The 48,208-nt window shown below is 67.7% G+C and carries 38 protein-coding genes, 2 tRNA genes, 1 rRNA gene, 1 other RNA gene and 1 pseudogene; 17 read left to right on the top strand and 26 right to left on the bottom strand.

Going from position 1 to position 48,208, the window contains the following annotated elements:
- Positions 1-450 precede the first annotated feature (450 nt).
- Positions 451-1,428 (top strand): annotated as a pseudogene (locus AB0J95_RS50395) (recombinase family protein); the annotation flags it as partial.
- Between the two features lie 583 nt (positions 1,429-2,011).
- On the opposite strand, the gene ssrA reads toward AB0J95_RS50395, so the two are convergent.
- Positions 2,012-2,385: a transfer-messenger RNA gene (gene ssrA, locus AB0J95_RS50390) on the bottom strand.
- Between the two features lie 135 nt (positions 2,386-2,520).
- Here ssrA and AB0J95_RS50385 point away from each other — a divergent pair.
- From AB0J95_RS50385 to AB0J95_RS50375, 3 genes are all read left to right on the top strand, one after another.
- On the top strand, positions 2,521-3,807 hold the full coding sequence (locus AB0J95_RS50385; protein WP_364773816.1) for a sensor histidine kinase: 1,287 nt from the start codon (positions 2,521-2,523) through the stop codon (positions 3,805-3,807).
- Complete coding sequence (locus AB0J95_RS50380) at positions 3,795-4,439, top strand: response regulator transcription factor (RefSeq protein WP_364773815.1); 645 nt, start codon at positions 3,795-3,797, stop codon at positions 4,437-4,439. The genes AB0J95_RS50385 and AB0J95_RS50380 overlap by 13 nt, the downstream gene beginning before the upstream one ends.
- A 134-nt stretch (positions 4,440-4,573) precedes the next feature.
- Positions 4,574-5,821: an acyltransferase gene (locus AB0J95_RS50375; RefSeq protein ID WP_364773813.1), complete on the top strand. Its 1,248-nt coding sequence runs from the start codon at positions 4,574-4,576 to the stop codon at positions 5,819-5,821.
- Here the strand turns inward: AB0J95_RS50375 and AB0J95_RS50370 are convergent.
- The 8 genes from AB0J95_RS50370 to AB0J95_RS50335 all read right to left on the bottom strand — a co-directional run bounded on the left by AB0J95_RS50370 (position 5,789) and on the right by AB0J95_RS50335 (position 12,644).
- Positions 5,789-6,685: an amidohydrolase family protein gene (locus tag AB0J95_RS50370; protein WP_364773811.1), complete on the bottom strand. Its 897-nt coding sequence runs from the start codon at positions 6,683-6,685 to the stop codon at positions 5,789-5,791. The two genes, AB0J95_RS50375 and AB0J95_RS50370, sit on opposite strands and share 33 nt — an antisense overlap.
- On the bottom strand, positions 6,682-7,164 hold the full coding sequence (gene smpB / locus AB0J95_RS50365) for an SsrA-binding protein SmpB (RefSeq protein WP_364773809.1): 483 nt from the start codon (positions 7,162-7,164) through the stop codon (positions 6,682-6,684). Before smpB ends, AB0J95_RS50370 begins: the two co-directional genes overlap by 4 nt.
- Before the next feature lie 31 nt (positions 7,165-7,195).
- Positions 7,196-8,095, bottom strand: coding sequence for a permease-like cell division protein FtsX (gene ftsX / locus AB0J95_RS50360; protein ID WP_364773807.1), 900 nt, complete (start codon positions 8,093-8,095; stop codon positions 7,196-7,198).
- A gap of 32 nt (positions 8,096-8,127) precedes the next feature.
- The gene (gene ftsE, locus AB0J95_RS50355) at positions 8,128-8,817 is read right to left on the bottom strand and encodes a cell division ATP-binding protein FtsE (protein ID WP_364773805.1); all 690 of its coding nucleotides are present in this window, start codon (positions 8,815-8,817) and stop codon (positions 8,128-8,130) included.
- 59 nt (positions 8,818-8,876) lie between these two features.
- Positions 8,877-9,974, bottom strand: coding sequence for a peptide chain release factor 2 (prfB, locus tag AB0J95_RS50350; RefSeq protein WP_364773804.1), 1,098 nt, complete (start codon positions 9,972-9,974; stop codon positions 8,877-8,879).
- 74 nt (positions 9,975-10,048) lie between these two features.
- On the bottom strand, positions 10,049-10,549 hold the full coding sequence (locus tag AB0J95_RS50345; protein WP_364773802.1) for a helix-turn-helix transcriptional regulator: 501 nt from the start codon (positions 10,547-10,549) through the stop codon (positions 10,049-10,051).
- 102 nt (positions 10,550-10,651) lie between these two features.
- Positions 10,652-11,749 (bottom strand): hypothetical protein, encoded by a 1,098-nt coding sequence (locus AB0J95_RS50340; RefSeq protein WP_364773800.1) that lies wholly within the window; start codon positions 11,747-11,749, stop codon positions 10,652-10,654.
- Positions 11,750-12,570: 821 nt separating this feature from the next.
- A tRNA-Met gene (locus AB0J95_RS50335) sits at positions 12,571-12,644 on the bottom strand.
- A gap of 112 nt (positions 12,645-12,756) precedes the next feature.
- On the opposite strand from AB0J95_RS50335, the gene AB0J95_RS50330 reads away from it, so the two are divergent.
- Positions 12,757-13,698, top strand: a complete 942-nt coding sequence (locus tag AB0J95_RS50330; protein WP_364773798.1) for a GlxA family transcriptional regulator — start codon at positions 12,757-12,759, stop codon at positions 13,696-13,698.
- An 11-nt stretch (positions 13,699-13,709) separates the two neighbouring features.
- Positions 13,710-14,345 (top strand): DJ-1/PfpI family protein, encoded by a 636-nt coding sequence (locus tag AB0J95_RS50325; protein WP_364773796.1) that lies wholly within the window; start codon positions 13,710-13,712, stop codon positions 14,343-14,345.
- 842 nt (positions 14,346-15,187) lie between these two features.
- Here AB0J95_RS50325 and AB0J95_RS50320 read toward each other — a convergent pair.
- Both AB0J95_RS50320 and AB0J95_RS50315 read right to left on the bottom strand, forming a co-directional pair.
- Positions 15,188-15,261, bottom strand: a tRNA-Met gene (locus tag AB0J95_RS50320).
- 71 nt (positions 15,262-15,332) lie between these two features.
- A complete protein-coding gene (locus AB0J95_RS50315; protein WP_364773794.1) occupies positions 15,333-18,338 on the bottom strand; it encodes a UPF0182 family protein in 3,006 nt (1,001 codons plus the stop codon).
- Between the two features lie 137 nt (positions 18,339-18,475).
- Here AB0J95_RS50315 and AB0J95_RS50310 point away from each other — a divergent pair, with 137 nt between their 5' ends.
- Entirely contained in the window at positions 18,476-18,985 is a 510-nt protein-coding gene (locus AB0J95_RS50310; protein ID WP_364773792.1) for a PPA1309 family protein, read from the top strand.
- A 16-nt stretch (positions 18,986-19,001) separates the two neighbouring features.
- Here AB0J95_RS50310 and AB0J95_RS50305 read toward each other — a convergent pair whose 3' ends face one another.
- Positions 19,002-20,087 (bottom strand): PDZ domain-containing protein, encoded by a 1,086-nt coding sequence (locus AB0J95_RS50305; protein WP_364773790.1) that lies wholly within the window; start codon positions 20,085-20,087, stop codon positions 19,002-19,004.
- A gap of 44 nt (positions 20,088-20,131) precedes the next feature.
- Between AB0J95_RS50305 and AB0J95_RS50300 the strand changes: the two genes are divergently transcribed.
- The gene (locus AB0J95_RS50300) at positions 20,132-21,451 is read left to right on the top strand and encodes a zinc-dependent metalloprotease (protein ID WP_364773788.1); all 1,320 of its coding nucleotides are present in this window, start codon (positions 20,132-20,134) and stop codon (positions 21,449-21,451) included.
- 52 nt (positions 21,452-21,503) lie between these two features.
- Here AB0J95_RS50300 and AB0J95_RS50295 read toward each other — a convergent pair whose 3' ends face one another.
- Complete coding sequence (locus tag AB0J95_RS50295) at positions 21,504-22,034, bottom strand: M48 family metallopeptidase (RefSeq protein WP_364773787.1); 531 nt, start codon at positions 22,032-22,034, stop codon at positions 21,504-21,506.
- Positions 22,035-22,152: 118 nt separating this feature from the next.
- On the opposite strand from AB0J95_RS50295, the gene AB0J95_RS50290 reads away from it, so the two are divergent.
- The 3 genes from AB0J95_RS50290 (at position 22,153) to AB0J95_RS50280 (ending at position 25,536) form a co-directional block, all read left to right on the top strand.
- Positions 22,153-23,172 carry a hypothetical protein gene (locus tag AB0J95_RS50290; protein WP_364773785.1) on the top strand — a complete coding sequence of 340 codons (1,020 nt, stop codon included), beginning with the start codon at positions 22,153-22,155 and terminating at the stop codon, positions 23,170-23,172.
- Between the two features lie 19 nt (positions 23,173-23,191).
- Positions 23,192-24,532 carry an AarF/ABC1/UbiB kinase family protein gene (locus tag AB0J95_RS50285; RefSeq protein ID WP_364773783.1) on the top strand — a complete coding sequence of 447 codons (1,341 nt, stop codon included), beginning with the start codon at positions 23,192-23,194 and terminating at the stop codon, positions 24,530-24,532.
- An 86-nt stretch (positions 24,533-24,618) separates the two neighbouring features.
- Positions 24,619-25,536 carry a hypothetical protein gene (locus AB0J95_RS50280; RefSeq protein ID WP_364773781.1) on the top strand — a complete coding sequence of 306 codons (918 nt, stop codon included), beginning with the start codon at positions 24,619-24,621 and terminating at the stop codon, positions 25,534-25,536.
- Positions 25,537-26,925: 1,389 nt separating this feature from the next.
- Here AB0J95_RS50280 and AB0J95_RS50275 read toward each other — a convergent pair.
- The 7 genes from AB0J95_RS50275 to AB0J95_RS50245 all read right to left on the bottom strand — a co-directional run bounded on the left by AB0J95_RS50275 (position 26,926) and on the right by AB0J95_RS50245 (position 34,237).
- Positions 26,926-27,129, bottom strand: a complete 204-nt coding sequence (locus AB0J95_RS50275; protein WP_364773779.1) for a hypothetical protein — start codon at positions 27,127-27,129, stop codon at positions 26,926-26,928.
- Positions 27,130-27,355: 226 nt separating this feature from the next.
- The gene (locus tag AB0J95_RS50270) at positions 27,356-28,231 is read right to left on the bottom strand and encodes a class I SAM-dependent methyltransferase (RefSeq protein WP_364773777.1); all 876 of its coding nucleotides are present in this window, start codon (positions 28,229-28,231) and stop codon (positions 27,356-27,358) included.
- Between the two features lie 77 nt (positions 28,232-28,308).
- Positions 28,309-28,515, bottom strand: coding sequence for a hypothetical protein (locus tag AB0J95_RS50265; protein WP_364773776.1), 207 nt, complete (start codon positions 28,513-28,515; stop codon positions 28,309-28,311).
- Positions 28,512-28,877, bottom strand: a complete 366-nt coding sequence (locus tag AB0J95_RS50260) for a WhiB family transcriptional regulator (protein ID WP_364773775.1) — start codon at positions 28,875-28,877, stop codon at positions 28,512-28,514. Before AB0J95_RS50260 ends, AB0J95_RS50265 begins: the two co-directional genes overlap by 4 nt.
- Positions 28,878-29,006: 129 nt before the next feature.
- Positions 29,007-29,246 (bottom strand): hypothetical protein, encoded by a 240-nt coding sequence (locus AB0J95_RS50255; protein WP_364773773.1) that lies wholly within the window; start codon positions 29,244-29,246, stop codon positions 29,007-29,009.
- An 889-nt stretch (positions 29,247-30,135) separates the two neighbouring features.
- A complete protein-coding gene (locus AB0J95_RS50250; protein WP_364773771.1) occupies positions 30,136-31,152 on the bottom strand; it encodes a CehA/McbA family metallohydrolase in 1,017 nt (338 codons plus the stop codon).
- 1,006 nt (positions 31,153-32,158) lie between these two features.
- Positions 32,159-34,237 carry an ATP-dependent DNA helicase UvrD2 gene (locus tag AB0J95_RS50245; RefSeq protein WP_364773770.1) on the bottom strand — a complete coding sequence of 693 codons (2,079 nt, stop codon included), beginning with the start codon at positions 34,235-34,237 and terminating at the stop codon, positions 32,159-32,161.
- A gap of 96 nt (positions 34,238-34,333) precedes the next feature.
- On the opposite strand from AB0J95_RS50245, the gene AB0J95_RS50240 reads away from it, so the two are divergent.
- Positions 34,334-35,062, top strand: a complete 729-nt coding sequence (locus tag AB0J95_RS50240; protein ID WP_364773768.1) for a DUF4191 domain-containing protein — start codon at positions 34,334-34,336, stop codon at positions 35,060-35,062.
- A gap of 83 nt (positions 35,063-35,145) precedes the next feature.
- On the opposite strand, the gene AB0J95_RS50235 is transcribed toward AB0J95_RS50240, so the two are convergent.
- Together AB0J95_RS50235 and AB0J95_RS50230 are read right to left on the bottom strand one after the other, a co-directional pair.
- On the bottom strand, positions 35,146-37,131 hold the full coding sequence (locus AB0J95_RS50235; protein ID WP_364773818.1) for a sensor histidine kinase: 1,986 nt from the start codon (positions 37,129-37,131) through the stop codon (positions 35,146-35,148).
- Positions 37,132-37,133: 2 nt separating this feature from the next.
- Positions 37,134-37,607, bottom strand: coding sequence for a hypothetical protein (locus AB0J95_RS50230; RefSeq protein ID WP_364773767.1), 474 nt, complete (start codon positions 37,605-37,607; stop codon positions 37,134-37,136).
- A gap of 187 nt (positions 37,608-37,794) precedes the next feature.
- Here AB0J95_RS50230 and glnA point away from each other — a divergent pair, with 187 nt between their 5' ends.
- From glnA to AB0J95_RS50210, 4 genes are read left to right on the top strand one after another with little or no spacing between them, the layout of a single operon-like run.
- Positions 37,795-39,219, top strand: coding sequence for a type I glutamate--ammonia ligase (gene glnA, locus AB0J95_RS50225; RefSeq protein ID WP_364773765.1), 1,425 nt, complete (start codon positions 37,795-37,797; stop codon positions 39,217-39,219).
- On the top strand, positions 39,132-39,992 hold the full coding sequence (locus AB0J95_RS50220) for an RNA polymerase sigma factor (protein WP_364773764.1): 861 nt from the start codon (positions 39,132-39,134) through the stop codon (positions 39,990-39,992). The genes glnA and AB0J95_RS50220 overlap by 88 nt, the downstream gene beginning before the upstream one ends.
- Positions 39,985-40,686 (top strand): hypothetical protein, encoded by a 702-nt coding sequence (locus tag AB0J95_RS50215; protein WP_364773762.1) that lies wholly within the window; start codon positions 39,985-39,987, stop codon positions 40,684-40,686. The genes AB0J95_RS50220 and AB0J95_RS50215 overlap by 8 nt, the downstream gene beginning before the upstream one ends.
- Before the next feature lie 19 nt (positions 40,687-40,705).
- Entirely contained in the window at positions 40,706-41,290 is a 585-nt protein-coding gene (locus AB0J95_RS50210) for an aminoglycoside 3'-phosphotransferase/choline kinase family protein (RefSeq protein ID WP_364773760.1), read from the top strand.
- Here the strand turns inward: AB0J95_RS50210 and AB0J95_RS50205 are convergent.
- Complete coding sequence (locus tag AB0J95_RS50205; RefSeq protein ID WP_364773758.1) at positions 41,287-44,223, bottom strand: bifunctional [glutamine synthetase] adenylyltransferase/[glutamine synthetase]-adenylyl-L-tyrosine phosphorylase; 2,937 nt, start codon at positions 44,221-44,223, stop codon at positions 41,287-41,289. The genes AB0J95_RS50210 and AB0J95_RS50205 overlap by 4 nt on opposite strands.
- 31 nt (positions 44,224-44,254) lie before the next feature.
- Positions 44,255-45,001 carry a type 1 glutamine amidotransferase gene (locus tag AB0J95_RS50200; protein ID WP_364773757.1) on the bottom strand — a complete coding sequence of 249 codons (747 nt, stop codon included), beginning with the start codon at positions 44,999-45,001 and terminating at the stop codon, positions 44,255-44,257.
- Between the two features lie 74 nt (positions 45,002-45,075).
- Here AB0J95_RS50200 and AB0J95_RS50195 point away from each other — a divergent pair, with 74 nt between their 5' ends.
- On the top strand, positions 45,076-46,404 hold the full coding sequence (locus tag AB0J95_RS50195) for a S8 family serine peptidase (RefSeq protein WP_364773756.1): 1,329 nt from the start codon (positions 45,076-45,078) through the stop codon (positions 46,402-46,404).
- On the opposite strand, the gene AB0J95_RS50190 is transcribed toward AB0J95_RS50195, so the two are convergent.
- Together AB0J95_RS50190 and rrf are read right to left on the bottom strand one after the other, a co-directional pair.
- Positions 46,356-47,198 (bottom strand): GNAT family N-acetyltransferase, encoded by an 843-nt coding sequence (locus AB0J95_RS50190; RefSeq protein WP_364773755.1) that lies wholly within the window; start codon positions 47,196-47,198, stop codon positions 46,356-46,358. The two genes, AB0J95_RS50195 and AB0J95_RS50190, sit on opposite strands and share 49 nt — an antisense overlap.
- A 920-nt stretch (positions 47,199-48,118) precedes the next feature.
- Positions 48,119-48,208, bottom strand: a 5S ribosomal RNA gene (gene rrf / locus AB0J95_RS50185); the annotation flags it as partial.

The following is a 48,208-nucleotide window of genomic DNA, read 5'->3' as shown; positions in this document are numbered from 1 at the left end:
CCACACCTGCTATGACGAACACACCGCCTGGGCCCACCGCACCCAAGATCACCAAACCGCCGCTTGACAAGCCACGGCCCTGGGATGTCTAACCCACCGGGAGGCAACACTGCACGCTGATCACCCAGCATCGCGCCCTCATTCGGCCGACACACCCGCCCAACGCAAGGCAAGCTTTGCCGTCGAACGCATCGAGACAGAGCCGATGACCGCGCGCCACCGAAACGACGCGGTGACCACAATGGCGGCGCTGATCACCGAATGGAATAACGCCCGACAGTCCACATAGCCGCAATTTCTAATGACAGCCATGAGGCTTGAATTGATATCATGAGCCCATGGCAATGTTCAATTCAACCGCCGCCAGTGGCATGCTCTTAACACGCCACTGCGCGGCGTTTCGCCGTAACTGGGGGACATTCTTTGGCCAAACGTGCGACCAACAAACGAGTGCGCCAAGCCGCCAGCATTGAGCTCGGCGAGGACGTTCGGGTCGGTACCTACACCCGGCGCAGCACCGACGAGGACAACCAGCCCTACTCCATCGACGTCCAGGACGAGCGATTAGATTCCTACGTCAACTCTCAGCCAGGCTGGCGCATCGTCAAACGCTTCACCGATGACGCCTCCGGCGCCACGACCGAACGCGACGGCTTACAGAGAGCCCTCAAGGCCGCCCGCACAGGACTCATCGACGTCTTGCTGGTCTACCGGGTGGACCGGTTCTCCCGCAACCTGCGCGACATGGTCACCCTGCTGGACGAACTCGACATAGTAGGCGTCGTATTCCGGTCAGCCACCGAACCCTTCGACACCTCCACCCCAATGGGCCGCATGCTCGTGCAAATGCTGGCTATGTTCGCCCAATTCGAGCGCGACACCATCGTCGACCGCGTCATCTCGGGAATGGAGAAAAAGGCCTCCAAAGGCAAATGGAAAGGCGGGCGACGCCCCTTCGGCTACACCGTCGACAAAGACGCCCAGCGCCTTGTTCCGTTTGAAGACGAGGCCGCCATCGTGCGCCTCATCTTCGACCTCTACACCCGCGACCGGATCGGCTCCAACGGCGTCGCGGCCATGCTCACCGAACGCGGTCACCGCACCACCACCGGCAAACCCTGGTCACCTCAACAAGTCCTGCGCGTCCTGGCCAACCGCATCTACCTCGGCGAACTGACCTTCCGCGACATCACCGTCACCAACACCCATACCCCGATCGTGAACGGAGACATCTTCGGCCAAGCACAACGGCTCCTCGAACAACGCGGCGAAAGCATGTCCCACCGGGCCGCCAGCAGCTCGGACTACCTCGCCACCGGCCGCGTTAATTGCCCGAATTGCGGCAAAGCCATGATCGGCACCCGCGCCACCGGCCGCAACAGGACCTACCGCTACTACACCTGCTGGACCCTGGCCCGCTACGGCCCGACCAAATGCGACTTCCCGAGGCTCAACGCGGACGCCCTGGACGCGGCCATCCTGGACGCCGCGATCAGCTTCTACCGCAGCCAACAGGACCTCATCGCCGACGCTGTCGCTGACGCCCGCCAGCAACACGACAACCACCACGGCTCGCGCGCGGCCGAACTGGCCGCCGTCGAAGCCAAGCTGGCCCAGACGACCGCGAAAATCGACCGCTACCTCGACGCCTTCGAAGACGGCACCATGACGCCCGAGGACACCCAGGACCGCCTCGCCCAACACCGGGCCACCCAGAAGCAACTCCGCGCCCGACGCGACGAACTCCGGCTCGAACTGGACACCCAACCCACCGTGCCAGACGGCGCCACCCTCAACGAGGTCAGCCAGCACATCAACAAGATCATCACCGCGGGCAACACCAACCAACGCAAAGCCCTGGTAGAGGTGCTCATCGCCCGCATCAAGATCACCGGGCCAGACCGAATCGTGCCCGTGTTCCGCGTACCCCAGCCCACCTACGACGAAGAGGTTGAGACAGAGCTATCTGTCCCAACCTCTCATCATCAGGTGGTTCGCACACTGACACATTTGGTGGAGGTGCCGGGAATCGAACCCGGGTCCTCTGTCGCCTCGACAGGACTTCTCCGTGCGCAGTTCACAGTGTCTCTGCTTGGCCCCACCGGTCACGTGAACTAGCCGGTGTGACGGGCCCAGTCGCTGTGGGTTTCCCTACCAGGCCCCGCGACCGGGACTGGCGGTAAGCCTCCTAGCTGATGCCAGCGAACCGGGCCGGAGGCGGTCCCGGGCTGACAGACTCCAACTGCTGCTTAGGCAGCGAGCTGGTAGTCGGCCTGACTCTTGGTCTCGGCGCTTGTTTTTTTGCGGCGACGCTTGAGGTGGTCTCTCGCCTGCACCTGCACGCTTCTCCTGACTCAACGTCCAGAGTCGAAACCGTTCACCCCCTGGTTGTGGTTGTTCCGGTAAGCATAACGCGTGGGCCCGGGGGCTTCATTCCGGTTATGGGGTGGGGTCAGCCCTACCTGAGGTTGGGCGGTCTGCTCCATCGTCTTGGGTGGTCGGACGCGGGATGCTGTACGCATGACGACCGAGGTGGAGCAGGTGGATGGGCGGCGGCATCAGCCGAACCCGCTGGGGACGAGTGTCTACCTGCTGGTCAGTTTCATCACGGGCGCGGTGGCGTTCTGGGCGTCGGTGGCGTTGTTCGCCGCTGGGGTCGGTACGGCGGTCGTGTGGGTCGGGTTTCCGCTGATGATGGTGGCTGTCGGGGTGTGGCGGGGGTGGGCGCGGTTCGAGCGGCGGCTGGTGTCGGCGACGCTGGGGTTCTATGTCGCGACGCCGTACCGGATCCGTCAGAAGGGCCTGGTGCGCTGGTTCCGCGGGTTGATGACGGATCCCGCCACCTGGCGTGACCTGCTGTATCTGGCGTTGATGTTCCCGCTGGGGCTCGCTTCGGTGGTCGTTTTCACGGTGTTCTGGTCGGTCGGTGGTTATCTCGGCACGGTGGCCATCTGGTATCGGTTCGTCGGGGACACGTTCGTGCTGGTCGGCGGGCCGCGGGGGCCGGCGTACGTGATCGACTCGTGGGATGACACGTTGATCCCCACGATCGCCGGGTTCATGGTGTTGTGCCTCGCCTGGGTGGCGAGCAAGTGGTTCGGCCGGGTCCGGGGCCGGCTCGCGGTGGCGTTGCTGGGGCCGAGCAAGGCGATGATCCTGGCCGCCGAGGCCGCGCACCTGCAGGCCAGCCGCGCCCGCGGGGTCGACGCGGCGGAGGCCGAGCGCCGCAGGATCGAACGGGACCTGCACGACGGCGCCCAGCAGCGCCTGGTGGCGGTCGCGATGAGCCTGGGCCGCGCGAAGACCCGGATGGACAACGACCCGGAGGCCGCGAAGGCCCTGATCGACGAGGCGCACGCGGACGCCAAGCAGGCCGTTGCCGAGCTGCGCGACCTGGCCAGGGGCATCTACCCGGCGGTCCTCGGTGACCGCGGCCTGGACGCGGCCCTGTCGTCACTGGCGGCGAAGGCTCCGGTGCCCGTCGATGTCACGGTCGAGCCGAGCCTGTCGACCGACCAGCGCCCGCCCGCGGCGGTCGAGAGCACGGCGTACTTCACCGTCGCCGAGGCGCTCACGAACATCGCCAAGTACGCCAACGCGACGCGGGCGTCCGTCGACGTGCGGCGGGTCAAGGACCACGTCGTCGTCGAGATCACCGACGACGGCCACGGCGGCGCGACGACCCGGCAGGGCGGTGGGCTCGCCGGCCTGGCCGACCGGGCTGCCACGATTGACGGTGTCCTGACCGTCGTCAGCCCGCCAGGCGGGCCAACTGTCATCAAGGCGGACCTCCCTTGCGCGTGGTGATCGCAGAAGACTCCGTACTCCTCCGGGCCGGCATCGAGCGGCTGCTGGCCGACGAGGGCATCGAGACCGTGGCCGCCGTCGAGGACGGCGAGAGCCTGCCCGCTGTGCTCGCCGAGCACAAGCCCGATCTGGCCATCGTGGACGTCCGCATGCCGCCGACGTTCACCGACGAAGGCCTCAAAGCGGCGCTGCGGGCGCGCGAGCAGACGCCGAACCTGCCCGTTCTGGTGCTGTCGCAGTACGTGGAGGAACGGTATGCCGTCGAGCTGATCTCGGCGGGTGCGGGTGGCGTGGGGTACCTGCTCAAGGAGCGGGTGGCCGACGTCGCCGAGTTCGTCGACGCCGTGCGGCGGGTGGCCGGCGGCGGGACGTGCATCGACCAGGAGGTGATCTCGCAGCTCATGGCACGCGGACGGCGCAATCCCATCGACGCGCTCACCCCACGGGAGCGCGAGGTCCTCGGGCTGATGGCCCAAGGCCTGTCCAACATCGCCATCGCGCGCAGCCTCACGGTGTCCGACGGCGCGGTGGAGAAGCACGTGGGCAACATCTTCGCCAAGCTCGGCTTGGAGCCCAGCCAGGAGGAACACCGGCGGGTTCGTGCCGTGCTGGCCTACCTCGACCGTCGCTAGTGGGGTTACCCCCACCGCAAGACTGGAGCCCACACCCGTGATCTCCCCGCCTCGGAACGGAAAGCTCTTGTACAGCAAGGGAATTCCATTCACGAGGGGGCGGCACGGTGTCGCGACGAGATCCTTTTCTTGATGTGGTACGGGTTCTGGCCATCGTGCTGGTGGTGTTCCAGCACTGGCTGGTGCCCGTCCTCGGCTGGACCGGCACCGAGCTGACCACCGGGAACGCTTACGCCACACCGGGTTGGTGGGTGCTGACGTGGGTGGGCCAGGTGATGCCGTTGGTGTTCTTCGCTGGTGGCGCGGCGAACCTGCTGTCCCTGCGGTCGCACCGCGGACGTGGCGGCACGGTCGGGGAATGGGTGTCGAGCCGCGTGCACCGGTTGGCGATCCCGTTGCTGCCGTTGATCGCGTTGTGGCTGCCATTGCCGCATCTGTTGGCGTCGCTGGGGGTGCCGGAGCAGCCGTTGGGCATCGGTGCCGCTGTCGTCGGTCAGCTGCTGTGGTTCCTCGCGGTGTATGTGGCCGTCATCCTGGCGACCCCGGTGATGCTCAAGGCGCATGAACGCTACGGGCTGCGGGTGGTCGCCGGGCTGGCCGCGGTGGCGCTGCTGGTGGATGCCGTGCGGTTCGCCGGGATCGGCATGGCCGGGTTCCTCAACGCGCTGGTCGTGTGGCTGGCCGTGCACCAGCTCGGCTTCCACTACGCCGCCGGCAAGCCGGTGACCAGGGCCGGAGCCGCAGGTCTGGCCGTCGGTGGGTTCGGGCTGACGGCGTTGATGGTCGCTTTTGGACCATACCCGCTGAGCATGGTCGGCATGCCGGGTGCGCCGGTGTCGAACGCCGGTCCGCCCACCACCTGCCTGATCACCCTGGGCGTCGGCCAGATCGGTCTCGTGCTGCTGGCCAGGCCGTTGATCCGCGCCCTGGCCGCCCGTCCGCGGGCCGCGAAGGTGCTGACGTGGGTCGGCGCGCGGTCGATGAGCCTGTACCTGTGGCACATGTCGGCGATGGTCGCGATGGCCGGAGTGTGGACGATCGGATTCGGCTACAGCACGCCCGCTCCGGGCAGCCTGGCGTGGTTCGCGGTCGTTCCACTCTGGATCGGTTCGTGTGCCGCGGTGCTGTACGGGCTGCTACGGGCGTTCGGCCGGTTCGAGGCACACGCGCCCGGCCCGTTGGCGATCCAGCCGCACGCCGTCCAGGTCGCGATCGGGGCGGCCATGGTCGCGGCCGGCACGCTCGGCGTCGCCGCCACCGGGTTCTTCCCCGGGAACAACACGGTATCCACTACCGCGGCAGTGTGGGGCGCTGTCGTCCTCAGTGGACTCGCGGTGACCCGCTACCGGCTACCGCAGATCAGCCTGGTCCGTCAGGCCTAGCAACCGGGCGGGGGTGTCGTGCAGCACGGCGCGCAGGAAGCTGTCGCCGAGCTGTGCGTTCGCCTCCGCCCATCCGGCGATCGCGTCGATCTGGCGCGCGTACTCGTACGGGATGTTCGGGAAGTCCGTGCCCAGGGCGATCCGGTCAGCGTGGCCGGCCAGCCTGGAGATGAACCCATCGGGCAACGGATCGGTGAAGTCCACGCCGACCATGGTCGTGTCGATGTGCACGTTCGGATAGCGTTCGACCAGGTCAAAGGCCAGATCGAAGTCGGGCATCCCGGCGTGTGCGAGCACCGCGGTCAGCCGCGGATGCCGCTTGAGGACCTCCTCGAACACGTCCAGCCCGGTGAACGCACCCGGGCGCGGACCATGTCCACAGTGGATCACCAGTGGCACGCCCGCCTCGGCGATCAGCCCCCACGAAGTGTCCAACTCGGACGCTCGCGGGTCGTACGCGCCGACTTGGACGTGTGCCTTCACGCACCGGGCACCGTCGGCCAGCGCGCGAGCCAGGTACGTCTCGACGCCGGGCTCGGGAAACAGCGTCGCCGTGGGAACGGCGCCGGGCGTGCTGGCGGCGAAGTCGCGGACCCAGTCGTTCAGCCACTCGGCCATGCCGGGCTTGTGCGGGTACACCAACGGCGCGAACGCGACCACGCCGAGGCCGTGCAGGATCCGGACGCGTTCGTCCTCATCGAACCGGTAGTGCACCGGCCAGTCCATGCCGTAGTGCTCGCGCGCGTTGTCGAAGTACGCCCACACCTTGCGCAGCACCGGTTCCGGCAGGAAGTGCACATGCAGGTCGACCAGGCCGGGCAGGCCCAGCCCGGCGACCCACTGGGCTACGTCGCCGTCCCTCACCAACCGCCGCCGCGCTTGCGGGCCCGGCCCGCGGCCCGCGTGATCTCCCGCTCGGCGTCCCGTTTGGCCAGCGCCTGGCGCTTGTCGTAGGACTTCTTGCCCTTGGCCAGGGCCAGCTCGACCTTGACCTTGCCGTCCTTGAAGTACATCGACAGCGGCACCAGGCTCAGGCCGCTCTCCTTGGTCTTGCCGATCAGCTTGAGGATCTCGCTGCGGTGCAGCAACAGCTTGCGGCGCCGGCGCGGCTCGTGGTTGGTCCACGTGCCCATCTCGTACTCGGCGATGTGCAGCCCCCGCAGCCACACCTCGCCGTCGTCCACCGTCGCGAACGAGTCCACCAGTGACGCACGCCCGAGCCGCAGGGACTTCACCTCGGTGCCGACCAGCGCGATGCCGGCCTCGTAGGTGTCCACGATCTCGTAGTCGTGCCGCGCCTTACGGTTCGACGCGATCACCTTCTGACCACGTTCTTTTGCCATGACGGAAACCTTACGTCACCGCACCAAGCCGTTAAGTGCGGACGTAGAGGCGCAGCGTGGCGTACCCGGTGACGGCCGAGATCAGGATGGCCACCGCGAGCAGGATCGGCGAGATCGCCACGATGTCACCGAACTCCACCGGCGGGATGATGTTGGCCTTGATGGGTTCGGCGAGTACATCGTCGATGAACAACAGCTTGCCGCCGATCAGGCCGCCGATCGCCAGCAGCGCACCGACCACGCCGGCGACCACCGCCTCCAGGAGGAACGGCAGCTGCGTGTACCACCGCGTCGCGCCGACCAGGCGCATGATCCCGACTTCCGTCCGCCGGGTGAACGCGGACACCTGGATCGTGTTGGAGATCAGCAGCAGCGCCGCGATCGCCTGGACCAGCGCGACCACGAAGGTCGCGTTGCGCACCCCGTTGAGCACACCGAAGAACCGTTCCAGGAAGACCCCCTGGTCCTCCACCCGGTCCACCCCTGGCTTGCCGGTGTAGGTCTGGATGATGACGTTGGCCCGGTCCGGGTTCTTCAGCCGCACGTGGAAGTTCGACGGCAGCGACTCCTTGCGGGTCAGCTGCAGCAGCTCCGGCTGGCTCTTGAAGATCTGCTGGAACCGGTCGAACGCCTCGTCCTGGCTCTCGTACTTGACGGACTCGACGGCCGGGTCGCTCTCCAGGTTGGACTTCAGGCCCGCGCACGGCTGGTCCGTGCAGCCCTTGTCCGGCCAGACCGCCTTCACCAGGAAGACGTTCACCTCCACCTTGTCGCCGTAGTCCGCCCGCATGTGGTCGATCATGCGGACGACGAGCAGGCCGCCCCCCAGCAGGCCCAGCGAGATCGCGGTGGTCAGGATCATCGCGACGGTCATCGTGATGTTGCGCCGCAGCCCATTCACGACTTCGGTCAACACGAAACTGAAACGCATCGGGGTGGGGTTCCTCGGGTATCGGGGGTTACTTAGCGGCCTACGCCGTAGACGCCGCGCGCATCGTCGCGGATTACCCGGCCATAAGCCAGTTCCACGACTCTGCGCCGCATCGAGTCGACGATCGAGTGGTCGTGGGTGGCCATCAGCACGGTCGTGCCGGTGCGGTTGATCCGCTCCAGCAGCAGCATGATGTCCTGGCTCGTGTCGGGGTCCAGGTTTCCGGTCGGCTCGTCGGCCAGCAGCACCAGCGGCCGGTTGACGAACGCGCGCGCGATCGCCACACGCTGCTGCTCGCCACCGGACAGCTCGTTGGGCATCCGGTTGGCCTTGCCGTCCAGGCCGACCAGCTCGAGCACCTCGGGCACCACCTTCTTGATGGTGTGCGCGGGCTTGCCGATCACCTCCAGGGCGAAAGCCACGTTCTCCGCCACCGTCTTGTTGACCAGCAGTCGGAAGTCCTGGAACACGCAGCCGATGGACTGGCGCAGCCGGGGGACCCTGCGCCGGGCCATCCTGGTGATGTCGAAGTTGGAGACGTAGACCTTGCCCTTCGACGGCACTTCCTCACGCAGCAGCAGCCGCAGGAAGGTGGACTTTCCTGACCCGGACGGGCCGATCAGGAAGACGAACTCCCCCTTGTCCATGTCCACCGTGACGTCGTCCAGCGCGGGGCGGGTCGACGTCTTGTAGGTCTTGGAAACATGTTCAAGCCGGATCACGGTCGGCGAGTCTACCCACGACCGTTATCCGGCTGTTGCATTGGGGAGGGTAACGACTCTCAGTTAGTCCTCCGCCACCGAATTCCGGCCTCCAGGAAACCGTCGATATCGCCGTCCAGAACCGCGCTGGGGTTGCCCACCTCGTAGTCGGTCCGCAGATCCTTGACCATTTGGTAGGGGTGCAGGACGTAGGAGCGCATCTGGTTTCCCCAGCTAGAGCCGCCGTCGCCCTTCAGCTCGTCCATCTTGGCCTGCTCCTCCTGGCGCTGCCGTTCGAGCAGTTTGGCCTGCAGGACGACCATGGCGGAGGCCTTGTTCTGCAACTGAGAGCGTTCGTTCTGACACGACACGACGATGCCGGTGGGTATGTGCGTGATGCGTACCGCGGAGTCGGTGGTGTTCACGCCCTGCCCACCGGGGCCCGACGAGCGGTACACGTCGATGCGCAGCTCCTTCTCGTCGATCTCGACGTGGTCGGACTGCTCGACGACCGGCACGACCTCGACGCCGGCGAAGCTGGTCTGCCTGCGGCCCTGGTTGTCGAACGGCGAGATGCGCACCAGGCGGTGGGTGCCCTGCTCGACCGACAGCGTGCCGTAGGCGTACGGGGCGCTGACCTTGAAGGTGGCCGACTTGATGCCCGCCTCTTCGGCGTAGGAGGTGTCGTAGACGTCGGTGGCGTAGCCGTGCCGCTCGGCCCAGCGCATGTACATGCGCAGCAGCATCTCGGCGAAGTCGGCCGCGTCCACACCGCCGGCCTCGGAACGGATCGTGACCAGCGCGTCACGCTCGTCGTACTCGCCGGACAGCAGGGTGCGCACCTCGAGGGTGGCGATCTCGGAGCGCAGCTTGGCGCGCTCGGCGTCGGCCTCGGCCAGGCTGCCCGCGTCGCCCTCGTCCTCGGCGAGCTCGTAGAGCACCGGCAGGTCGTCGAGGCGCTGCCGCAGTTCGGAGACGCGGCGCAGCTCGCCCTGCTTGTGCGAGAGCTGGCTGGTCACCCGCTGCCCCTGCTCCGGGTCGTCCCAGAGGGTGGGGCTGGCGGCCTGCTGCTCCAACTCGGTCACCTGAGCGCGCAGCGCGTCGAGATCGGTCACCGCCTCGATGCTCTTGAGCGTGGCGGAGAGATCGGTCAGGTCTGCTGCGACGTCCGGGTTCACGGCCAAGAAGGTTACGTCAGACCGCGTGCCGGTGCGTTGCCGGTCGGCCATTTTCGACCGACCGGCGTGTTGTCTCAGTCCTTCGGGACCGAGTCGAGCAGCTTCAGCGCGGCGCGGGCGCGGGATGCCGCGAACTCGCCGAACGCCTTCACGTAGTTGTCCTCAGTGTTCTTGGTCAGGTTGCGGGCGTCTTCCAGTTCGGCGTTGTAGGTCTGCCGAGCCGAGTCGACCAGTGCGCTGCGCTGTTTGGCCGTCAGGTTGCCGGCGTGCGCCAGTCGGAGGATCAGCGGGCTGCGCAGGTGGTCTGGACCAGGCTCGGAGGCGAGCCAGGTCTTGAAGGCCTTCTTGCCCGCGGCCGTGATCAGGTACTGCTGACTGGACCGGGGGCCCTGCTTGCCGAGCCGGACGAGGCCGGCGTCCGCCAGTGCGGGAAGTTCGCGGTAGACCTGGCTGCGCGTGACGCTGAAGAACGCGCCAAAGCGCTCACGGGCCACCGCGACCAGCTGGCCACCCGTCTTCGGGCCGTCATGGAGCAAGCCGAGCAATGCCGCGGCTGTTGCGTTCAATTCAGACACGTAACCACCGTGCCATGAATTCCGCTCGCTGTCCACAATGAACAGGTGATCTGTCCACTGTGGCTACTCGTCACCCGGATGTCGCAACTACACCCGATTGGCTCAGTACCCCTTCTGCCGCACCCACTCCGACCAGGCACGAAGCCATTCGTCCTGCTCGGTCATCAGCTCGGCGTGCCAGCGGCGCAGCTCCGCGTCGTGGTCGCGGGAAGTTCTTTCCTGATGCGCGAACGGGTCGGGCGCCCAGGTTCGCTGCGAGGCCCACACCGCGCGCCATGACTCCTGTGCGGGGCGGCTGAGCAGTTCGGTGCGCATTCCGGTCCAGTACAGGAGAGTCTCGGTGATCGCGGCGTCGCGCAGCCTTCGGTTGGCGAACCATCCGGCTTTCTCCTGCAAACGGCCCAACTGGTTCACCAGAATGGTCACTGCCTCGTTAGCGTCCTGTCTGGACTGATCGGCGAGGTGCATCTGCGCCCGTACGGCGGCTTCCCAGAGTTCACCGTGCTTGCGACCATTGGCACGCAGCCTTGGGGGACGGCCTTGCCTCGCCGCCGCTTCGAGTTGGAGGCTGCGGGCGAGTGTCGAGTCGATCAGCGATCGGTGCGCGGTGGCGACATCGAAGGGGCGCTCCATGATCGGCATCGTCGGCGGGTTCGCGCGCAGATCGCGGATGTACTCCCTACGCCCGCGAAGGAAAGTTTCGAGGTTTGGCACGGCCACCAGATGGGTAGCGGCCAGTTCCCACTCCCTGGCAACGACGATCACGTCGGAGTCCTGGTGCCAGCAACGCGCGGCCCACATCCGGCGGCGGGTGCGCAGCAGCGACGCGGGGCGCGGTGTTCCGTTCACCACAACATGTGCGGGCACCGGTTCGCCGTCGACGGGCCCGTTGTCGTCCATGCTGTCGAGGAGGTTTTCCAGGAACGAGCGGAGGTCCGGCGGGCTGGGCCTGCTCTCGTGCCAGCGCGCGGTGTGCACCTGCACGAGCGGTCCGCTGGGGCGCATCAGGTCGCCGTAGGCGAGGCCGATGCTTTCCACGACGCCGTTGCTGACCTCCGCCTCGCCCAGTAAGCGCGGGTGCGGCGCGGGCTCGGCCATGCCGAGCAACGGCAACGAGCTGGCCCGTACGAGCCGCTCATACTCCGCCTCCTGCCGGGAAAGCAGAGCCTCCATCTCCGGTGAAGGGGGCACGAGCTCCATGCGCCCAGTGTGCCAGCTCGGCCACGAACCGAACACGCCCCCGCGCCGTCCGGCCGCAGATCATCGGCCAACGGCCCCGACCGGCTACGCAAAGTATCCATCGGTGACGCAAACAACCCACTCGCCCAGTCCACAAAGGACCCCCTCCGTCCACACCACACACAAACCAAACACCCCACCCCCACAAACTCTCACTCCCCCAACCCACACCCGACTCCCCAGCCCCAAAGCAAGCCCCCAACAAGCCCAACCACAGAACACCCAACCCCCACCCAACCAAGTTAGTTACTCCCCCGCACCCACACGCACAACAACCCACCCCACTCCAACATCGCTCCACCCCCACCCTCAAACCCAGCCCTCACCAATGCCTCACGCCCCGACACACAGACCCAACCCCGCCCAACCCCCACACCAACGCAACCCCAATCACCCCGCCCCTTGACGCTGAGACCCCCGTCCATCCGAAGGCCGAAAGGCCGCCCCTCGCCGAGCAGAGCAGCAGCACCCGAACCTGCTCGCCGTCACGCACATTGTCCAAGATCACCAGACCGCCCACCACGTAAAGCGCGCACTCCGCGCACCCCCAACCCGAACACCACCCCCTCGCCCCGCCCAGCCCCCGCCCCAAGGCTGCCCCGGGCTACGCGCGCCCCCGGCTTCGCGCTTCGCCGTCCCCCCGCTTCGCGCTCCGCGCTCCGCGCCGCGGCGCGCCAGCGCCTGCGGCGCACGTGGGGGGTCTGGGGGGCTCGGCCCCCCAACATAATGCGAAGCGGACCCAGGGAAGGTGCAAAGCACCGACCAAGGGTCCGCCATCCGCGTAGCGGGGACAGGATTTGAACCTGCGACCTCTGGGTTATGAGCCCAGCGAGCTACCGAGCTGCTCCACCCCGCGTTGTGTCTTCAACTGTACATGGGGGCGCGAGTGGTTTTTCAGGGGGGTGGGTGTCTGGAAAGGTGGGTTTCGTGTCATTGCGGTCATGCCCTGGTCGCGTGACCATGGGGGCATGGGGAAGCTGGTGTTGTTCCCGGTCTACGACGGGCTCCAGTCGCTGGATCTGACGGGTCCGCTGGAGGTGTTCACCGGTGCGTCGCGGTATCTGGGGCGGGACTACTACTCGGTGCTGACGGCGTCTGTCGGTGGCGGTCCGGTTCGGACTCACAGTGGGTTGTGCATCACGCCGGATGTCGATCTGCTGTCGGCTCCGCCGGCGCACACGATCGTCGTGCCGGGTGGGTTCGGGACGCGGGGTCCGCAGCCGGAGATCGTGGCTTGGTTGCGCGCCAACGGTCCTGGCGCGTCGCGGCTGGTGTCGGTGTGCAGTGGGGCTTTTCTGCTCGCGCGGGCGGGGCTTCTCAATGGCCGCAAGGCAACCACGCACTGGTCGGTGTGTGACGCGCTGGCGGGGGCGTTCCCTGAGGTCGATGTGGACCCGGAGCCGATCTTCGTCAGGGACGGCAATGTGTCCACTAGTGCGGGGGTGACGAGCGGGATCGATCTGGCGCTGGCGTTGGTGGAGGAGGATTTGGGCCGGGATGCGGCGTTGACGATCGCGCGGCATCTGGTGATGTTCTTGCGCCGCCCGGGGAATCAGACGCAGTTCAGCGCTCAGCTGACCGCGCAGGCCGCAGAGCGCCAGCCGCTGCGCGAGGTGCAGCAGTGGATCACTGAGCATCCCGCGGCGAAGTTGTCGGTGGACGCTCTCGCGGAACGCGTGAACCTCTCCCCGCGGCAGTTCGCCCGCGTCTTCACCGCGCAGACAGGCATGACCCCGGGCCGCTACGTCGACCGCGTGCGCCTCGAAGCGGCCAGACGGCAGCTGGAGGACTCCGAGGCGGGGATCTCGAAAATAGCGAAGTCCTGCGGGTTCGGTACACCGGAGTCAATGAGAAGGGCGTTCATCCGGACACTGGGGGTGTCTCCGGCTGAATACCGGCGAAGGTTCTGAAAGGGGTCAGAGTGAAGATCGCAATCCTGTTGTACGACCGCTTCACGGCTTTGGACGCCGTCGGACCCTATGAGGTTCTCGGCCGTCTTCCCGAGGCGGATCTCACGTTCGTCGGGGAGGAAAAACGCCCCTACCGAACGGACACCGGCCGTCTCGCGATCACGGCGGACGCCACCCTCACGGAAACGCCGGAGGCGGACATCCTCCTGATTCCGGGAGGCCCGGGCCAGTCAGACCTGATGGAAGACGGCCCGGTGCACGACTGGATCCGCGCGATCGACACCACGTCGACGTGGACGACGACGGTGTGCACCGGTTCGCTCATCTTGGCTGCTACGGGCCTGTTGAAGGACCGTAAGGCGGTCACGCACTGGCTGGCCATGGGGCAGTTGGGGAAGTACGGGGCGGTGGCCACGGAGGAGCGCGTGGTCTTCGACGGGAAGTACGTGACCGCTGCGGGGGTGTCGGCGGGGATCGACATGGGGCTTACTCTGGCGGCTCGTATTGCTGGGGATCAGTTTGCTGAGGGCCTTCAGTTGGCTATCGAGTACGATCCCCAGCCGCCTTTTGATTCGGGGAGCCCGGCTAAGGCCGCTCCTGAGGTGGTTGATTTTCTTCGGGGTCGGTCTCGGCATGTCTTGAAATAAGGATCCTTATCAAAAGATGTCATCGCCGGACGGGCAGGCCGCCAAGAGGGGGAGGGGATCCTTCGGATCCCTTGGCGTGTTTTCTCCCTCCCGTATGGCCTGCCGGAGGTAATCACAGGTGTCAAGGGGGATCCGTTTGGCTTCCAGCGTTTGTGCTTTGAGTGGGCGGATCCCCCTTGACACCTGTGATGAGGCTGCGCCCAGGCCATACGGGAGGGAGAAAACACGAAGCCCACCCCTACTGCACACACGCGCAAAACCCCGACTGGCCCTTACCTTCAGCCTCCGACCAACACCCAACCCCCACCACCAACACCCCATCCTCCAACCAACCACCCCACCGACGCGCCTCCACCTCCGACCAACCCCCCACAGACACTCTTCAACCTCGCCGACACCCGCCACCCCCGCCTCAGCCTCCGTCCACAAACCACCGCCCCACCCCACGACTGACTGAGCTGACGCGTAGGTGTGAGGCACTCGGTGCGATGGAGTGAGCAACCGCGAGACGCGGTTTCGGGCTGACGGTCGAGGACTGATTTCTTCTGCGGCCAATCAGCCGAACTCTCAGGCACTGCGGTGCCCCTCAAAGCCGCCGCCACCCCACTCTCACCCCACCCCAAGCCCGCGCGTCAGCGCCCGCGAGGCGCGCAGCGCAAGCCCTCGGCCGAAGGCGGACCCTCCGCTACGCGCGAAGCGCTAGCCCCGCGCCGCAGGCGCGCGCTGGAAAGCAAGGCGGCGAAGCCGCACGTGGGGGGTCTGGGGGGCTCGGCCCCCCCAAAATAATGCGAAGCGGACCCAGGGAAGGTGCGCTAGCACCGACCATGGGTCCGCCGTCCGCGTAGCGGGGACAGGATTTGAACCTGCGACCTCTGGGTTATGAGCCCAGCGAGCTACCGAGCTGCTCCACCCCGCGTTGTGTTTTCAATCTTACGTGGGGGTGAACTGGGGGTGCAAACCGGGGTCGGTTTGCACCCCTTTTCGCTGTCAGCCTCCGCCTTGACCTGGGGTTGGGGAGGATGGCGGGTTGCTGCTGGGGGGTGGGTTGGTGGGTTGGGCGGCTTTGGCTTTGGCGTCGGTGAAGCGTTTGGTGGCCGCGTCGAGTTCTTCGAGGGCTTTGCCGAGGTCGCCGAGGTTGCCGGCCTTCTGGGCGGTGTTGATTTTGGCGATGGCGTTCTGGATGTCGGTGACCGCTTGGGAGACCTCGGGGGTTGCCGCGCCGTTGTTGGCCGGCGGGGTTGCCGTGGAGGAGGTTCCGGGTGTGGTCGATGGGGTGTTGCCGGTGTTGTCTTCGGGTTTGGTGGTGTTGGCGCCGCTGCCGGGGCCGAAGACCTGGTTGAGTGCTTCTTCCAACGTGGACGAGAAGCCGACCCTGTTCTTGTAGGACACCAGGACCCGCGCGAGTTGTGGGAAGGCGTTGATGTCCTTCTGTTTCAGGTAGATCGGTTCGACGTACAGCAGGCCGCCGCCGACCGGGAGGGTCAGCAGGTTGCCGTACTGGATGTCGGTGCCCGTGTTCTGGAACAGCGTTCTGTCCCTTGTGAACTGATCGGTGGTGCGGAACTGGTTCTGCACCTGGATCGGGCCTGGGGTGGTGTCGCCTTCTGTTGGTAGTCGCAGCACCCTGAAGTGGCCGTAGTCAGCCGGGTCGGACGAGACCGAGACCCATGCCGCGAGGAACTGCTGTTTCAACGAGTTCAGCGCGCTGGTGACCTGGAACGTCGGCTGTGACTGGCCGGGTGCCTGCGCGAGCACGTAGTACGGCGGTTGTTTGGCCGCGTTGCCGGTCGGGTCGAGCCCGCCTTCCTTGGTGGGGTCGGAGGGCACGTCCCAGAAGGTTTGCGCGGAGAAGAACTCCTGCGGGGTCTTCACGTGGTACCGGGCGAGCAGGTCGCGCTGGACCTTGAACAGGTCCTCCGGGTACCGGAAGTGTTTGCGCAGTTCTTCGGGCACCGCGCTGCTGGGCTGCACGGTGCCGGGGAACACCTTGGACCACGCCTTGAGCACGGGGTCCTGGTCGTCGATGCCGTACAGCGTCACGGTGCCGTTGAACGCGTCGACGGTCGCCTTGACGGAGTTGCGGATGTACCCGATCTTGCGGTCCTGCTGGCGGGGCACACCGGCCAGTGAGTCGGTCGTCACCTGACCGAGCGATGTGGACTGCGCGTACGGGTAGTTGTCCAGAGTGGTGTAGCCGTCGACGATCCACATGATCTTGCCGTCGACCACGGCCGGGTACGGGTCGGTGTCCACCGTCAGCCATGGCGCCGCGAGCTTCACGCGCTCCCGCGGGTCCCGGTTGTAGATGATCTTCGAGCCGTCCCCGATGCCGGTGTTGAACAGGATGTTCCGCTCGCCGTAGTACGCCGAGAACACCAGCCGGTTGAACCAGCCGTTGACCGGCACACCGCCGGATCCCTTGTAGAAGTAGCTCTTGTCGTTGGCCGAGTCGGCCTCTCCCGGCGCCTCACCCGGTGAGCCGCCGACGATGGCGTAGTCCTGGGTCAGCTCGCCGTAGTAGATCCGCGGCTCGGTGACCGGGATGTCCATCTTCTGCTTGGTGTTGATGGCGTTCAGGTCGCTGACCGTGAAGACCGGGTAGCCGCCCTGCGCGCTGGCGTCGGTGGACGGCGCGCGGTCGATCTTGTTGGCCGGCGCGGCGACGAACCCGTTGCCGTGCGTGTAGACCATGTGCTTGTTGATCCAGGTGTTCTGCGTGTCGGTCAGCTTCGAGGTGGCCACCTCGCGCGCCGCGACGATGTAGTCCTGGACCTTGCCGTCCACTGTGTACCGGTCGATGTCCAGCTTGTCCGGGAAGCTGTAGAAGTTGGCCCGGGCCTCGCGCTGGTTGAACGTGGGCGACAGGATGCTCGGGTCGAGCAGCCGCGTGTTCGGGATGGTGCCGGTGTCGTTGCGGATCTGCTGGTCGGTCGAGGTCGCCGAGCCTGTTTGGTAGTTGTCGATCGTTATCTTGTCGTCGGTCAGCCCGAATGCCTGTTTGGTGGCGTTCAGGTTGCGTTCGATCGATTTCGCCTCTTTCTCGTTCGCGTTCGGCTTGACCGAGAACTGCTCCAGCACCGCAGGCCAGGCGACGCCCACCAGCAGACCGGACAGGACCAGCAGCACCAGCGCGATCGCGGGCAGCTGAAGGTTGCGCAGGAACGCGCCGACGAAGAACGCGATCGCGCAGAAGATGGCGATCGACATCAGGATCAGCTTGGCCGGCATGACCGCGTTCAGATCGGTGTACGAGGCACCGGTGAACTGGTCGTTGCGGCTCGACCACAACAGTGTGTACCGGTCGAAGAAGTAGTCGATCGCGTAAACCAGGACAAAGAGCCCGGCCACCATGGAAAGGTGCACACGCGCCGGACCGGACAACTGCCCGCCGCGGCCGGCCAGCCGGATCCCGCCGAACAGGTAATGCGTGATGACGGCGCCGATGAATGCGATGACCAGGGCGACGTAGAACCACCCGATCAGCCATTCGTAGAACGGCAGCTTGAACGCGTAGAACCCGATGTCGATGTTGAACTCGGGGTCGGTCTGGCCGAACGGCACCGCGTTGAACAGCAGCTGCACCTTCTGCCAGTCGCCCTGTCCGGTCCAGCCCGCGATCAGGCCGGTGACCAGCGGCAACCCGATGCCGAACAGGCGCAGGCGCTGCACCACGGTGGAGCGGTAGCGCGCGAGCGGGTCCTCCGCACCGGAGACCGGGACGAACACCGGCCGGGTGCGGTAGGCGACGATCAGGCTGATCGCGAGCGAGCCGCCGACGAATATCCCGATGGCGAAGAACAGCGCGATCCTGGTCAGGATCTGGGTGGTGAACACCGAGCGGAACCCGACCTCACCGAACCAGAGCCATTCCACATAAGTGTCGAGCAGGCGAGCCCCGACAAGCAGGATGAGGACGATTACCGCCGCGATGATCAGCAGGATGCGGCTGCGGCGAGACAGCTTCGGCAAGCCGATCGAGGGCCTGGAGGCCACTGGACACGCTCCTGGTGTAGCGATGTTTTTCTGACCGACAGCCGCCCGCTCGACAGCTGTCCTAGATGTCCAACTCTACGGACGCGGTTCCGGTTCCCGTCGGCGGGCGGGTTCGCCGCTGGTGCGACCATGTGCCGGTGCCGACCAGTGAGCCAGTGACCGACCTGCCCGCTCTCGCCCGCGAGGTGGAGGACTTCGTGGCGTCCGGGGGCTGGGACCAGCCGCCCCAGCTGTTCGCCCTCGTGCCCACCGCCGAGCTGCTGCGGATGCAGCCCGAACTGACCGGTCAGCTGGACGCGGCGTCGGCACTGACCCCGATCGCACAGGACCAGCTGCCCGGCGGCGACCTGAGCGACGCGCTGGCCGGGATCATGTGGCCGGACGCGGTGCACGGCTGCGCCCTGGTTCAGGAGATCGTCGTGCTGCCGCCCGACGCGGAGGCCGAGATCCAGGACGAGCAGGACGCGGACCGCCTGCGGGAACGCGCCGCGGCGCACCCCCAGCGGCAGGAGGCGCGCCTGGTCGCGGCCGTTCTGCGGGCCGGTGGCGAGGCCTGCGTGATGCGCCTGCGTGATCACGAGGACGTCCTGACCGGCCCCGATCTGGCCCCGAACCTCACCGCCGCCCTGCGCGCGACCTTCGATTGACAGCCAGGGCCGTCGACTAGCAGCCAGGGACGGGTTTGCCTGCCTTCAGGTCCTTGAGCGCCTGGACCGCGCCCGGCAGGTTCTCCACCTTGACCAGCTGCAGGCCGGCCGGCGGGTTCGCGACGGCCTCGGCGCAGTTCGCGGCCGGGACCAGGAACGTCTTCGCGCCGTCCTCGGCGGCCGCGGTCAGCTTGAACGTGATGCCCCCGATCGGCCCGACGTTGCCCTTGACGTCGATCTCGCCGGTACCCGCGATCGGCCGGCCACCGGCCAGGTCGTCGCCGGTCAGCCGGTCGACGATGGCCAGCGAGAAGATCAGCCCGGCCGACGGGCCGCCGACGTCCTGCAGGTGGATGGTGGTCTTGAACGGCACGTCGGCCCGGTCCACCCCGCTGATGCCCATGAACCCCTGCTGGCGGTCGTCGGACTTGCCCAGCGTGATCGACACGGTCTTGTCCTGGCCGTCACGCTGCAGGATGACCTCGATGGCCTGGCCCGGCCGGGTGTCCTTGACCGCCTCGACCACGTCCTCCTGCTGGTGGATGTCCCGGCCGTTGACCTTCACCAGCCGGTCTCCCGGCTGGATGATCTTGTCCGCCGGTGCGCCCTTGGTGACCTGGCTGACCACGACCTTCACCGGGTTGCCGAGCAGCCGCAGCGCAGCCACCTCGGCGTCGCTCTGCGAGTCCTGGAACATCTGGACGTTCTGCTGCTGGACCTCTTCCTCGGTCTGACCGGGCTTGATGTACTCCTCGCGGGGCGCGAGCGCGTACCGCCCGCTGACCCACAGCCCGAACGCGCTGAACAACGTGACGTCCCGCTTCAGCGACACGGTCGTCATCCGCAGCTGCCCGGAGGTCGGGTAGGTCTGTGTGCCCTCGACCTGCACGATCTGCGTGCCGTTGACATTGCCGAGCGTGTCGTAGGTCGGCCCGGGGCCGAGCGCGACGAACGGGACGGGCACGAGCGCACCCAGGATGGCGAGCACGATGACGATCAGGATGCTCAGCAGGACCGTCCAGCCGCGGCGGCTGAGCTGCCACCGTTCGTCCCGGGCCCGCTGTGGCGGCGCCTGCGTCGCCTCTTCGCTGGGAGTACTCACGAGGCCACAGCCTACGACCAGGCCACCCCGCGTACCGTGGAGGCATGAACGAGTTCCCCTTCGGTTTCCAGATGCCGGAGCCCGAGGACCAAGGCAAGAAGGATCCCGCCAAGAAGGACACGCCGGGCGGCGGGCAGGAGAACCCGTTCGACGCGTTCAGCCAGCTGGGGCAGATGCTGAGCCAGCTGGGCCAGATGCTCAGCCAGGCCGGCACCTCCACCGGGCCGGTCAACTACGACCTGGCCAAGCAGATCGCGCTGCAGCGGCTCGCCGAGACCGAGCCGGCCGGCGCGGAGTCGCCCGAGGCGGTCGCCGACGCGGCGCGGCTGGCCGAGCTGTGGCTGGACGCGGTGACGATCCTGCCCGCCGGCGCGAAGTCGACCAAGTCGTGGACGGCCAAGGACTGGGTGGAGAAGACGCTGCCGACCTGGCAGCGGCTGTGCGACCCGGTCGCCCGGCGGATGTCGGGTGCCTGGGTGGAGGCGCTGCCGGTCGAGGCCAAGGACGCGGCCGGGCCGCTGCTGTCGATGGTGGGCCAGATGGGCGGCATGGCCTTCGGATCCCAATTGGGTAACGCCCTGGCCCAGCTCGGCGCCGAGGTGCTGACCTCGACCGATATCGGCCTTCCGCTGGGTCCGGAGGCCACCGGCGCTCTGCTTCCAGCGAACATCAACAAGTTCAGCGACGGCCTGGAGCGGCCGGCGAGTGAGGTGCTGGTCTTCCTGGCCGCTCGCGAGGCCGCGCACCAGCGGCTGTTCGCCCACGTTCCGTGGCTGCGGCAGCGGCTGCTGGCCACGGTCGAGGAGTTCGCTAGCGGCATAACTGTCGACACCTCAGCGCTGGAGCAGCTGGCCGGCCAGGTCGACATCAACAACCCGCAGTCGTTCGAGCAGGCCATGCAGTCCGGCGTGCTCGAGCCGAAGACCACGCCCGAGCAGCAGGTCGCGCTGGCCCGGCTGGAGACCCTGCTCGCGCTGGTCGAAGGCTGGGTCGACGTCGTGGTGGCGGACGCCGTCGGCGACCGTCTGCCCGGCGCCGACGCGTTGCGCGAGACGCTCCGGCGCCGGCGCGCCTCCGGCGGACCCGCCGAGCAGACGTTCGCCACGCTGGTCGGCCTGGAGCTGCGGCCCCGCAGGCTGCGGGCGGCCTCGGCGTTGTGGCGGCTGGTCGGTGACAAGCACGGCATCGACGTCCGTGACGGCGTCTGGGCCCACCCGGACCTCGTGCCCACCGCCGAGGACCTGGACGACCCGCTGGAGTTCGCCGACCGGCTCGGCGCCGGCAGCGACGTCGACCCGCTCGCCGAGCTGCGCAAGACCGAGGAGGCCGAGCAGAACGACATCGGCAAGGACGACGAGAAGTGAGGTGGAGGGCCGGCTGGCCGGCCCTCCACCCTCGGTCACGCCCCCGTTCTACTCAGTCCTCGTCCATCGGCCCGGAGCCCGCCGCGGAGGCGAGGCCCTCGAGATACCCGATGGCCCGCTCGGTCCTCGGATACCGCTGAACCAACCCCCAGAACTCCTGGTCATGGCCGGGTACGAGCAGGTGCGCGAGTTCGTGCACCAGCACGTAGTCCAGTACCCATGACGGCACCTCCCGCAGCCGCTCGCTGACTCGAATCGTCTTGTCAACGGGCGTGCAGGATGCCCAGCGCGTGCGCATCGGCGGAACCCAACGCACGCTCAGCGGGACGGCCTCGCCGTCCAGATGTCGCGCTGACAGCTCCGCACACCTGGCGAGCAGCGCGCTGTCCGATTGCCGCGCCGGGGACCGACGCCTGGACTCACTGCGCAACAGGCGGCGTTGCATCTCAGCAACCCAATGCGCTTCTTCTTTCTTGGTCATCCGGGCAGGGAGCAGGACGATCAGGGTGTCCCCCTCCCGGTACGCGGTGACTGTCCGAGTACGCCGCTTGCTCCGGCGTACTTCGACGAGTGGTTCGGCCACCCGGTAACCGTACGACCAACCACCGACAATCCGGCACACGCCGAGAGGGTGACCTTGCCCGACCGCCCCCTGTGGACAGCCGTTTGGCATGTCACGCTTTCGTTGCGAGCCTTGAAATATGTCACATAGTGAGAGCAGGCTGCCGCCCCGGCTGCGGGTGCTCGCCGGCCTGCCGGTGCTGCACCGCGGCGACGGCGGCATCCAGCTGGGCCTCGATCCGCGGCACGCCGTGGTGATCGAAGGCGTAACCAAAACGGTCACGGAGAGTGTTCGCCGGCTGAACGGCCAGGCCCGTACGCAGGACCTGCTGGCACGCGTTCCCGACGACGAACGCCCGGCCCTGCGGATGCTGCTGCGCGAGCTGTTGCGCCTCGGTCTGCTGGAGGATGCCACGAAAGCGGGGGCACCCCGGCGGCTGACCGCCGACGCCACGACGTGGGCGCTGCGGACCGGGTTCCGGGCGAGCCAATTGGCAGGTTCACGCCGCCGGTCCTCGGTGCTGGTGCACGGATCCGGCCGGATCGGGGTCGCCGTGGGCAGTCTCCTGGTCGCCGCCGGTGTCGGGGCCGTCGAGGTGGACGCACAGGGAGTGGTCAGCGCCGAGGACACCGGCAGCGGATATCGCGAGCAGGATGTGGGCCGGCCACGCCGGGTCGCGGCCAAGCTGGCGCTGGAACGGGAGGGCGAAGTCCGGCACGTGGTCAATCCCGATCTTGTCGTGGTAACCGACTCCGCCGTGCCGGAGCCGGAGTTCGTGGCGCGGCTGCTGGAGAACTCGGTGCCACACCTGGGTGCGCGGGTCCGCGAGGGCATCGCGATCGTCGGGCCGTTCGTGGTGCCGGGCCGCAGCAGTTGCCTCAGCTGCGCGGACCTGCACCGGGCCGATCTGGACACGTCGTGGCCGACGGTCGCGGCCCAGCTCGTCGGCCGTTCGCTACCGGCTGACCTGGCGTGCGCCCATGTGACGGCCGCATTGGCCGCCGAGCAGATCCTGCAGGCCCTGAACTGGCTCCTAACGGGACGGCGCCGTCCACCGACATGGAACACAACGATCGAGCTCGACCCGTTCCTCGGCAAGGTCGAGCATCGATCATGGCCGGCACATCCGGGCTGCTCATGTGGCGCCCGCCGGGCATAACAACTGCAATTGGCTGCGAATGGACCGATCGGCAGGGGAGAATCAGGCAGTGACCGAGATGCCGCGCAAGACCGTCGCCCGGACGGCACGGCTGGCCAGCCTCCCGCTGGGAGTGGCCGGGCGTGTGGTCGGTGGCTGGGGGAAACGACTTGTCGGCCAGGACGCCGCCGAGGTCAGCGCCCAGGTCTCCGCCAAGACAGCGGAGCAGCTGTTCGCCGTGCTCGGCCAGCTCAAGGGCGGCGCGATGAAGTTCGGCCAGGCGCTGTCGGTGTTCGAGGCGGCGGTGCCGGACGAGATGGCCGCGCCCTACCGCGAGGCGCTGACCAAGCTGCAGACCGCGGCGCCGCCGATGAGCAGCAAGGCCACCCACCGGATGCTCGCCGAGCAGCTGGGCCGGGCGTGGCGGTCGCGGTTCCTGGAGTTCTCGGACGAGCCCGCGGCGTCGGCGTCGATCGGCCAGGTGCACCGGGCGGTCTGGCACGACGGGCGCCCGGTCGCGGTGAAAGTGCAGTACCCGGGCGCGGACGAGGCGCTGATGTCCGATCTGCGCCAGCTGAGCCGGTTCAGCCGGTTGTTCCAGGCGCTCGTGCCGGGCACCGAGATCAAGCCGCTGCTGGCCGAGCTGACCGCCCGGATGGCCGAGGAGCTGGACTACCGGCAGGAGGCCGACAACCAGCGGACCATGGCGACGGCGTTCGACGGGGACTCGCACTTCCTGGTGCCGAAGATCGTGGCCAGCGCGCCGAAGGTGCTGGTCAGCGAGTGGGTCGACGGGACTCCGCTGGCGTCGATCATCCGGGAGGGCGACAAGCAGACCCGTGACCGGGCGGGGTACCTGCTGGCGGAGTTCCACTACCAGGCGCCGGCCAGGGCACGGATGCTGCACGCCGACCCGCATCCGGGCAACTTCATGCTGGCCGGAGACGGGCGGATGTGCGTCATCGACTTCGGCGGGGTGGCCCGGTTGCCGGAGGGCTTGCCGGCCCCGTTGGGCCGGCTGATGCGGTTCGCCATGACCGGCGAGACGGACCGGCTGTTCGAGACCCTCCGCGAGGAGGGTTTCGTGCCGCCGGGCAGCAAGATCCCGGCCGAGCAGGTGCACGCGTACCTGTCGCCGTTCGTGGAGCCGCTGCTGACCGAGCGGTTCCACTTCACCCGGCGGTGGATGCAGAAGCAGGCCGAGCGGGTGGGCGAGTTCGGCAGCCAGGACTTCCGGACCGGGCGGTCGCTGAACCTGCCGCCGCAGTACCTGCTGATCCACCGGGTGCTGGCCGGGTCGACCGGGATCCTGTGCCAGCTGGACGCGGAGATCCCCGCGCGGGAGATCGCGGAGCGCTGGCAGCCCGGCTTCGCCGACTGACGAACGGTTCCACTCGCGGACCGGGGTTATCCACAGCTTCGGGTTCTCGCTTTCTCGGGACTTGTGCGTTCGGCAAAGTCGAATGCATGAACGCGGTCGAACAACCGAGCATCCCGGATGGCGTGATTCGCCGGCGCGACCTTCTCGCGGCCGGTGTCTCGCAGCACACGCTGGCCACCCGGTGCCGCCCCGGCGGGCCATGGCAACGGCTGCTGCCTGGGGTTTTACTGCTCGCGAACAGCCCGCCGACGCGACGGCAGCGGCTGAAGGCGGCGGTGCTGTATGCCGGGGTGAACTCCATCATCACCGGCGTGGAGGCCCTGCATGAGCATGGTCTGGCGGTGTCCGAGAACGAGGAGATCCACATTCTTGTCGCCGCTGACCGGAGGGTGTCGACGCGCGAGTTCGTCCGGGTGGAGCGCACGAAGAGACTGCCGCAACCGATGATTTCCCAAGGCCTTCGCTTCGCGCCGACAGTGCGTGCCGCCGTCGACGCCGCTCGCTTTTCCCAGGACGCCACGAAACAGCGGATGCTGCTCCTCGCGCCGGTGCACGCGGGCCTGCGTTCGGTCGACCAGCTCAGATCCGAGCTGGACGCCGGAGCGCAACGAGGAACCGCGGCGCTGCGCGCGTTCCTGGACCAACCCGTCGAGCCCGCATTGACGAGCACGGTGCATGAGGGCTGGGCTCACCGCATCGTCAAAAGACTGCCGCTGCCCAGACCGGAGTGGAATGTGACCGTCTACGACCCGAGCGGCACCCGGATCGCCATCGCCGACGCCTGGTGGGACGAGGTCGGCCTCGCCTGGGATTTCGGCAACCAACGGGACGGCCACGCCCGAACCCGCCACGCCGCCTTCACCAAAGCCGGAGTGATCACCATCAGTACACCCCTCACCGAACTCCGCGACGACCCCGACACCGTCATCGACGCCCTCACCGCCGCCTTCCTCGCCGCCACCAAACGCCCCCGCCCACCCCTCAAAACCACCCGCCCCCACTAACCACACACCCACCCCAATCCCCGTCCCCACCGCCAATCCCCGTCTCCACCATCCATCCCCACTCCCACCCCAAATCCCCATCCCCACATCAATCCCTATCCCCACCGTCAATCCCTGTGCACCATCAATCCCCGCTCCCAATCCCAGTCCCCACCCAACCACATCCCCACTCACATCAATCCCGTTCCCACCTCAAACACTTGTCCCCCATGCCTCAACCCCCATCTCCCACTCCCACTCCCACCACGAATCCCAGTCCCCCTCTATCCCATTCCCCATCCCACGCACCAGTCCCCACCATTCCTGAACCCATCTCCCACTCCCACCACGAATCCCAATCCGCACCGTCCATCCCGTTGCCATCTCACGCACCCGTCCCACCATCCCTCGCCTCATCTCCCACTCCAAGCACCCCCACCACCTTCAATCCCACACCCCACCCAAAACCTCCTCCGCACCACCATCAACCACATTGCCCACCACAAGCACCGCCTTCCCACCATCCCTCAACCCATCTCCCACTCCAGGCACCCCCACCACCTTCGTACCCCGTCCCGACCATCACTCCCGTTGTCCCCACCCATCACTCCCGTTCCCGTCTCACGTATCCGTCCGCCCCACCACCGTCACCCCACACCCCAAAACCCGTCCCCACCACCATCAACTCCATTCCCCACCTCAAGCACCGTTCCTCCATCCCGTTGTCCACCACCCCCATCCGCATTCCCACATCAAATCCCCGACCCCAACCCGTTCCTCACCTCATCCGCATCCCGCCTCACCACCGCCCTATCACCTCACCGCTACTCGATCACCTCGCCACCGCCCCCTAACCACCGCTCCATCACTCATCAATGCCCCCATCACCCGACCCATCGCTCGCCTCAATCCGTATTCCCACCTCATCCCCGCCCCCTCTATCCCAATCCACCACCTCAAATCCCCGTCCCGATCTCAAGCCCCTTCCCGCACGCCTCCACACAGCAGTCCCAAAAGGTATTCGCACGTGTCGCTACGCCCGCAGCCTCCCCCTCGGGTCATCTGCTACGTCCGGCTTGATCCTCATCCACAACCACAAAGTCCCCGTCCGCCGCCGCTACCGAGACTTCGGTCCGCAGCTCCACTCCAGACCAAACGCCAACCGCAACCCCAATGTCAACGCGCCCGTCGCCCCCGCCGTGTCTCGGCGCGAGTCAGCTCTCTCCGCCGTCGTCCTCAGCCCAGCAGAACCAACGGAGGTCCGCCTACCTCATCCAAGCGCAGTTCCTGGTACTCCGCGCATTCCGCACCGTAACCGCGACAAGTGATCGCCGAGCGCACCCAGCCGAGGTCGTTCGGAAGGTCGTTGGCGGTCAACGAGGTCCGCACGGTGTCAGAGTCGTGGTGCGGTCACCAGTACTCCTCAGGCAGCTTGCCCTCGATGTCCCGGACGTGCGCCCGGGCGCAGGTTGGGCACAGCCAGGTCATTTGGTCACCTCGCCGCTCGGAGACCCAAGCCAGCGCTTCCACCGGTGTCGCGGTGGCCCTGGACCGCCCGCACCGAGAACACGTCGCATCACCCACAAGGAGCAAGATAGAGCACCCGCGCCGCATCACCACTCATCCACATGCACCCCGGACAAACTGTCATCACCCCTTCACACGCAGGCAACACCACCGACCATTCAGCGGCTGCAATGACGTCAACCCCTTGAAGCGCAACAAATCGATGCCCCTCAACCCAGCAACTGTCCACAAAGAACCGATTCAGACGCTCCACAGGAGACCAATCCACAGACCGTCCTTTTTGGTCAAACCAAACCCATTGCCCGGTACGCAATCAGGCACGGCGCCCTAGGTTGACGGTGTCGGCGGCGAGATAGAAGAGGTCGTCGCGCGCACCGATGTAGGCAGGGTCGGCGGGATCAAGGAGGTGCTCAATGGCATCGGTGTCCTCTTTGGACAACCAGTCGGTGCTGACGCGGGCAACGAAGCCGAACCACTCGACGGCGGCGGCACGGACGTCATCGGAGAGTGGGGCCGGGTGGTCGACGAGGTAGCTGAAGGAGGTGACGTCTGTCAGGCCGGCGTTGGTCAGGGCGGTGGTCCAGCCGACCGGGAGGCGAGTTGAACCAGGGATCTCGGCGCGCATCTTGGCGAACCATTGTTTGCGGGCGGCCTGGAGGCGGTCGGCCAGGCCGGGCGCGCCGATGCCGAGGTCCCACGGAACGCATTGGGTCCCGAGGCCGCCTTCGGCGAGGGCGAGCCAACCGCCGGGGGCGAGCAGGCCGACGAGTTGGGTGATGCCCTCCTGTTGATCACGGAGGTGGTGCACGACGAAGGAGGCCCATACGAGATCCGCGGCTGGAACCGCGGAGGACAGAGTGGGGCTGGCAGCATCAGAAAGGACAGTGTCCACCTGGACCGAGTCGTCAGCGAGGGTCGAGCGGACGTGCTCACCGGCGGCGGTGAGGAGTTCCGGCACGGCGTCGACGAGAACGATTCGCCCACCACCACGGGACTTGAGTGCGAGCGCGAGCTGGGCAGCCATGCCGCCTGCCCCGGATCCGATGTCGACAACGGTGGCGCCGGGGCCGAGTTTGGCCGCCAACCGGTCGGCGGTCTCGCGGTGCGCGGCGGCCCGGACGGTGTCGCCGCGGCGGAGGTCGGCCAGACGCGAGACCCAGTCGTACTCGTGATGTGTGTGTACGCCCATGAGACTCAACATAACGAAACGAGACGGGGCGCCCGTCGAAGGACGAGCACCCCGTCAGTCAGTTCGCTCAGTTCGGTTCAGAGCGAGGATGCGATCCGGGAGGCGCGCTTGGCGGCCCAGTTCGACACCCGGTTCCACCGCTTCGCGGCGGTCAAACGGCGGACCAGACGCAGCTTGCTCGCTGCCTGTTCCGCCTCGCGCATTCGCGCTCTGGCGAGATCTTCATAAAGCAACATCGAGTCGACTCCCTTGGGAACGCATGTGTAGTCGTTGAGCGTGTTCATGCCGCCGCCCCCTGAGCAGTCGCCGCGACGGTCTGGTCCTTGCGCGGACGGCCACGGGGCCGCTTGCGCGCGATGACCACACCACGCTCGAAGATCTCGCCACCCCAAACACCCCACGGCTCGTGCCGGGCAACGGCACCCGCGAGGCACTCGGCGCGGACGGGGCAGCTTCCGCAGAGCTGCTTGGCCCGCTCGAGGTCGGTGGGAGCCTCGGCGAACCACAGGTCGGGGTTGGTCGCCGACCGGCAGGGCAGGTCAAGCCCTGCCAGCGGTGCGGCGTCAAGCAGGCCGGTCATACCCGCCTCCGCAAAGTCGATGGGACTGGGAAGAGCAGTGCGCTCGGGTTGCCGAGGCACAGTCATGGGAGACATCTGGTGGAGCTCCTGTCGATGTTCGTTGTGTTCGGTTTTCTTTGTGGGGTGTGAAAAAACACGAAGGCCGCGGAACCGTTTCCGGGTCCGCGGCCTTCGTGAGCCTGTGAGGTTCCTGACCTAGGTCAGGTCTCGCTGCGCTCCTGCGCGGACAGAGATGTACGGAAAATCGACGTTGACGGGCCGGCCCGTGCGCACACTGGTCCCCTGGATCGGCATCTGCTTGGGCGCGACAATGGCGCCACCTCGGATGCGTCCCATGCCGTGCTCTTCGCCGCCACGCCATTGGGTGGCAGCCAGCGAGCCGACCGCGGACAACGGGAGGCCAGGAGCGTCACAAGTCAGCGTGTAGATCTTCACGTTTGTGACACCCCCTTCTCGACCGTCGTCTCCGCCGGAGACTTGAAAATCTTCGGGCGCTTCGCGCCCGGCTACTGCAGGTTATTGGTGGCCAGGGCACCGCCGCAACCGGTTTTCCACAGAATCTAGTGACGCCGGTCACACCGTCGCCCGATCGGGCGACATAACCCGCCAACCAGGGCGTTTGCCGTGGCCAAGCGGTCACGGCGCGTCGAGCACAGCCGCCCTGAGGGTGTTCCCGTCCAACTGGCGCCATCGCAACGCATTGGGATCCAGAAGGCCAGCACCATCAAAACGAAGAAGTCATGCCTCGAGCACGACAAGCTCAGCGGCACGGCGTCGGACTTCCGCGAGCATTGCCAGATCACCGCCGAGCGCCGGCGGACGCACCCCTGAAGGGCATCGTCCGGCGGCACACCCGACGACCAGGTCCGCCGTCTGGGTTCCACGCGTCTACCAGCGGCGCAGCAGCTGGACGGCGCGCCCAAGGTCGAGCACCTTCACATCCCGATCAGCCAGCAAACCGGCGTGGACGAGCTGGTGCCAACACGAACCGTTGTTGGGTGGCTTCCGGTCGGGGACACCTTTGCTTGAGATGCCAACGATTCCCTCGTGACAAGGTCATGGTTGCCAAGGCGTCAGCGATCCGGCCAGCTTCTACCGGCGACGTAGCCGCGGCCATGCGGACGGCCCCGGCAAGACACTGGTCGGCCAGCTCAGCGCAGTGGGGCCTCCGCAGGGAACAAGCAAGCGCCCAACGGTCCGGTGCCCAGTCCGTCCTCACTGGCTTCGACGCGGGCCCTTGTCGACGTGCGGGCCAGGGAATCGCCCCGCCAGCATGATTGCCGCAGAAGACCTCGAGGCGTTCCGCCACGCGAACCTGGCCTGATCACCGCAACCAGATCGGGTTGCTCCAGGCCCGACCACCGTCAGCGTCCACAACGGTCACCCGGATGTACGCGCTGCGGCCGAACATGTCGAGCGGAAGCGTGCATTCGGTCAAGGCAGCACCGGCCTGTACGCGTTTGCCGGGAACGCCGCCCGTGACCAGAACGCGGGTGGCCGGGGAGCAGCGGACGGTGATCTGGGTGTCGTCGAGTTCGATCTGGTGGATCTCCGGTCCAGTGCTGGAGTAGTAGTGCCCGGCGAGCAAAGCGGCCTGCAACGACTCGGGCTTCAACGACTCGGCCCACACCTGAACCCACGCAGCGCACCCGGGTGGGTCCTGCGGCTGGAAATGCGCGTCGTCCGCGGCATACACATCGAGCCGACGTCCCTGCGCCAGCAACAGATCGCAGATGTGCCAACTGTCCCCGCGGTCCTCCCAAGCGGAAACCGCGTTGTAGACCTCGACGGCGTGTGCAGCATCCAGACTTTCCGCGTCCGCCAACGTAAGCAGCGACGCCGATGGATGCGCCATCCCGATGAATGCCCCGGCCTCCCGCGCCCGCCATGCCAGATGTGGTCCGGTCTCCTCCGGCCCTGGCGGCGCGAAGTCCAACGGCAGACCGACCGCGACGATGTGCCACTCACTCGAATGCTCGGTGCGCGGAGCATGCAGCTCCGCCCCGATCAACGTCGTGAACGCAGGCGACCTGAACTCCCGGGTATCCGTGATGGGAAACCCGAACTCAGCCCGGAAGTGGTCAGTGATGACGACAAAGTCGTACCCCGCATCCCGATAACACCGAACAGCCTCCCCAGGCCCTACACCCCCATCCGATCGATCAGTGTGCGTATGCAGATTCCCCCGCCAAAACCGCCCACCACCCGCAAACGGCAAAGCCACCACCACACCAACCAACCCCTCCCACTCACCACCAACGACCCACCCAGTCTCCCCCACCCCCACGCCACCCCACCCAACCAGCCACCAACAGTCCGAAGTAGACCCACGCCCAGCCATTGGCGGCGGAACTCGGCGAGGGTGAGTGGTGGCGGTGGACCGGTGCGGGAGCTCAGTGGAGTGGGCATTAACCCACCCGAGATGGGCAGAGCCCACCAAGGTAGGTGCGCGGCCCGCTCGGGAGTGCGACAGAGCTCGGCGGGAGTGCGACAGAGCTCGGCGGGTGAATGGTGTCGGTGGGGGTGAGAAGAGCCCGCTGAGGTGTTGAGGAGGTCGCTGACGTAGGCGCGGAGTTGGTGGGATGGGCGCGGAACTCGGTGGGGTGGGCGGAGTTTGCGGGGTGGGCGCCGAGTTCGCCGGGTGGGCGTGGAGCCCTCGCGAGTGAGTGAATCAGCAGTAAGGGCGGAGCCCACGAAGGTGAGTGAGTTAGCGGTGGACGCGGAACCTCCGAAGTTGAGTGGGTTAGCAGTGGCGGCGGAACCCGCGAGGGCAAGTGGGTTGGGAGTGGGCGCGGAGCCCGCAAGGGCAAGTGTGAGTCAGCGGTGAGGGCGGAACCTGCGAGCGTGGGTGGGTGAAGGGCGAGCGGCGGAACCCGCAGGTGTAGGTGGACCAGGGGTGAGCGCAGAGCCCGCGACGCCGAGTGACTCAACGGAGAGCTAGAGCCCACGGGGTGAGGGGGTGAAGGGCGAGCGCGCAACCCCACGAGTGGAGTGGATGCCTCAGGGGTGAGCGCGGAATCCACAGAGGTGAGTGAATCAACGGTGAGCGGGCAACCAGCGAGGCGAGGCGGCTCAACGGCGAGCGCGGAACCTGCGGGGGTCAACGGCGAGCGCGGAACCCGCAGGAGTGAGTGAGTCAAAGGCGAGCGCAGAGCCGCGAGGCTGGGTCGGTGAAGGGCGAGTGCGGAACCCCCAGGGGTTGGTGGATCAGGGGTGAGCGTGGAGCCAGCCAGCGTGGTGGGGTTAGGAGTGGGCGCGGAACCCGCGGGGTGGGTGGATCGGGGGTGAGCGCGGAACCCGCGAGCGTGGGTGGATCGGGGGTGAGCGGGGAGTTCGCGGGGGTGGAGTTAGGGGTGGGGGTGGTTGTTGACCAGGGAGAGGACGTCGGGGCCGAATTTGTCGAGTTTGGAGGCGCCGATGCCGGAGATGGAGACGAGGCCGGCGGGGTCGGTGGGGCGTTGTTCGGCGATGGCCATGAGGGTGGCGTCGGTGAAGACGACGTAGGCGGGCACCTTCAGTTCGCGGGCGCGGGTGCTGCGCCAGTCGCGGAGGCGGGTGAGCAGCTCCTCGTCGACATCGGAAGGGCAATCGGCGCAACGGCCCAGCTTGATGGACACGGTGCCGACCAGCTGGCTGCCGCAGATGCGGCAAGTCAGCTTGGCGCCGTTGGTTTTCGGGCCGGCGGCGCTGCGCGGTACGCGCGCGGTGGGGTGGTCATCGGGGATCAGCCCGTAGAGGAACCGGCTGCGGCGTCGGTGGCGACGGCCGCCGGGCGAACGGGACAGCGCCCAGGACATCCACAGGTGCTCGCGGGCACGGGTGACCCCGACATAGAGCAGCCGCCGTTCCTCCTCGATCGCGGCATCGTCACCGTCGGCGAACTGGATCGGCAACGTGCCGTCGGTCAGCCCGATCAGGAACACCGCATCCCACTCCAGCCCCTTGGAGGCATGCAGCGAGGCCAAAGTGACACCCTCGACGGTCGGCGGGTGCTGAGCCTGGGCACGCACCTCAAGCTCACCGACGAACCGCCCCAAGTCGGCCTCGGGCACGGTCGCGGCCAGCTCCTCGGACAGCTCGACGAGAGCCAGCAACGACTCCCACCGCTCCCGCGCGGACCCGCCCGAAGGCGGTTCGGCGGTCAGGCCGACCCGTTCGAGCAGCTTGCGGACGACGTCGGGCAGCTCGCCCGAAGGCGGATCACCGGCAGCGGCCCGCAGCACGACGACGGCCTGCCGGATCTCCTGCCGCTCGAAGAACCGCTCGCCACCCCGCACCAGGTACGGGATGCCCAGCTCGGTCAGCGCCTGCTCGTACGTCTCCGACTGCGCGTTCACCCGGTACAGCACGGCGATCTCGCTCAACGGCGTGCCGGCGTCGACGAGGTCCTTGATCCGCCGGGCGACCGCGGCCGCCTCGGCCGGCTCGTCGTCGAACTCGGAGAACTTCGGCGGCGGCCCGGCCGGCCGCTGACCGACCAGCTTCAGCCGCGACCCGGCGGGACGGTCGCGAGCCGCGGAGATCACCTGGTTGGCCAGGGTCACGACCTGAGGCGTGGACCGGTAGTCACGCTCCAGCCGCACCACGGACGCCTCCGGATACCGCCGCGTGAACTCCAGCAGCGGCCGAGGTGAGGCACCCGCGAACGAGTAGATCGTCTGGTTCGCATCGCCGACGACGGTGAGATCGTCGCGCGAACCGAGCCAGCCGTTCAGGACGCGTTGCTGCAGCGGCGTGACGTCCTGGTACTCGTCCACGACGAAGCAGCGGTACCGCTCGCGGAACTCCTCGGCGACGTGCGGATGGTCCTCCAGCACGGCGGCCGTGTGCAGGAGCAGATCCTCGAAGTCGAGCAGCTTCGCCTTGTTCTTCAACGACTCGTACGCCTGGTACACCTGAACGACCTGCGTGGCGGGCACAGGTGGTTCGCGGCGACGGCGGCGGACGGCCTCCGGGTAGTCGTCCGGCGCGACAAGCGACGACTTCGCCCATTCGATCTCGCTTGCGAGGTCGCGCAGCACCTCGACCTCGGTGGGCGCGCTCACTTTGTGCGCGGCCTGACCGACCAGCCGCAGCTTGCCTTCGACCAGTTCCCAGGGTGCGTCGCCCACCACTCGCGGCCAGAAGTAGCGGAGCTGACGCAAGGCGGCGCTGTGGAACGTCCGGGCCTGGGCGCCGTCGATGCCCAGCGCGCGCAACCGGGTGCGCATCTCACCGGCGGCGCGGTTGGTGAACGTCACGGCCAGGACCTGCCCGGCGGCGACGTGCCCGGTGTGCACGAGGTAGGCGATCCGGTGGGTGATCGTCCTGGTCTTGCCGGTGCCGGCACCGGCGAGCACGCACACCGGTCCGCGCGGTGCCTGGACGGCCGCGCGCTGCTCCGGATCGAGGCCGTCGAGGAGCCCCTTTTCTGTGTCAGTGCTCATGCTTGCATCCTGACAGAGGCGCTCTCGAGATCGTCAACGACATGTCCGTGCGAACGGGCCGTTCGCACGGTTTGGCTGCGCCGTATCCTGGTGGTCATGGCGGGTAAGCAGGACAAGGAAGCCGCGAAGGCGGCCAAGGCCGAGCGGCGCGCGGCATCGAAGGCGAAACGCAGCCAGATCTGGCAGGCCTTCAAGATGCAGCGCAAGGACGACCCTTGGCTGATTCCGTGGATGCTCGGCACGCTCCTGGTCATCGCCGGGGTCGTGTTCCTGCTGGGCGCCCTGTTCGGCATCGAGTGGATGGCGCTGCCGGTCGGCATCATGTTCGGCATCCTCGGCGCGGTCATCGTGTTCGGCCGCCGGGTGCAGAAGAACGTGTACGCCAAGGCTGACGGCCAGCCCGGCGCGGGTGCGTGGGCGTTGGAGAACCTCAAGCGCGGCTGGCGGGTCACGCCGACCGTCGCGGCCACGACGCAGCTCGACGCCGTGCACCGCGTGCTCGGCCGCCCCGGCGTCGTGCTGGTCGCCGAAGGCGCGCCGCACCGGGTGAAGGCCCTGCTGGCGCAGGAGAAGAAGCGCGTCTCGCGGGTCGTCGGCGACACCCCGATCTACGACATCATCATCGGCAACGAGGAAGGCCAGGTCCCGCTGGCCAAGCTGCAGTCGAAGATGATGAAGCTGCCCCGCAACCTCGGCCCCAAGCAGGTCGACACGCTGGAGAAGCGGCTGTCCGCGCTGGCCAGCCGGGGTGCCGCGATGCCCAAGGGCCCGCTGCCCCAGGGCGCCAAGATGCGCAACATCCAGCGGACCATGCGCCGCCGCTAGAAGCTCGTCCTGGCCGGAGCCCGGCGTCGGGGCCTCAGCGAAGGTGGTTCCTGGCGGTGCCGCCCGGCAAGGATGCGCTGTGCTCAGGCTCTGGTCGCCGGGAGGATCGCGCGCACCAGCAGGCCCGGTGAGGTGTTGCGGTAGGAGAACTCGCCCGAGATCTCCTGCGCCCGTTGCGCCATGAACCGCAGGCCCATGCCCCGGTTGCCCGCGTCCTCCGGCAGGCCGACCCCGTCGTCGCGCACCTCGACGACGACCCCGCGGTCGTCGATCAGCAGGCTCACCGACGCCGACGTCGCCTGGGCGTGCTTCACGACGTTGGTCAGGGCCTCCGCCACGATCCGGTACGCCGCCACCTCGACCGACTTGGACAGCGCCGTCACTTCGTCCGGGAGCACCGTCTCGACCCGCAGAGTCGGCCCGGACAGGAACACCGACAGCTCGCGCAACGCCCCCACCAAGCCCAACGTGTCCAGCTCGGGCGGCCGCAGCCGGTAGGCCACCCGCCGCACGATGCCCAGCGCGTCCTGGATCGCGACCACCGCACGGTCCATCAGGTCCAGCGCCGACGCGTCGTCCGGCAGCTTCGCGCGCACCGCGTCGAGCTGGAGCCGGATCCCGGCGAGCGTTGGGCCGACGTCGTCGTGCAGGTCGCGCGAGAGCCGTAGCCGTTCCTCTTCGCGCGCTGTGACCAACTGTTCGCGGCTGCGCAGCAGTTCCTCGTCCAACCGCAGCGCCGCGACCACTGGCGCGACCTGGTCGGCCAGCGAAGCGAGCGCCTGCACGGTCATCTCGTCGAGATGCTCATGCCCTTCCGGCGGCGCAACCACTAGCCGCCCCACGACCGTGCCGCGGTGCCACAGTTCGAACGTGACCGGCTCGGCTTCCGCCTCGCACTGGCGCACCTCGGCGAGCGTCCGCACGCCGTCCCCGGTCTCCAGTTCGAGACGCGCCAGCCGCAGCCGCAGCGAGCCGACGATCTCCTCACACACCGCAGCCGGCACCTCGGGGATTTCCAGCCGATCGCGCATCCGCTGCCCCAATCCGGTGACGGCCTCGATGATGTCGACCCGGCGTCCCCAGGTGACCTGGCGGACCCATTTGGTGAGCAGCAGCGCGATCGGGAAGATCGCCGCGCCGGCGAGTCCCGCGTTGAAGACCGAGGTCACCGACATGGTCAGCGACAACAGGGCGAACAGCCCTAGGTAGCAGGCGAGCAGGCTGGCGACCACCGCGACGGTGACCACGCCGCGGCGAACCGCAAGGTCGAGGTCGTACAGCCGGTCCCGGGTCACCGCGACCGCCACGGCCATCGGTACGAAGGCCGCCGCGAGCACCTCGAGGATGTGGTCGGGCACCGGCGGGAACGCGATGATCTCGCGCACGCCCGCCTGGACGGCGCCGAACAGCGAGGCCCAGAACAGCAGCGAAAGCTGGCGGGCCTTCACACCGCCCGACCGCCACCAGCGCACCGCCAGTGTGACCAGCGCCACTCCGGACATCACGAGCAGCACGTTCTCGCTGATGTCGGTCAGCGCACCGGCGAAGTCCTGCAGCGACGGCACCGCCGCCGGGTTCTTCACGTTGTATTTGCCGCCGTAGTCCCCATCCAAAAGGGTGAGTCCGGCGACGTAACCGACGATGCCCAGGACCGAGATCCCGACCGCCCACCACAGGTGTTTGCTGGGCAGACGGCCCTCGGGATAGATCAACGGAAGCAGCGTCGCGATCGCCCAGATCGGCGGCGCCCACCCACCGTTCTGGATCGCCATCAGAACTCGCACGATCGGTTGATCCGGTGACTCGAACGAGCCGACCAACGCGGTCATCACCGCGACGACCCCGTCCCAGGCAGCGATCGTCAGCAGTGCCCAACCGACGAGATTCCTCGGTTTGCGCCACGTGACGAGCATGCCCATGGCGGAGTAGAAGATCGCGATCTCCACGTCCAGCGGCATGGCCGCGTACGCGGAGTAACCCCAGTTGTCGCCCGCTTCGGTGATGACCGCGGCGGCCAGGCCGCTGAGCAGGCCGAGCGCACCGAAGCCGGCGGCGGCCGCACGCAGCATGGTCAACGCGTGCGCACGACGACCGTGCCGACAAGTTTGTCGTGCAGGCCCCGGCGGTCCGCGTCCCAGATGGCGGCCGGGATGATCAGCGCCACCAGCAGCGTCCTCGGGATCCCGCGCAGCACGCCGACCATGGGCGCGTCGCCCAGCCGGGCGACCCGGATGCCGCACAGCTTCATACCCGGCGTGAAGCCGAAGAACGAGACGGCGGTCACGGTGATCACGAACCAGGCCAGTAGGCTCCAGTTCTTGGGCAGTTCGGGGGCCGTGAACAGGCCCGCGACCAGCCCGGAGAGCACCGCGTCGACCAACAGGGCGAGCGCGCGCACGCCCGTCCCAGACACCGAGCCGGGCCCGCTCTCCGGGAGCCCGAGCCGTTCACCTGGGTAACGCTGCGCGGGTCGGTCGCCGGCCTCCGCACCGGGTTCGAGCGCGGAGCGGGGCCCGGACAACCACGATCCGGTCCACCTTGTCACCCCTAAAGAGTAGAACGGGCTCTCGGTTCCACGTCCAGTGGCCGACAATTCCTACGCGAGCTGGGTCGTTAACATCCGCGCAACACCCGGGTGACGGCCGGGCAACACCCCGCTCATAGCTTCACTACGCACAGCGGAAAGTGGCGCGCCCGTCGGCGCCAACCAAGTGATGAAGGAGCCAACGAGCGTGTTCAACAGTCCCGACGAGGTCTTGCGCTTCATCTCCGACGAACAGGTCCGCTTCGTCGACGTCCGGTTCTGTGACCTGCCGGGCATCATGCAGCACTTCACCGTCCCGGCAGAGTCGTTCGACGCCTCCGCGTTCGAGGACGGCTTGGCCTTCGACGGGTCTTCGGTGCGCGGCTTCCAGTCGATCCACGAGTCGGACATGCTGCTGCTGCCCGACCCCTACACGGCCCGGCTCGACCCGTTCCGGATCGAGAAGACCCTGATCCTGAACTTCTTCGTGCACGACCCGTTCACCCGTGAGGCCTACAGCCGCGACCCGCGCAACATCGCGCGCAAGGCGGAGCAGTACATCACCGAGTCCGGCATCGCCGACACGGCGTACTTCGGCCCGGAGGCGGAGTTCTACATCTTCGACTCGGTGCGGTTCGACAACGCGGAGAACGGCTCCTTCCACGAGATCGACTCGGTCGAGGGCTGGTGGAACACCGGCGCCGACGAGGAGGGCGGCAACCGCGGGTACAAGACGAAGTTCAAGGGCGGCTACTTCCCGGTGCCCCCGGTGGACCACTTCGCCGACCTGCGCGACCAGATCTCGCTGAACCTGATCGGCTCCGGTTTCACCGTCGAGCGCGCGCACCACGAGGTGGGCACCGCAGGCCAGGCCGAGATCAACTACAAGTTCAACACGCTGCTGCACGCGGCCGACGACCTGCAGCTGTTCAAGTACATCGTGAAGAACACGGCGTGGGCCGCGGGCAAGACCGCGACCTTCATGCCCAAGCCCCTCTACGGCGACAACGGCTCGGGCATGCACTGCCACCAGTCGCTGTGGAAGGACGGCGACCCGCTGTTCCACGACGAGAGCGGCTACGCGGGCCTGTCCGACTCGGCCCGCCACTACATCGGCGGCATCCTGCACCACGCCCCGTCGCTGCTGGCGTTCACCAACCCCACGGTGAACAGCTACCACCGCCTCGTGCCGGGCTTCGAGGCCCCGGTGAGCCTGGTGTACTCGCAGCGCAACCGTTCCGCCTGCGTGCGCATCCCGGTGACCGGCAACAACCCGAAGGCCAAGCGCATCGAGTTCCGCTGCCCCGACAGCTCCGGCAACCCGTACCTCGCCTTCTCGGCGATGGTGATGGCCGGCCTGGACGGCATCAAGAACAAGATCGAGCCGCCGGCCCCGATCGACAAGGACCTCTACGAGCTGCCGCCCGAGGAGGCCAAGAACGTCAAGCAGGTCCCCGCGGACCTCGGCACGGTGCTCGACACCCTGGAGGCCGACCACGACTTCCTGCTCGAGGGCGGCGTGTTCACCCCGGACGTGATCGAGACGTGGATCGCGTTCAAGCGCGAGCACGAGATCGACCCGCTCCGCCTGCGCCCGCACCCGTACGAGTTCGCGCTCTACTACGACGTCTGATCCTCAGACGCCCACTCAGGCCGGTGAGTACGAGGGATTCCTCGTACCACCGGCCTGAGTCATGTCTGGGCTGGAGGACGGCTCGTCTGGCGAACCGCTGCTGGAGGCCAGGAGCGCGGGCGGCACGGTACCTCAGAGCCAGCGGGACGATCCCGAGACGAAGTCGTAGCGAACCGATCCGGCTTGGGCGGTGTAGCAAGGGTGGAGGTTCGGAGCGAGGAGGGACGACGGACGACGACGAGGCCGTAGCCCGCGCACGTGCCGGCGACCTGGACGCGTATGGGGTCCTGGTCGCGCGGTACAGCGCGCTCGCGCACCGGACCGCGTACCTGATGGGCGCTGGTGAGGACGCGAAGGATGTGGTGCAGGAGGCTTTCGTCAAGGGGTTCCGGGGGCTGGGGTCGTTCCGGGTGGGCTCGGCGTTCCGGCCGTGGTTGTTGCAGATCGTCACCAATGAGACGCGGAACCTGCATCGGTCCCAGCGGCGTCGGGGGCTGCTGGAACTGAGGGTCGGGCGGATGGAGGACCCGGTCGAGCACCGGGATCCGGCCGCGTTGACGTTGGTGGACGCGAAGCGCACGGCGTTGCTGGACGCGGTCCGGACGCTGCCGGAGAAGGAACGGCTGGTCGTCACCTACCGGTACCTGCTTGATCTCAGCGAGGCCGAGACGGCGCAGGCGCTCGGGATGCCCAAGGGCACGGTGAAGTCGCGGCTTTCGCGCGCGCTGGCGAGGTTGCGGCCGATGCTGAAGGAGGTGGCAGCCGATGACTGACGACCAGCTTGAGGCCGCCCTCCGCGATCTCGGCGCCAGCATCGACGTCCCGGACACCCCGGATGTCACCGCCTCCGTCCGCGCCCGGATCAGTACGAAGGAACGGCGGCGGTTCAAACTCCGGCCGGTACTCACCACCGTCGTGGCGATCCTGCTGGCGTTCGCTGTCGCGCTGGCTGTGTCGCCGGAGGTCCGTGCGGGAGTCGAGCAGCTGCTGCGGTTCGCTGGGATCGAGTTCAACTCCGAGCAGCCACCGCCGCCGCTGCCCTCAACGACAATTTTTTACCCGCCTGGGGATCGAATGGTCACTCTCGATGAGGCTCGGCGCCAGGCCGCTTTCCCGGTGACCGTGCCAAAAGCCCTCGGTTCACCCAAAGAGGTGCACATCGGCGAACGGTTCGTGTCCCTCGTCTACGACAACGCGAGGGTGGACGAAATCGACGGGACGATGAGCCCGTTCATGGAGAAGTTCACCCAACCCGGTCAACTCGAACACGTCTCCGTGAACGGAACTACAGCCTATTGGGTGGCCGCACCCCACGAAGTGATCTACGAGGACAAGGACGGCGCCACCCACACGGAGGCCGCGAGGCTGTCGGAGAAAACGCTGGTGTGGCAGGTCGGCAAGGTGACCTACCGGCTGGAGGGCGACTTCACCCGGGAACAGGCGATATCGATCGCGAGCGAAGGCTGATTCTTCTACGTTGGCGGGTATGCCATTGCCGGTAGCCGACACCGAGGACGAGTCGCAGCTGGAAAGCACTGTCCTGCAAGCGGTTCAACACCAGCTGCCGATCCCGACACCCGTCCTGCACGAGGTCGGCGAGGCCGACGGCTGGGCGTACGTGCTGATGGGCAAGCTGGATGGCGACGTGCTCTACACGGTCTGGCCGAAGCTCAGCGACAGCGAACGCCTCGACATCGCGAGCCAGCTCGGCGAAGCCCTCGCCGCACTCCATCAGCTGGAACCGCCGGACATCGAGCCCGATTGGGACACGTTCATCAAGGCACAACGGGAGAACTGCGTCGAACGGCACCGCAAGACCGGACTCGGCGAGCACTGGCTCGCGCAGATCCCCGCGTTCATCGGCGAGGAAACCACCACCCGGAAAGCCTTGCTGCACACCGAGATCTCGCGCGAGCACCTGCTGGTCAAGGATGGTCGGCTGACTGGGCTGTTCGACTTCGAGCCGGCGATGGCCGGAGCGCCGGAGTACGAGTTCGCCGGCCTCGGTTTCTTCGTGTCCCAAGGGGACGCCACGATTCCGCGGCGCGCCCTGGAAAGCCTCGGCGTCTAGTCGTAGAAGATCCGCTCGACCACGGCTCGTGCCCGGCGGGTGGTTCGCCGGTAGGCGTCGAGGAACTCGCCGGGGTCGACCGCACCCGGATAGCCCAGCGCGGTCGCTACCGCGGCGAGTTCACGGCCCACGGTCGGTACCTGATCGGTGGATTTTCCACGCACCAAAGTGGCCGCGTTGCGAACGTGCGTCGCCAACAGCCACGCCGTCTTCAGGGCGTCCGCGTCCTCGTCCGCGACCAGCCCGGCCTCGGCAGCGGCCGCCAGGCCTTCGAGGGTGCGGGGTGTGCGCAGGCCGCTGACCTCGTGGGCGTGCTGCAGTTGCAGCAACTGCACCGTCCACTCGACGTCGGCGAGACCGCCGCGGCCGAGCTTGGTGTGCGTGGTCGGGTCGGCGCCGCGCGGGAGCCGCTCGTTGTCCACTCTGGCCTTGATCCGGCGGATCTCGCGGACCGACGTCGAGTCCAACCCGTTGGCGGGGTAGCGAATCTCCTCGATGGCGGCCAGGAACCGCGCGCCGAGCCGGACATCGCCCGCGACGAAATCGGCGCGCAGCAACGCCTGCGCCTCCCAGATCTCGCTCCACTGCCGGTAGTAGGCGATGTACGAGTTCAGCGTGCGCACCAACGGACCCTGTCGCCCCTGGGGCCGCAGGCCGACGTCCACTTCGAGCGGTGGGTCCTGGCTGGGCGAGCCGAGCTGGCGCCGCATGGCCTCCACGACGGACGACGCGAACTTGACGGCGTCGTCGTCGCTGACACCCTCGACGGGCTCGCACACGAACATCACGTCCGCGTCGGACCCGTAGCCGAGTTCCGCGCCGCCGAGCCGGCCCATGCCGATGATCGCGATGTTCGCCTTGGGCCAGCCGCCCACCTCGACGGCCTTTTCCCGTTCCGCAGCGGCCAACGCGGCCTGCAGGACCGCGACCCAGATGCTCGACAAGGCCTTGCAGACGTCCTCGGTCTCCATGAGCCCCAGCAGGTCCGCGCAGGCCACGCGGGCCAACTCGTGCCTGCGCAGCGACCTCGCGGCGGCCACGGCACTGATCAGGTCCCGATGCCTGCCAACGGCGACCCGCAGCGAGGACGCGACCTCGACCGGGTCGCGGCCGACCAGCTCGTCGGTGTTCGCCAGCAACCGCAACACTTCCGGCGCGCGGCCGAGCATCTCGGGCACCAGCTTCGACATGCCCAGCAGCTGCGCGAGCCGCTCGACTACGGCACCTTCGTCCCGCAGCAAACGCAGATACCACGGCGTGGTCGCGAGGGCCTCGGACATCTTCCGGTATGACAGCAGGCCACCGTCGGGGTCCGGCGTGTGCGCGAGCATGTCCAGCAGCACCGGCAGCAACGCGCCCTGGATCGCCGCGCGCCGCGAAACGCCCGAGGTCAGCGCCTGGATGTGGTTCAGCGCGCCTTCCGGGCTGGCGAACCCGAGCGCACCCAGCCGGGCCGCGGCCTCGGTCGTCGTCAGGCGCAACGCGTCGGTCGGCACCTTGGCCACGGCTTCGAGCAGCGGCCGGTAGAACAGCTTTTCGTGCAGCCGCCGGACTCGGTTGGCCTGCCGTTTGAACTCCGACAGCAGCACCTGTTCCTCAGCGCGGCCGCGCTCCGGGCGAATACCCGCGGACCGGGCCAGCCAGCGCAGGTCGACGAGGTTGCCCTCCTCCGGGAACAGGTGTGTGCGCCGGAGTTTCTGCAGCTGGAGGCGGTGTTCGAGGGTGCGGAGGAACCGGTAGGACTCGCCGAGCGCGGCCGCGTCGGCCCGGCCGACGTACCCACCCGCGCCCAGCGCCGCAAGCGCTTGCATGGTCGAGCCGAGCCGGAGTCTCTCGTCGCTGCGGCCGTGCACGAGCTGCAGGAGCTGAACCGCGAACTCGACGTCCCGCAACCCGCCGCGGCCCAGCTTGAGCTCACGTTCCACCAGGTCAGAAGGGACGTGGTCCTCGACGCGGCGGCGCATCTGCTGCACGTCGGCGACGAACCCGTCCCGGTCGGCGGCCGTCCACACCATCGGCCCGACCACGTCCAGGTAGCTCTGCCCCAGCTCGGCGTCCCCAGCGACGAACCGGGCCTTGAGCAGCGCCTGGAACTCCCAGGTGCGGGCCCAGCGCTGGTAGTACGAGCTGTGCCCGTCCAGGGTGCGCACCAGCGCACCGGCCTTCCCTTCGGGCCGCAGCGCCGCGTCGACCTCGAAGCACGCCGAGCCTGCGACGGTCATCATCCGGCTGGCCAGCCGAGTCGCGATGCCCAGGTCCCCGTCGCCGACGAACACCACGTCGACGTCGCTGACGTAGTTCAGCTCGCGGCCGCCGCACTTGCCCATCGCGATCACGGCCAGGCGCGCGTCCGACGAGCCGATCTCGGCCTCTGCCACCACGAGCGCCGCGCGCAGGGCCTCCTCGGCCAGCTCGGTCAGCCGGACGGTGACATCCTCGAAGCCGGGCGCGTTCAGGGACGGCTCAACGAGGTGGCCCAGATCGTCCGCGGCGATCTCCAGCAGCTGCGCGCGGTACGCCGTCCGCAGCGCCTTCACCGCCTCGGGCCCGGTCTTGCCTTCGACGGCGGTGAGCAGGTCCGGCGCGTTCGTGTCGTACAGGCCGTGCCAGCTCTCCGTGTTCGCGACGAGGAAGTCCGACAGCGCGGTGGACGAGCCGAGCACCGCGATCAGCCGGCCGCGCAGGTTCACGTCCTCGCGCAGGGCGCCGTCCAGCACCGTCCAGGCATCTCCAGCGGACTCGCGCAGCCGCTCGATGCCGCGCAACGCGAGATCGGGATCGGGACTGCGGGACAACGCGGTCAGCATCGGCTCCGCACCCTTCATCGGGCCACCGTCGGTCCACCAGCCGGCAGCGCGCAGCTCGGCCTCCGCGCGGTCGTCGGTCAGTCCGAACCGGGCGGTGGACAGGACGGTACGCGCGCGATCAGCCATCAGGGATAGAAACTACGCCAACGAACCAGGGTCAGACCAACGGCAGCGTCGCCCGCGCCTGGTCGGCCAGCGGCAGTTCCCCGGCCGCCAGCTGGACGAACCGCTCGGCGAACGGCTGCCAGGCCTCGGCGATGTCCGCGTGGGCCTCGTCCAGCCGGGCCGGTTCTAGCTCACCCGGCCGGGCCTGCGCGGCGGCCTCCGGTTCGGCCTTGGCCCACTTGAGCACGATCTCGGTCGAGGTCTCGATGTGGAACTGCACGCCGTACGCGCTGCCGTTGAGCCGGAACGCCTGGTTCGGGTACTTGCCGGAGGACGCCATCAGCTCGGCGCCCGGTGGCAGCCGGTCGATCGCGTCCAGGTGGAAGTGCATGACGTCGATCATCATCGGCATGTGCCCGAACAACGGGTCGGTCCACGCCACATCGCGTTTGGCCACCAGACTGGGGCCGACCTCCGGGCCTTGGTCGCCGACCACGACCCGGCCACCGGTCGCGGCGGCGAGCAGCTGGCCGCCCAGGCACACGCCGAGCGTCGGCACGCGCTTGCCGACAGCGGACGCGAGCAGCTGGCGGACGTCCTTGAGCCACGGGTGTTCGGCGTCGTCCATCGCGCCCATCCCCCCGCCCAGGCACACCACGCCCTGGAAGTCGTCGAGCGCGGGCAGGTCCTCCGCGAACGGGCGGACAACGGTCAGCTCCGCGCCGGCCGCGGTCAGCCAGTCGCCGAGGTTCGCCGCCGGGTCGGAGTCGTCCGGCTGGATCACAAGCACGCGCGTCATGTCTCTACGTTAGGTCCATTTGTCGGCTAGCAGCACGGGGGCCTGTCCATATGCTGTGACTGTGAGGTGACGCCATGATTCGCTCTGTCATCTTGGCTGTCTTCGGGTCGCTTCTGGCCGCGCCTTCAGCGCATCTCGTGATGCCTTACGTAGTGGTGTCCGGGGCTACGCAGTGGCAGACGACACACGCCGCTCAGGCTGTTCGCCGGGCAGGCGGGACTGTGGTGACTTCGTATCCCCAGGTCGGTGTGGTCATCGCGTACTCGTCTTCATCGTCTTTCGCCGGGCGGGTGCGGCGTGATGTCGTGGCCGTCGGTGCGACGCGGACCGCGCCGGTGCCCGTGTCCTACTTCGCCGCTCGGCGGCGGGTTTCCTACACCGGGCCTCCGGGTTTTCCCACTGCTCCCGCTGAGGGAACGGGCTGGAACCTCGCCGCCATTGGGGCTTCCGGGACTCGCGGCAGTCATTCGGTGACCGTGGGCGTGCTCGATACGGGTGTGGATGACACGCATCCGGACTTGGACGTCGACGTGGGTGCGTCGGTGTCGTGTCTGTCTGGGTGGGCGGATCGGAGTTTCGGGGCGTGGCGACCCACTTTGGACGGTCACGGCACGCATGTGGCGGGCACGATTTCCGCTGTGCGCAACGGGTCTGGGGTCGTTGGGGTGGCTCCGGGGGTGCGGCTGGCTTCGGTGAAGCTGGCCGAGGTGGACGATGGGGAGACCGCGGAGAGCATGGTGTGCGGGTTCGTCTGGGCCGCCGAGCACGGGTTCCGGATCGTGAACAACAGCTACCGGTCGTTCCCCTGGCGCTACAACTGTCCTGATCAGACGGATCAGGCCGCGATCCTGTTGGCCGTGGGGCGGGCTGTGGCTTACGCGCAGAAGCGCGGCGTGCTTGTGGTGTCGTCTGGTGGGAACGCGGGCCTGGACTTGCTTGATCGCAAGGAGGACTCCGAAAGCCCCGTCGAGAACCCTGTTTATCGCTCGATCGACAACAGTTGCATCCGGTTGCCGCATGAACTGCCTGGTGTTGTTGGGACTTCGGCCATTGACGAGAGCTCGGTGAAGGCCACGTTCTCGAACTACGGCATCGGCAAGATCCACGTTGCCGCGCCGGGGGTGCGGGTGTGGTCGACGTGGCCGGGTAACGCATATTGGCTCGCGAGCGGGACTTCCATGGCCGCACCGCACACCAGCGCGATCGCCGCCCTCATCGCTTCGCGGCACCCGCGGTGGAGCGCCGCCCAGATCAAAGCGGCGCTGTTCACCGGCGCGTCGCCAACACCCTGCCCTGTCACGTATCCAGTGCCGCAGGTGTGTTCTTCCGCCGCGGGGCAGACGAGTTTCTACGGCTACGGGGTGGTGAACGCGTACTCGGCGGAGTCTTCGAGCGGTCGGTAGCCGATGCGCGGGTAGATGCGGTTGGTGACCGGGTTGCTGAGATCGGTGTAGAGCAGGACGTGCTCAGCGCCCTGGTCCAGCGCCCATTGCGACACAGCCGCGGTGGCGGCCGAGGCGTAGCCGTGGCCGCGCTTGTCCGGCGGGGTGTACACGGGGGCGACGCGGACCATCTTGTCGATCGGGCCGCGAGCGCCAGCGAACGCCACGGGTGTGCCGTCGTCTTCCCAGATGTAGGTGATGGAGCCTGGTTTCAGGAAGTTCCGCGCCGAGACCTCCACGGGCTCGCTCTGCGCTCCGTGCAGGGTGTCGTCGCGGAAGCCTTGGTGCCACTGGATGAGCAGCGGGAGGTCGGCTTCGGTCGCCAGGCGGGCCTGGCCGGGGACCTGCGGCGGTTCGAGGTCGCCGAGCTCGAAGAGGCGCAGGGAGAAGACCAGCTTGGCCTCGGTGCCGGTGAGGATGGTCCATGCGTCCCGGAAGGCGTGAACGGACTCGAGTGGCCCGCTGGCGGTGGCGAGATCGGGCCGGACCGCATACACCGCTTTGGCCGCGCACTCCGCCGCCTCAGGCTTGGCCGGCAACGCACTCGTGATCAACGGGTACGGCGGCACCTGAATCACCGCGCCGACAACCGCGTCGTTCTGGCCATCGCTGTCGCCGTCGCTGTCGTGCAGGGTGATCATCAGCGTGCCCGGGTAGTCGCGGGCCAACGCCGTCAAAGCAACGGTGTGCCGGACAGGATCTCCCGCCAACAACCCCCTGACCACAGCCTTGAACGACTCATGACTTTCATGCACCCGCGCTTCCATCCCCACACCATGCCGCGCCCCATCCACCCCGTCGACCGAATATCGAGCCGCTCGGGACGGGAGCTACTCGGCTGGCAGGGAGCGGCGAGATCGTTGCTGGGCCTGACGGGGGCGACCTGGAGATAGGCGAATGCGCGGTGCGGCGACGGGATCATGGCTTGGCCCGGAGGTGCCAGGCTCGGCACAGCGCCCGGCCCAGCAGAGCGGCCGGGATCGGGAGGTGGAGAGAACGGCTCCGGTCCAGCGGAGGCCAGGGCTTAGCCAGCACACAGCGCCGCACCGATGTCAGCAGGGCGGTGGGCGATGGGGACGGAGAGAACGGCTCCGGGCTAGCGGAAACCGGAGCCTGGGAAAACACAGCGCCACACTGCCTCAGCTGAACAGCGGGGATCGGAAAGCGGAGAGAGAACGGCTCCCAAACCGGGGGCTTGGGCGAACGGAGCGTCGCACCGACCGGAGTACAGCGGCGGACGGTCGGGGAGCGGAGCGAGATCGACGACCAGGGGTAGACAGGTCGAGTGGGGGTGGGGGTGTTGTCGAGCTACGCGTCGGGGCGGCGAAGTGGTTGGCGGGGCTCGGGTTGCAGCTTGTAACTGATGGCGGGTTTGGGCTGGAGCGGGCTTCTATCGGCCGGGGTTACCGGGCATCCCAAGAGGTAGGTGGTGGGTCGTCACGGGGTGAGATCTGAAGAGGTCGCCGGCGGGTCGTAGATAACAGATGGCGGCTGGGACTCAGCCAGGGCCGGGCCAGGTGAGGATCGCTGGTTCGGGGGCGGGGGACCGCGGGTGACGGAGTTGTGGCTGCCGCGGGAAAGAGGCCGGGCTGGGCAAACAGCGGCCGAGAAAAGGTCTGGATATACAAAAAGAGAGGGTCTCGCGTGAATACAGCGAGACCCTCTCCTAAGTAAGCTACGGCGGTGTCCTACTCTCCCACACCCTACCGAGTGCAGTACCATCGGCGCTGGAAAGCTTAGCTTCCGGGTTCGGAATGGGACCGGG

It is taken from the genome of Actinocrispum sp. NPDC049592, from assembly GCF_040675465.1.
GTDB lineage: Bacteria > Actinomycetota > Actinomycetes > Mycobacteriales > Pseudonocardiaceae > Kibdelosporangium.
The sequence above is the reverse complement of the archived record's forward strand: the minus strand, read 5'-3'. Positions and strand labels throughout refer to the sequence as shown.

Excerpts from the sequence above, each read along its gene's own strand:
- AB0J95_RS50245 (WP_364773770.1), bottom strand. The coding sequence starts at position 34,237 with ATGAGCACTGACACAGAAAAGGGGCTCCTCGACGGCCTCGATCCGGAG.
- AB0J95_RS50210 (WP_364773760.1), top strand. The coding sequence starts at position 40,706 with ATGCCATTGCCGGTAGCCGACACCGAGGACGAGTCGCAGCTGGAAAGC.
- AB0J95_RS50240 (WP_364773768.1), top strand. The coding sequence starts at position 34,334 with ATGGCGGGTAAGCAGGACAAGGAAGCCGCGAAGGCGGCCAAGGCCGAG.
- AB0J95_RS50215 (WP_364773762.1), top strand. The coding sequence starts at position 39,985 with ATGACTGACGACCAGCTTGAGGCCGCCCTCCGCGATCTCGGCGCCAGC.
- AB0J95_RS50280 (WP_364773781.1), top strand. The coding sequence starts at position 24,619 with ATGAACGCGGTCGAACAACCGAGCATCCCGGATGGCGTGATTCGCCGG.
- AB0J95_RS50340 (WP_364773800.1), bottom strand. The coding sequence starts at position 11,749 with ATGGAGCTCGTGCCCCCTTCACCGGAGATGGAGGCTCTGCTTTCCCGG.
- AB0J95_RS50285 (WP_364773783.1), top strand. The coding sequence starts at position 23,192 with ATGGACCGATCGGCAGGGGAGAATCAGGCAGTGACCGAGATGCCGCGC.
- AB0J95_RS50385 (WP_364773816.1), top strand. The coding sequence starts at position 2,521 with ATGACGACCGAGGTGGAGCAGGTGGATGGGCGGCGGCATCAGCCGAAC.
- AB0J95_RS50250 (WP_364773771.1), bottom strand. The coding sequence starts at position 31,152 with ATGGCTGGGCGTGGGTCTACTTCGGACTGTTGGTGGCTGGTTGGGTGG.
- AB0J95_RS50290 (WP_364773785.1), top strand. The coding sequence starts at position 22,153 with ATGTCACATAGTGAGAGCAGGCTGCCGCCCCGGCTGCGGGTGCTCGCC.
- AB0J95_RS50265 (WP_364773776.1), bottom strand. The coding sequence starts at position 28,515 with ATGAACACGCTCAACGACTACACATGCGTTCCCAAGGGAGTCGACTCG.
- AB0J95_RS50200 (WP_364773757.1), bottom strand. The coding sequence starts at position 45,001 with ATGACGCGCGTGCTTGTGATCCAGCCGGACGACTCCGACCCGGCGGCG.
- AB0J95_RS50260 (WP_364773775.1), bottom strand. The coding sequence starts at position 28,877 with ATGACTGTGCCTCGGCAACCCGAGCGCACTGCTCTTCCCAGTCCCATC.
- AB0J95_RS50235 (WP_364773818.1), bottom strand. The coding sequence starts at position 37,131 with ATGCTGCGTGCGGCCGCCGCCGGCTTCGGTGCGCTCGGCCTGCTCAGC.
- ftsX (WP_364773807.1), bottom strand. The coding sequence starts at position 8,095 with ATGCGTTTCAGTTTCGTGTTGACCGAAGTCGTGAATGGGCTGCGGCGC.
- smpB (WP_364773809.1), bottom strand. The coding sequence starts at position 7,164 with ATGGCAAAAGAACGTGGTCAGAAGGTGATCGCGTCGAACCGTAAGGCG.
- AB0J95_RS50270 (WP_364773777.1), bottom strand. The coding sequence starts at position 28,231 with ATGGGCGTACACACACATCACGAGTACGACTGGGTCTCGCGTCTGGCC.
- AB0J95_RS50300 (WP_364773788.1), top strand. The coding sequence starts at position 20,132 with ATGAACGAGTTCCCCTTCGGTTTCCAGATGCCGGAGCCCGAGGACCAA.
- AB0J95_RS50205 (WP_364773758.1), bottom strand. The coding sequence starts at position 44,223 with ATGGCTGATCGCGCGCGTACCGTCCTGTCCACCGCCCGGTTCGGACTG.
- AB0J95_RS50275 (WP_364773779.1), bottom strand. The coding sequence starts at position 27,129 with ATGCGGCGCGGGTGCTCTATCTTGCTCCTTGTGGGTGATGCGACGTGT.
- AB0J95_RS50195 (WP_364773756.1), top strand. The coding sequence starts at position 45,076 with ATGATTCGCTCTGTCATCTTGGCTGTCTTCGGGTCGCTTCTGGCCGCG.
- AB0J95_RS50330 (WP_364773798.1), top strand. The coding sequence starts at position 12,757 with ATGGGGAAGCTGGTGTTGTTCCCGGTCTACGACGGGCTCCAGTCGCTG.